We start from the raw sequence: 57671 nt of genomic DNA, 5'->3' as shown, positions 1-57671 counted from the left end.
TCAAGGGTGCAGTTAACAGCAAGTGAACATTTTCGGGTGTATAGTACAATAATGACACACCTGTAACACGCATAAGGCGATGAAACGCATGGTAATTATTGCGTTAATAATAAGTGAAAGTACCAAATGATAGATGCGAACCTCTGTTTCTTCAGAGGAGAAGAATGTTTATTCAGGGGCAATTTATAAGAATACGCCGAGGTGCTTATGCGCAGATGAGATGTTGATATAATCACTACGGGTTACAGCCTGAAAACTCAGTCTTGCTTCGGCTCCCGCACCGGCGTCTGCTTTTCGACGAAGTAACTGATGCCATTATTTTGTAACATTTGCTTATCAAGTAATGTTTCTCGCGAGGCGCAATTGGCTTAAACCAATATGCGATGCGTGGAGAATAATCTTATTTACACTAGAGATATTGGGTAACATCGTTATAACTGTGCAACGCAATTTTTGTTGCAATGCAAAATATTCGAGAAATGAAGATGTTTTGTGGGGAGCGTAAGAATTATCGCGAGATAGAACGCATTTTAGTGTTCCATTTTAGCAGGCAGAGAGAGGTCCGCGGCTAAAAGATTTTCCAGTATCTTTGGGAGATCAAGGCGTGACCGTCTACTATGTAAATTCGGCAACAGGATCAAATCAGAACAGTGGAGTGAGCGAGCAGTCGGCTTTCGCGACGCTTTCGGCTGTCGAATCCTTGAGGCTAAAGCCGGGAGACAGCGTGCTGCTTGCCGCCGGAAGCGTGTTTAACGAGCAATTCGACCTGAAATACTCCGGTACCGTCAGCTCTCCGATTACAATTGGCAGTTACGGCGTTGGCGATGCGCCGGTTATTCACAGTAGCAATGACGGCATCCACGGCTCGAAGGCTTCAAACATCATCGTGGAGAACATCAAGATTGCTGATACCGGGGGTGCGGCGATATATGCGGGAAATGTCTCCAACTGGACCGTCCGCAACGTCGAGGTCGAAAATACCGGACTTGCCGGCAAGCCCGGTTCCGTCAATTTCCAGAGCAGCCAGAACATTACCATCGAGAACAGCAAGATTTCCGGGGTAAATGGAGACGGCATCTGGATGGATAAAGTGATTGGCGTTACCATCGTTAATAATCTGGTCATCAACAGCCAGGGCGCCGCGGCAGACGCCGTTCAGTTGAACGACAGCAGCAATATCCTGATCAAGGGTAACCACCTAGAGCAGACGGAGACCAATAGCGCAAAGGGCGTCCTGGTGCTTGTTCGGGCTGTGGATGCAGCGGTCGAGGACAACACCGTGATCGGCGGCGGTTTCGGGATAGGTGCCAACGCGGGCACGAATATCGCCATCCACGACAACGACATCTCGGGATACGGCGGCTATAGTTGGTCCTACGGTATCGGCCTTGGCGATCAGGGCAATGCGACAAATTACGATATCAGTGGAAACTATATTCATGACGGCGTCTGGGGCGTGTCGATCAGCGCTGCAGGCTACCCAAGTTATGCACGCACCGATATCGATATTTATGGCAATGTCTTCGACGACCTGTCGTCCTCGGCGCTGAAGGTCGACAGGCCTGCATCAGGATCTTTCCATGAAAATATCATCGACAGCGCGGTGTCGACGTTGACGATGCCCGTCGCAATTGCCGTCCAGAGCACCTTCTTGATCAACGACAATAAGACCCTGGAGCAAGCGCAGGCCGAACTCGACGCCACGAGTGGCGACACCCCGTCCAACAGTGAGACGCCTACTACGCCGGTTGTGGAGCCGCCTGTCGAACCGTCAACACCGACGCAGACAAGCACTCCGACGCCCGCGGACGAAGTGCAGGTTCCGACCGCACCCACCGTCGCCGTTCCCAGGATTGTTGCAGCCCATGACAGCCTGAAAATTTCCACGGATACAGGCAGCGCCTATCATGGCAACCTCCTCGAAAACGATAGCGCAATCAATGGAACCGTGCTGCTTCGTCGCTTCGGTGACAGCGCCGTGGATAAACATGGCCTGACGCTGACCGGGAAATACGGCGTCATCCATGTGGAGAGCGATGGTGATTACACCTATACGGTCGATGCGGTGAAAATCGCCGGTCTCAGCGGAAAGGTCAGCGAATCGTTCCAATATAAGATTTCTGACGGCGCTTCTCACATCGATACCGACTCGCTCGGCGTGTATATTAATGTGGACGCGTTCCATAGCAGCCAAGCGTCGCACCTGCTGGTTTGAATCACGCCAAACTAGAGAGCAACGGCCCGCTGCTCAACACTTGAAAGCTTGACGATGAAGGGGTGTCGGCGGTCGAAGGCGCGGACAAAAAATAGTTGCGCCGTTCATAGGAAAAATGAACTATAGATTGAATTTATAGTTAACGCCCCAGTAAACGTCGCTAATATGCGCGCGATACGTTCATCTCTCTGCGCCGTTGTTGGACAATTTGCGATTTTCACTTGCTTAGGTTGGTATATTTAGCGTAGCGTCAAGTCAGAATCCTTGAAGCCGCTCGTTATAAATTGGAATTTTTGGTCACTTTTTGGTTGGATTCATGTAATAGGTCGTGGGCTTGCAAGCGGGTCCGGCGCCGGTGTCGGGGTCCAAGGCAGTCGTGTCATTGATCGGGCGTGATGGACCCGGAGCTGGAGTGTGCACCAGCATATTTGCTTTCGTGCGATGCGGTAAGAGAGGGATTACTTCGTGTTTCAGAGTTCAGCAGCCGATGTCAGCGAGCCATCCAAAGCATTAAAGAAATGCAAGGGGGGGCTTATTTTCATTGGAATAGCAAGCGCGCTTATCAACATCCTATACCTTACAAGTTCATTTTTTATGCTTGAGGTGTATGATCGGGTCATCCCCAGCAAAAGCATACCTTCTCTGGCTGTCCTGGCAATACTTGCGTTGATGCTTTACACGTTTCAAGGTGCGTTCGAGGTTCTGCGAAGCAGGATGCTGGTGCGTGTTGCCGGAGCGCTTGACGAGATGGTGAACGGGCGCGTGTTCCGCGCGCTGATCAAGGCTCCGTTGAAGGTCAAAATCGGCGGCGACGGGCTTCAGCCGTTGCGCGACTTCGACCAGATCAGAACCTTCCTGTCCGGCCAGGGCCCGACAGCGATGTTCGATCTGCCATGGTTGCCGTTCTATATCGTGATCTGCTTCCTCTTTCATCCGGCGATCGGATATATCGCGATTGGTGGATCGCTGGTTCTCGCCATCCTGACATTCATGACCAATCAGGGAACGCGTACGCTCTCAAAAAAGCAATCTGACTCCGCCAATATGCGAAATGCCTTCGCGCAGACCTCGATCCGCAACTCCGAGGTCATCCACGCCATGGGCATGGCAGGCACGATGGCCGAAATCTGGGACCGCAAGAACAGTGAATACCGGACGATCACCAGGCAGGCATCGGATATCGGCAATGGATATGCGACCTTGTCGAAGATTTTCCGTATTGCTTTGCAGTCGGGAACGCTCGCGACCGGCGCGATCCTGGTCATTCAGGGGCAGGCCTCTTCGGGCATTATCATCGCCGGCTCGATTTTGACCTCTCGCGCCCTGGCGCCTGTCGAAGCGGCGATCGGGAATTGGCGTGGTTTCGTTTCTGCTCAGCAGAGCTGGGCGCGGCTTTCGAGCCTGCTAAAAACCATTCCCGAGATTCCGGCCCCTCTTGCGCTCGCGGCTCCTACCAAGCAAGTCACTGTCGAAGGACTGGCGAGCGGGCCACCGGCGGGTCAGCGCCTGGTCATTTCGGATGTCAGCTTCGGCTTACGGGCAGGGAGCGCGCTTGGGGTCATTGGGTACAGTGCCTCGGGTAAGTCGTCGTTGGCGCGGGCGATGATGGGTATCTGGCCGACCGTCAGAGGATCCATTCGCCTCGACGGCGCAGCACTCGACCAGTGGGACGGAGACGCACTTGGCCGGCATATCGGTTATCTCCCACAGGATGTGGAGCTCTTCTCGGGGACTGTTGCCCAGAATATCTGCCGTTTCGCGAAGGAGATGTCGCCTGAGGCGGTGGTTGCTGCGGCGAGGGCGGCGCGTGTTCACGATCTTATTCTTCGTCTGCCGAACGGTTACGAAACCGAAATCGGCGAAGGCGGTGCTGCGCTTTCGGCTGGCCAGAGACAGCGTATCGCGCTTGCAAGAGCACTTTACGGCGACCCATTCCTCGTCGTGCTCGATGAACCAAACTCCAATCTCGATGAAGAAGGCGAGCGGGCGCTGAGTGCCGCGATCATGAGCGTGCGGGCGCGGGGCGGCATTGTCGTCGTCATCGCACATCGATCCGGCGTTCTAGCGGTCTGCGACTTCGTGCTGATGATGCAGGACGGCCGCATGATCGCGTTCGGTCCCAAAGAGGAAGTTCTGGCAAGGGTCAGCCGGCCGGAAGCGGCGCGCACGCCGATCGCCGAGCGCGTGGCTCAGCTTAAAGTCGTGGTCGACGGCATGAATGCGGCCGAATAGGCCAGAGGGAAGATTGTGAGTAAAGATATCAGTGAATCGAAACGCTCTCTCAATCGGCATGTTGCCGCGGTCGGTGTGCTGTCGATAGCCCTCGTTTGCGGCATTGGCGGTTGGGCGGCGACGACAGAGCTTTCGAGCGCCGTCATCGGCGAGGGCGTGATCGTCGTCGACGGCGATGTCAAGAAGGTCCAGCACCTGACAGGTGGTATCGTGTCGGAATTGCTGGTTTCCGAAAACGACCATGTGACGGCTGGGCAGGTGCTGATACGGCTCGATGGGACGACGACGAGAGCGAATCTCTCGATTGTCGAAAGCACGCTTGCTCAGCTTTATGCGCGCCGGGCCCGTCTGAAGGCGGAACGAATCGGCGCCGATTCGTTCGAGGTCGAGGAAAACATCAGGGATCTGACATCCAGCACCTCCGCCGAGAAGCTTCTTGATGGCGAGCAGAAATTGTTCGACAGTCGCAGGACGGCGCTTATCGGAATGAAGAGCCAGTTGGCATCGCGCAAGGATCAACTGGGCGAGCAGGTAAAGGGATTGGTCGTTCAGATCAATGCCACCAACGATGCCTTGGGCTTGATCGAACAGGAGCTCGAGGGCATTGATACGCTCTACAAGAAGGGGCTCGTCACGCTTCAGCGTTTGAATACGCTCAAGCGCGCCCGCGCCGATCTCCAGGGCAACAGCGGCCAGGAAATCGCAGCTAAGGCGGAGGCCGAGGGTAAGGCAATCGAGATCGATCGCCAGTCGATCCAGCTGGATGAGGATCGTCGTTCGGAGATTGCAAAAGACCTGACCGACGTCGAGGCGCAGATCGCCGAATATGAAGAACGCCGCGGAACCGCAGTCGATCAGCTGCACCGTCTCGACATTACCGCACCGTTGACTGGGCGAGTTCACGAACTTTCGGTTCACACCGTCAATGGTGTTATCGATCCCGGTCAGACGTTGATGCTCGTCGTTCCCGAAAATAACGAGCTTACGGTCGAGGCGAAAGTCGCCACCCGCGATATTGATCAGGTTCACGTCGGCCAGTCAGTCGATGTGCGTTTCAGCGCTTTCGATCAACGCACGACGCCTGATGTGGCCGGTGAGATTACCTCGATCGCGCCCGATATCGTCAAGGATGAGCGCACGGGCATCAGCTACTATCCCCTGCGCGTCAAGCCGAAAGCTGAAAGCATTGCCAAATTGAAGACGATAAAACTCTATCCCGGCATGCCGGCGGAGGTCTTTATCAAGATCGGCGACCGGACCGTGATATCCTATCTGACGAAGCCCCTGACCGATCAGATGCAGCACGTATTTCGCCAGGAGTGATTGGTGGCTGTTTCACGTCGGTAAGATCCTCGACGTCCCAAAGCAGCCGTTGTCATCTACCAGGATGGGGATTGGATGGTTTCGCATTGCTCGAACAGGCATGCGCGGCCATTTCACGAAATTGTCTCAAGCCTGCTGCAAGGTCTCCTCATGATATGTTTGCAGTTTTGGCGAGCTGTGCAGACTGAGAGGCGACCGGCCTATGGACTGGTTCTGTTTCTGGCGTGTCTGTTGATGCTTTCGGCGGTCAGGAATGGCTATGCCGATAGTCCTGTGTCGCTGAAAATAGTGGCCTTCGGAACATCCTTGACGGCGCGGGGGGGATGGCAGCCTGCCCTTGAGACGGAGCTTGCAGCCTGCCTGCAGAAGCCGGTGAAGGTCGAGAGCGTTGCAAAAAGCGGTGAAACGTCACTGTGGGCTCTAACCCAGATTGATCGCGTCGTTGCCGAGCAGCCGGATATCATCCTGATTGAGCTCTACGCCAATGATGCGACGTTGCATCGGTTCGTGTCGCTTGCGCAAAGCCGAAAGAATATCGGCGACATCCTCGACCAGCTCCAGCAGCGGCTGCCGCAAGCGCGGATCATCGTCATGGCGATGAATCCGTTTTCAGGATGGCGTGGGCTGATCCGTCCCTTTGTCGACAGTTATGTCTCTGCACATGAGGCGGAGGCGCAAAAACGTGGTCTGGAGTTTGTCGACCACCGGCCCAACTGGGAGCGTCTGACGCCGGATGACCTGGCCACGGCAATTCCTGATGGCGTGCATCCTCTGCCCGACATGGCCTCCAAAATCATTGCGCCTGAACTCGTCAAACGTATCGCCGGCAACCATTGCGGAGAATGAAAAATCGCTTTTACGCGTCAGAGGCTATGACGGCTCTCGGGGTCAGACTGCCGTAATATAGTTTTTCAGGTAGGTGACCAGTGAAGCCCGACCGGCTTCCGACGAATCTTCGTGAGATGGGCTATCCAGCTCTTCGAGCAGATAGTTCCGGAGATCGTCATCGGTGTGTGCTACATAGATGCCCGGCCGGCCCACGAGCTGGCTCACCGTGGCGAGCTGATGATCGTTTCGGTGCTCGCCGAGAGCCGCCTGTCGGGGAACGAGAATGATCGGCTTTCCAAAACGCTTGGCCGTAAGCACAGTGCCAATTCCCGCATGAGAGACGATGACACTTGCATCGCGAAAGACGTTGTCAAAGTCCTTGGGCTCGATATTCTTGATCCATTTCATATTCTGTGGCGTGTAGGTGCCCTTGCCGATCTGCGCCAGAACCGGTTTCGGCAGTTCGTTTGCGAAGGTGTCGACAGCCTTGACGAGGCGATCAAACGGCAGCTGCGTTCCGACGGTGACAAGGATCAAAGGACAGCTCCTGCGTAATGGGGGCCATCCGGCCTCGACAGATGTTGCCATTGCGTGAGCCAGAGCGTCGCAATATGGCCGGCCAATTTACCCGATAGGGACAGCTTCTCGACATTGGCGACGCTATCGATCCAGATCGTCCGCTTGCCCGTCAATTTGCCGGCCAGCAGGCAAAAGAGGCCGGGTGCCGCACCGGTCGAGATGATGACGTCGGGCCTGTGCTTGATGACGATGGAGAAGGCGGTGAAAAAGCACCGGATCGACATGGTAATCGAGTCGCGGCTGCAATCGGGAAGGACTAGTCCGCCGCGAATATCGTATTTCGCAAGCAGTCCCGGGATGGTCGTTGCAAAGACGATATCGCAGCCCTCGAATGCGCCGCGCATGGCCATCAGCTGTTCCCAGTGGCCGCCTCCGGACGAGGCAGCGAGAACTTTCAATTTTTTCTCAGTCATAAACAGGCATCTCCTATATTTGACCGATGGATAAGGGCGAAAACCGTTCGGTTCGAACAGCGATTGTGTCACGATAGTTCAGTGGAATTGTACCATTTTTGGCCCGGTTGATTGAAGCCTTGAAGTTCATGGACAGCCAATCTTTGTGATGCTTCAGCTCGAACATAATGGCGCTCCGAACTCTTCCAAGGGCGCCTGCGTAAACAATATCAAAGAGCGGCATTGGGCTTGTATTCCTGGTATGCATGTCCGAGAATCCCATTAACCATGCCCGCGCCGCGTAAAAGGTGGGTGAGGGCTCGCATGCCCCAATAGGGTGAAATCAAGATCGCCGGCAGCATGGCCAGCCCAAGCACAACTCTCGTGGCGCCATAGGCGGCGCGATAGATCCGGCGCTTGAGGTTGCCATGCAAGACCTCGCTGACTGCGAAGGTATTGCCGAGCCGGTATTGTCTTTGCAATACCCATTTCCAGGTCATCCGGCTGGCCGGAACGATATCATGGACAAGCGCCTTGTCAGCCCAGAAGACCTGCATGCCCCGGCGGATGGCTTGGTTGAAGAAAAGGTAATCCGTGCCCCCGGTGAAGCGCATCTTCTCTTCAAAACGCAGATTCCATGAACGGATCAGGGGATAGTCGAACATGACGTTGTTCGATGCCGCATAAGAAATGCGTTGACCGTCCTCGTTCTTCTTGCGCTCGAACACCCTTGCCTTGATGAAATATTCCGGCGGGTTTTCGGGATAGACCGGTTGGACGGGGCCATAGACGCAATCGGCGCGGTTTTTCTCCCGTGTCTCCAGCATCGCATCCAGCCAGCCGTCAACCGGCCATTCGTCATCGTCGAGAAAGCAGAAGAGGTCAGTGCCGGGAGGCGCTGAATCCAGTGCGCGATTGCGTGCAAAGGGTATGCCCTGGTTTTGTTCGATGACGTAGATCAGGTCGTAGGCACCTGTTTGGCCAAAGCTCTCTACCGTGGTCCTCGCGCTGCCGGCCGCATCATTATCCACGATCACCATGGTGAGATGATAGGGGCGAGCCGGGTGCCTGACCTGGCGCGTCATGACGTCAAGCAGCTTGGCGATCCCGTCGAGGCGCCGATAGGTCAGCACACCGACGGCAATCTTCAGCGGTGCGGCGCCTGCTTCTGTGTCGACGGATGAATGCGGAAAAGTCTCTTGCTGATTCATGACTGTCCTCTCCGCAGCATATTTCCCAAACGCTTGCGCGCCGCCATCAAGGCCACTTCGGTCGCGGCGGCATCGCCGAACGGACCGCCGGCCACCGTGTTGCGAGCTTCGCCCCGGAGCTTCAGAAGCGATGTCGTTTCGGCAATTCCGCCGGCCACGAGGCTCTTGCCGAGTGCCTGCAGCCCGTCATAGCGGCGTGCCAGTTCGAGCCCAGTCGCAATCATGATCCGTGGGCGCAGCGTCTTTGCCCTGCTTGTGCCCGTGTACCGGTTCGACTCATGAATGCGCTGAAACGTCAGCGGTGTTTCGACGATGGCGCCGCGACCCAGATAGGCGGCTGCAAACTTGATATAATTGTCGCTGAGGACGACGTCTTTCGCGACAGACATTGGCAGGATCTGAGACAGTAGATCGCGGCGGAAGCTCAAGCCGGAGGTCGGCACAGGAAGCGAGGGAAAGCCGCCTCTGCGCAGCGTATCCCGCTTGTCGAACAGCGTCACCTGCAGCTCCGCAGGAGGCTGGTCGTCTTCATTGGTCGTCACGCGGTCGAAGCACCAGTCGATCTCGTTGCGATCGTAGATCTCGGCGATGCGGGCGAGTTTGCCGGGCAGAAACGCATCATCAGCATCGAGGAGAAAAAGGATATTGCCGCTTGCGGCCGCAAAACCGGCATTGAAGCTCGAGGCCTGGCCGCCATTTTCCTTCAACACGGTCAGGATCCGCTCGCCATAGGAAGCAAGAATCTCTCGGGAATCATCGGTGGAACCATCGTCGACCACGATCACTTCGAAGTCGGGATAGACCTGCGACAGAACACTGTCGATGCATGGGCGCAAATACTTGCCGTAATTGAAATTGTTGATAAGCACCGATAAATTCAATGCACGACCTCCTGCGCTAGTCGACGAGAATGATTTACTGCCGGTGCGTATCGGCGAAGTCCGGCGCGGTAGCCACGCATGTAATAGCACTTCCAGATGGCCCAGAACCGCTTCTTTGATCGCGGCAACGGATAAAGGATGGCTGCTCGAACCGCCCAGTTGGCGCTCTCGATCCAGGTTCTTAAGGGGATTCCCGCGATCCTTATACCTTTTGGAATATCCTCGGCGAAGAGCGCTGGCATTCCATAGCCAAGACGTTCCCCACGCTTCTGTACCCAAGCCTCTGTCACGCTGGAGGCTGGAATCCAATGATGAACAATGGCCTCGGCGCACCGATAGGTTTTCACGCCGCTTCGGGATAGGCGGCTGACAATTTCCGTATCCTCTCCCATTGCGAAAAGACCTCCTGGAAGCGGCCCGATATCTTCGCGGAATCGAACATTGCTGCCAAGCAATTCGCGACGCACGGTCGTGTTCGGACCCCAAATTTTTGTCGGGTCGCATGGGCCACTGGATTCCTGGTCGGATATGGCGAAGGTTGATCCCATGGGAATCCAGTCCAACAGCGGATCCCCATGGGGATAATGCTCCCAATTTGGAAGAATTCGGCCGCCGATAACGCCGAAATCCGGGTTCGCCTCCGCGCATGCGGCGATCGAACTCAACCAGTGCGCATCTGCCTCGACGTCGTCGTCCGTAAAAACGATCAGCGCTCCTCGAGCTATCGCCAGAGCTGCGTTCATAGCGCCTGATTTGCCTGGGCGGGTATGATTAACAACAACAATTGGAAGCTTCTTTGCATACTGATCGAGAAGCTCCTGTGTTTCGTCTTTACTGTTGTTGTTGACGGCAATCAGTTCCCATTGTTCGACTGGAAGGTTTTGCCCCAACATCGAATCCAGCATCTGTTGAAGCCGTCTGCTGGCGCCGTTGAAGGACGAAAAGATGACACTAATTCTCGGATCCGTCATCAAACCCACTCGCCTCCTGACGTGCGAAAATCCTGCCCGCTGCCGCCGCAGTTGGAGCACTTCCTATCGATGCCACGGTTTAGTACTTTCGTCATTTGGCACCGACCTGAGAGTAGATCGTTTTATTCATCGTCGATCGCTGCTTGAGAAATTGGCGCAGGATCCCCTGTCTCACCGACTGCGCCCAGAGCAATTTGAAGCGAACGCCGCTTGGCGGAAATCTCTTGACGACGACGCTGGCCGGCACCATCAGAAGCCATCTCAAGGCGCTAGCGATGGGCAGACCGCCAATTTTCGTTTTTCTGTCGAAGAGGTCCGGCCGAACGATAACCAAGCCCATGCCATAACGCTCGCCGCGCCGCAAAACCCAGCCTTCGTTCACATAGCCCTTCCTGACAATGTGCCGAACCCCGGGATGCCGCGAGTGAAAAGCCTTGGCTCCATTCTTCTCCAACCTGAGAGCGAAAGCAGTATCCTCACCCATGGGGAACTGAGCGACAGTCGCATCGGGGCCGAGGCCGTCGTGAACGATATAGCCAGGCGGTAAAATGGAACGACGGAAGGCCGAATTCGGCCCCGATATCAATGCCGCTGAAATCGGCCCCTCGGGTAGACCGCCATTTAGCGCATAAAGAATCCCCAGATGCCCATACTTGACTAACCACGGTGCAGGCCTTTCCTCCCATTCGGGCGTGATTAAGCCGCCGAATATGGCAAACTGTGGCTGCTCATCTGCCAAGGTGAGAAACTGCTCGATCCAATCCGGCGCGGGAATGACGTCGTCATCGGTTAAAATGACGAGTTCGCCCTCCAGATGGCGGAAGCCCAAAGTCAATGCGTACTGCTTACCTTGTTTTGGCTCAAAATAAACTTCCAGCGGAAGCCGCTCCTTATAGGAATTCAAGACTGCTACAGTGTGGTCGCTGCTGTTGTTGTCGACCGCAACGATTTTCCATTCTTCCTTCGGTAGGGTTGAAGCGCACAGTGCATCAAGCATCGTTGGCAGGGTTTTCTCGCCGTTATAAGTTGAGAACAGTATTGTAACCTTGACTTTGCTCATGTGATGCTCCGGACCTCATTTCGGTCGGGTCGCTTCCCTGTGCGATTCGGGCCACGCCTTTACCGATGTCTTGGGCCTGCGATAGAACGCTGTCGATGCGTGGGCGCAAATACTGCCATAAATTTTTGACGAGCACTGAGAGTTTCAAATTACTGCCTCCTATGCAATCGATTACTGCGTCATTGTCTGAGAAACGTATCGGCGAATTCCGGCGCGATAGCCACGCATGTAATAATATTTCCAGATCGCCCAGAAACGTTTCTTCGATCGCGGCAGGAGATAAAGCATTGCTGCCCGAAAGGCCCATTGTGCGCTTTCGATCCAGGTCGGAAGCGGAACTCCGCTTAACCTCACCCCCCCAGGCACCTCGTCGGGAAAGAGCGCCGGCATGCCGTAGCCAAGCCGCTCGCCTCTTTTCTGTACCCAATCCTCCGTCACGCTCGATGCCGGAATCCAATGATGGACCACGGCCTCGGCGCATCGATAGGACTTGGCGCCATTGGCGGCCAGGCGAATGATGATTTCCGCATCTTCACCCATGGCAAAAATCTTTCCGGGAAGAGGACCGATATCTTCGCGGTAGCGCACGCTTGTTCCGAGCAGCTCTCGCCGGACGATCGTATTCGGGCCCCAGACTTTCGTCGGGTCACACGGTCCGCTTTGGGTGTCATCGACTATCGCAAAGGTGGATCCCATCGGAATCCATTCGATAAACCTGTCTTTTGGTTCTTTCTCCCATTCAGGGACGATTCTGCCGCCGAAGACGCCATAACTCGGATGGGCTGCGGCGCAGTCGACGATCGCTTTCAGCCAGTTCGGTTCGGCACGAACATCGTCGTCCGTAAAGACGATGAGATCCCCCTTCACCCGATCCAAGGCCATATTCAGCGCGCCGGACTTTCCCGGCTTGCGCTGCTGCAGGATGGTGATGGGAAGCTTGTCGCTATAGGTTTCCAAAAGATCAAACGTGCCGTCATTGCTATTGTTGTCGACGGCTATCAGTTCCCACCGATTATGGGAAAGCTCCTGGCGCACCAAGGAATCCAAAGTATGGCGCAGCCGGCGGCTGGCACCATTGTAGGATGAAAAGAGCACGCTGACCAATAGATCCGACATCAGTTATCAACCCTCTTGGTGAAGTCGAAAGAGAAAGGCTTCATATTTTGACTGCCTGTGCGATGTTCGAATGGGATCGGCGCTTACGCGGGGTTCGACCGTGTCTTACCGAAAAACTCGCGCCTGTGACCCTCGCCGACCATCCTCAGCTTACGAAGATTGCGCAACCACCGCCGCGGTTTGGTGAGTACGCCGCGGTTCAGGAAATACTGTCGCAGCAGGCTCGGTGCCTGACTATGCGATCCCCCGTGGGCGACCCGATAGACCGCCCCGCGAAAGGGAAGCTTCGTGAGCGGCGCTCCCCGTTGCGCAAGAATATCCGCTATGCGGACGTGGCTGCCCAGCATCGACTTGATCCAGTCGAGCGAAGCATCCTCAAAGCGTTGCGGCAGTTCGTAGAGGTCGGCACGAATGATCAATGAGGTGCCGCAGAGATGGCTGAAGTCGTCGTGGCCAAACAGGAAGTTGCCGCCATCGTCCCAGATATAACCATGGTCGATCGTCCATCCGTTGGCGTCCCGATTTTCGGCCGCGTGTTGAACGATTCGCGAACTGACGAAATCGTCGTCATCGACAATCATGAAGAAGCGACTGTCCCTGGCGGTCAACATGCCGCTCAGAACGCGCCGGCCTTTGTCTGCCCGGAAGGCATCAAGGAAGTCTTCCTTGCTGCCCTTTCCAAGCTCATGCAGGTCGTTCGGCGGAAAGGTGACACGCACGGCGGAGAATTTTTCCGGCAGGTCAGGCAGATCGGCGCCTTCGTTTGCCACGATGATGCCGCGCCAGTCCCCATTGGTCTGGTTGGAAATGGAAGCCACGGTCTGGGTCAGATTTGCCTTCAGCCTGCTCCAGTCGCGGGCATTGTCCTGATGTCGGACCGGAATAATAAAGGTGACAAGTGTCATCGAATTACCTCCTGATCCTGCAAGCTCGCAGCTTCTTTGTCATCCACGCGCTCCTTGCCCGGCCTGGTGACGCGCCCACTCGATTCCATCCTCGAGGGAAGTTGCCTTGTATGAAAGGTCGGTCCCGCCGGAGAAAGCATTCATGAAGCGGCGAATCTTCCCGTAGCTGTTGTCCAGCACGGCATGCGGCCGGCCAAGCAGCAGCGAGCAGATATGGACGTGCAGGCGATCGGTGACGATGGCGCGGGCGCGCGAAATCTGGCTGATGCCGCGTTCGAAGCGGTTGTGCGCTGCGGCGTCCAGCTTGCGCAATGCCACTTCGCTCGGCTTCAGGGCCAGGAAAGCCGAAGCTGCCCCCAACTTCTTGGCGATATCAACCTTGCGCTTCGACTCGGTGATCCAATCTTCCACGGGAATATCGGAAGGGATCTTGCGATCCGTGCCGCCAACCCGTTCTGCATCCTCTCGCAGCATGGCGAGGACGGAAATTTGCGTCGCCCTGTCCGGCAGCGGCCCAATGGCGAAGGCCATGTCGGGGCATAGCCGGACGGTGCAGTCGAAGTGTTTCTCGGAAAATTCCTTCGATTCTTCATCGCGCACGAGCAGAACGAAATTCTTATGACGCGCGATTGCGCGTGCGGATTGCTCGATGCGCTCAGGTGAACTGTAGTGGATAGATTGCGGAAACTGTACGATCTGCCGATCCGGGAAACGCTCCATGATGGCTTCGCGGAAATCCTGATGGGAAACCCAGATGTCGCCGAAATTGCCGCCGCCATGAATGAAAATCGGACCGGTCGGTACGCGTTTTTTCAGCTCATCCGCGGAGAAGTCCGCCGTTCTGCAAACATAATCCGGGCGTTTGCCGAAGCGATCTTTCAGATAGGCCATTTCACCCAGCCAGATTGCGGAGTCGCCGCAATTGCGGATGTCGGGGAAATCGAGGATTGCAAGCGGTTCATCGCGTGAGACATAGTCTTTCAGGCAATCATGGATCATACCGTTAAGTTTTGCGATCAGCTCCGTTCTGGATTGGCTGGTCATTCTGCCTCTCTTGTTGATGTTCGTTTTAGCTTTTAGGCCGATTTGGGTAAGGCCATACGTTTGGCTTTTGACAGGAACTTGACAAAGATACGCTGAACTTCGGTTTCCGGGCCATTTGGCTTCTTCATCGCGAGCCAAAGGACAAAGCTGGAACCGACATAGAGAATACCGCCGGTGATGACCAGTATGGCCAGATGGAGAGCCAGGCCCAGCTTATCGGTCGGCATGTTCAGGACATGCGACAGTCCCCAGACGCCGGCGGCCATCAATGCGACGCTGGCAAGCGCGCGGAAGTTGGCCCCGAGCTGCTGGAAGAACGGCAGGCCGATCAGTCGCTTGACGAGAAGCATATTGACCGCGGTGGAAATCAAACCCGTCAACACACGCGCATAGACGACGCCTGGAAGTCCGGCAATCATCAGGCCGACGATGATGATGGGAACGCGGACCACCAGCATCTGGGCGTCGCGGATGAACAGCAACTTGGTATGACCCTTTGCCATGCCCAACGGCTGGACGAGTGAACCGAGCGTCTGCAGAGCAAAGACCGATGCGAGCGCCTGGACGATAAAGATGGCGGGAATCCATTTCTCTCCCAAGGCGAGCCGCATCATCGGATCAGCCACGACCGCCATGCCGATTCCAGCCGGAAGCGCCACTGCAGCCAAAAGCGCCTGCGCGCGCTGATAGGCTGCGATCAGCCGGACGGGGTCGTTGCGTACTCTGGAAAAGCCCGGATAAATCGTCTGGTTCAACGGTGCCGTGGCCTCACGGGTCGGCAGTGTCGAAAGGGTGTTGCCGACGGTATAGTGGCCTAGCTGTGTGGCGCCCAACATCTTGCCGATCAGCAGATATTCGATCCGCCAGTTCAACGTGTTGACGATCTGTCCTGCCGTCAGCCAAAGCGAGAACGAAAACAATTCCCGCGCATGCCGGAAGGTTATGCGCGGCCAGAACGGCAAGACGGTATAGGAAACGATGATATTGGTAATCTGATAGGCGAGGGTGCCGAGAACAAGAGCCCAATAGCTCTGGTAGATCGCAGCGATTGCCACCGTCACGACGAAGCCGACCAGCTTTTGCGATACGTTGAGAACGAATTCCTGCCAGAAGATCAGATCACGCTGGAGCATGACGCGACGTGGATTGGCCAGGCCGCTCAGGAGCAAGCTGAAACTCAAAGCAAGCATGACGCTTGTCAGCCGGGGCTCGTTATAAAATTCGGCAATTGGAAAGGAACTGGCGGCAAACAGCAAAGCCAGGATCGCGCTTCTTGTCACGCTCAGCGTCCAAACCGCGCTGAAATGAACCTCGCTCGGGTCCTCGTGGCGGATGAGCGCCTGATTGAGCGAGAGTTCGGTGACGGAACTCAGGATGACCTGGATCGTCGTTGCAATGGCAACGAGACCGAAATCGGACGGTGCGAGGTACCAGGCGAGAACGAAGGTGCTGAGCGCCGAAAGCCCGTTGACGATGGCGCGGGACAGGCTCAGCCACATGCTGCCCTGGATCAGCCGGTCGGTAACACTGCTCATGGTCGAACGGCTCCGCACGTCCAGGACACTGACCGTTGAAGCGGGCCGAGCGCCCATCCAAAGTACGTGTCCCCCTTGCGGGAAGAGAGGGTGTTGATGAAGTTAGAAAGGATCATGCCTTATCGCCTCGTCACGAATCGGGTCTGCAGGGTCACAGGACGCTTGCCGTTTTCTTGGAAAAATCCTGCTTCAGCCGATCCAGTTCCAGCAGCATTCTGTTGTGGGCATTTACCATGGACTCGTCGGAACTCAGTTGTCCCGGCTTCTCTGCTACCCGCTGCAGCGTCTTGACCGTCGACCCGAAGACATAATTGCCGGTGAGCTGACGGATGCGGCGGTGGCGGAACGTTATGTTCTTCAAAAGATAGGTGTTATTCCGTACCAGTGATGCGCCTGCTTCGACGACGTTTGACGGGCCGATCGGGTCGAAGTCGATCTCCAGATCAAGCGCACTTGCCCAATCGTACCACTTGGCTCGGTTCCCCGGCGCGATCGGCCGGATCGCCCGCCAGGGAACGCGCAGCGCGTCTGAGATAATGCAGCCATGCATCGCCTCGGAGACCACTTTATGCGATGCGCTGATTTCGGTCAGAACCTTTTCCACCGGCCAGCGCGGATCGATATAGTGAATGCCTGCGAGTTCGCAGACCTTATCCCAACTGCCGTACATGGCGCTTTCGTAGTGCGGCATGAAGGAGACCGGGTAACGCTTTTCGATGCTTTTCGCATCCCAGCAGCTGCGCGTGAGGATGCCCGAATCGCCGATGGCGTAGCTCGGATCGATGCCGAGGACCTCGGCCGTCTTCTTTCCGCGCACGAAATAGAAGGTCCAGTTGCCATCGACTTTCGGCGGGTTGGTGTAGCCGCCATAACCTGAGCCGAAAACGATCTTCTGCATGTTCGGGTCGAAATTGTCGTAGAGAATCGAGCCGATGCCGAGAAAGAGCTGGCTTTCGTCCTCATCGAAGAAGCCGGGCAGCAGACGCTCCCAGAGCCAATGGTTCAGTTCGTCGCCAAAATTCTCGTGTTTCCCCCGGTAGGCAAACATCTTCATCGTGCTTCTCCAGTCGGCAAGTGCGTCACGATCTGCGAGACCGTCTCGTCTTCGCGTGCCATGCGTCCGTAACGCGAAATGATCTTGATGTCGCTGCGGATAATCTTTGCCGGATTGCCCGCCACGAGCGAGCGCGGCGGCACGTTCTTGGTCACCACCGAGCCCGAGCCGATGACACATTCGTCGCCGATCTCGACGCCGGGCAGAATGATGCTGCGGGCGCCGATGAAGCAGCGCTTGCCGATCCTCGTGTGGAGGTAGAGCCCGCGTGTGAGATCGTGGGTGAGAATCGCAGCCTCAAAGGCGACGTAAGTTTCCGCGCCGATATGCAATCCCTTCGGGTTGGTCTTGTCGAAACGAACGCTCAAGGAGAAGCTTGCCGTCGGATCGATGTCCATTCCCCAGAATTTCGTATAGTAGAGCCATTTGGCCGTCACAATGCTGTTCCGCAGCGGCCGAAATACATTCAGTCCCCACTTCGGCTTTTTTCCTGTCTGCACCATCAAGTCCGACCCCGGCTGGAAAATTCGTCTAGCACGGAACTGTAATAGTCCTCGAGCATCCCCGTTTGGCGACGTAAGTCGAAACGCTCGGCCACCAGAAGCGGTGCCCGCGCGCTAAAGGCTGTCCACAGAGCCTGGTCGTTGAGCAGCCTTCCGACTGCCTCGGCCATTCCCGCGACATCCCGCTCCTCCACGAGATAACCAGTTTTCCCCTCTTCGATCGCTTCGCCCACGCCTCCCGAGCGAAATGCGACGACCGGAGTACCGACGGCTTCCGCCTCGAGATTGGCAAGGCCGAAAGCTTCGGCGTGACCATTGTCGAGGGTCACGCTTCCATGGAGATAAAGCTCCGCACTGGCGAGCAGGTCTCTTATCTCAGTCTGCGACAGATTTTCATGGATCGTGACGCTTGGCAAGGAACGACGCGCCAGTGCTTCGATTTCCTCCTTCAAGGGACCCTGGCCAACCATGACGAATTCGACAGGAGTGCCGGCAGCAGCCACACGCGAAAGCGCATCGATCATGAAACGATGGCCCTTATAGTCGACGAAGCGGGCAATTGAAACCACGAGCCCTTTTTTTCGGGGACGGGGCTCCATTTTGAAGAGATCGAGATCGATGCCGATGTGATGGCGATAGACACGTTCGGCACGAAAGCCGAGGGCCAGCAGCCGGTCGCGGATGAAATCGGATACGGCGATGTTCCAGCTGTTCCAGCCGGCCATCTCGCTTCGGCCTTTGGCAAAGAAGCGCACCTGATTGAAGCCGCCCGGCTTTTTCGGGTCGCCGCGATAGGTGGCGTCGAAGCCGTGGAACGTCGTGACCAGCGGCTTGCCGGCAGCGCGCGCCAATGGACCGATGACATACCCGTTCTTGCCGAAATGGGCGTGAACGAGATCGGCTTTGCCGATCGCGGGAAAGAGGAAGGGAAGGCCGATCTGCGGGATTTTCAGAAGCAGTTCACCGGCCCGTGCAACGGGCGACCGACGGATGTCATGAACCGGAACAGTGGATTTTTTTGTATGGGCCGAAGAAATTCGCGAGCCAGCAAGGATTTCAGCTTCGAAAGAACGAAACGCTACCGCCTGGTTGAGAACAAATGCCTGGCTGGCAGGCAAAAATTTTTCCACATAAATAACGGCTTTTTTCATGAATCTGTTCGCGTCTCCGTTGTCTTGCGCATCACATCGCCTCTATTGCCCGCCGGATCCCATCAACTGCACTTCTTGGCGCATTGTTTTCGTCGTAGAGATTAACGCGCTTCGTGCAAGCCGCAGCGGGATCGGTCGCTTTCTCATCGGGCTCGCCGTACTTTTCCGACATGCCCCATACCGTCACGCCTTTCAAGTCGCCATGTTCGGCCGCGACAGTGATCACCTCGCTGAAAATATCGGCGTAGGATGCCGGCGTGAAGCCTTTGTCGCGGTTCAGGAAGTGGCAGGACGCATCCAGTTCGGTGATGAAAACGCCGACACCCATGTCCTTCAGCGCCGCGCAGAAGCGTCCCATTCCTTCCGGATCGATCCGGTCGAGGCCGGGGCGGAAATGCGCCTGCAGACCCACCGCATTGATCGGCGTTTTTTTGGCGACGAGATCTTCGACGATTTTCAGGATGCGCGCGCGCTTCTGTTCGAACACGTCGGATTTTTTCTCCAGATGCGTTTCGTTGAGCACCAGCGTCGCGCCCGGATTGGCCTGGTGCGCCATGTCGAAACTCATACGAATATAATCGTCGCCAAGAAGGCGTCGGAAAACACAATCCCGCAGATCCGGTGCATCATACTCCAACGGTTCGTTCACCACATCCCATGCATCGATCGAGTTCTTATAGCGAGTGACAACCTGTTTTATATGACGGTTCATGGTCGCCTGAATGGTCTTTGCGTCGGTGATATCAGACACCCAACCCGGGACGCGATACCAGATCAGCGTATGGCCATAAACCCTCATGTTGTTTTTGCGCGCAAATGCAACCATACGGTCGGCGCTGCCGAAGCTGAAAACACCCGGTCTCTTTTCGGTCGAATTCCACTTCAGCTCGTTTCGCGGTGTTATTGAATTGACATTGTCGATGTAGATCTCGGCAGCGATTGGATCGTTGATGTTTTGCAGGTCGATTGCCGATCCGAATCGGAACGACTTCCTGTCGGCAAGGACGCGCAGCCCTGCAGCGGCAGGCACCTGTGCCAGGGCCTGGCCCGTACGGACATATAACAGAGCGAGCGGAACCGAGGCGAGGAAACGTCTTCTATTCATTCTATCTCTCACTGTTAGCTTTTTTCATGTCCGCGGTGGAATTTGAAAGGCCGGACTCGTCGGCACCGATCCATCACAAGATTCGCGTTCAATTCAGCAGAGTAATACAACCTCAAAAATACTTTCCCGGCAGGGGATATTGTTGGTGTCTGCTAGACTTTTCAGCATATTCCAAGATACAAACCGTTCGGGGAGGGCGCTCGTGATGGAATTTTGGTCCAGCTATCTGATGAGCTATTTTCACATGGCATTTCAAAATGCCGTTTTTTTTATGGCGACCGTTCGAAACGGTCTGTCTCTCCTCGATGACTGGCAGTTCGCAGCCCTTGTTCTCGGCATCATCGGCATCATTTTCCTCCCGTTCGCAGCGCTCGTCAGAATGTCGTGGCGGTTGCGCCGATCGGAGGTCGTCATTCGCTCGCTCAACGAAGACCTTGCGCAAGTCACGCAGGACCTCAATGTCGAGCGTGTCTGGCGTCTGGCGGGTGGGGACAGCACCGAACGGCCGAGTGCGGACAGTTTGAAAGAGCTCTACAAGATAATGGCCGGACATCATGACGATGCGAGTCACATGGCGTGATCAGTCCGTGCGTGGCATGAAGCCGAAGACCTAATGCCGATGTTCCTGACTTTCAGCCGGCGCTTCGGTATGGGGAGGTTTGGAGACTGATTCCGGTTGCGCGCTGTCGATCTCGACTGCGGGGTCTGGCAACGGCAGCCATCTTCTGCCGGAAAAATAATTTCTGGTACTTTTCTGAGGTCCTGAAGTCGCATCCAGCGAGAGCGTGAAGTTGTAATTCCCGGGATTGAGTACCTCGCGGGTGAAGCCGATACTGGCTCCGAAGCCGTCTTCCTTGATGTCCTTCAGATTCTTGATCGCGTTCAGGGTCTGGTGAAAATCGAGCCATTGCGGTTGCTGCAGCATGATTTCGAAAATTCGCAGAATGCCGGGATCGAGCTGGCCATTTTCATCGGTCTCGGGATTGATGATTTTCACGCGCATATTGTTGATCGTGCCGGCGGCGTCGCCGCGAACGATGACGAAGATGGAACTCGGGAGCTGATCCTTCTCCCGCTTGCCGCTCTGCTCGAAAAAGCATTCAAATGTATCGGCGTTGAAACTCGCCGCCGCCCAATCGCTGGTTTCGATGCCGGCATTGCGCAGCGCCGCACACATTGCGGCGCCGGATATCCGCCATGTCCGCAGAAAAGTCGACGCGGTCTGTACCATCGGCGGTTCGATGATATGCAATGGAAGCGTGAAGGTGGCCGGTGGTGTGGGGCGGGGAAGGGCTTTTGGAGGAGGCGGTCTGACCTCCTGGGGAAAGAGATCGAAGCCAAAATAATGGCTAACCGTCTTTAAGTGTTTCATGTTGTTGGAAAGCAGCACCGTTCCCATGACCAGCGAGAGGGAAATCGTCAGCAGCAACCAGAAGACCACGGGAACCCGCGGTTTCCCCATCGGCTGCTTCGCATATGCGGACGACGAATTATCGGGCAAGCTTGTCTTCTCCGGCGCGCGAGAAGGGGTTTCGATCGGGCTGTCTAAATCCAGCAGTATACATTTATCCGTTAAATATCTTTGGCTTCTTGTCGGCAATTGGGCACCTTTGTGCCTCGTCATTGGGCACATTAAGTTCTGGTCGAAAAAACGCTGAGCACGCTGCTGCTGGATGCCGGCTTCGACAATGTTCGTTTTGAGTATGTCGGAAGAATTCCCGTTTTCGCCAAGTCGATGATCGCCGTTGCGCAAAAACCTCTCAGAGAGGGTGTTGGAGCGGCAGTGACTTTGGATAGCATTCGTCCGCTGCGAAGTGCGCGATAGCGCGCGGGTGCACCCGCGCCAAATGGCGCCGCTGCGATAATCCACAGGTTGTTTTTACTGTGTGCGCTGCTGAAAAAAAACCTTACGAAATATTTACTTTTAGTTGCATTCTTGCTTAAACTCTCCATTATACAGCCGGGCGTGCTGATAAAGCGGGAGACTTATTCACATGAAGGCTAAATCGCCGAATTCGATTGACGTTTATGTTGGCAACCGCGTGCGTGTTCGGCGAAAGACGCTCGGGATGACCCAGAACGGCCTGGCCGAACTTCTGGGCATTACCTTCCAGCAGATCCAGAAATACGAAAAGGGAACGAATAGAATAGGCGCCAGCCGTCTTCAGCGCATATCCGAGATTCTTCGCGTGCCCGTCGGCTTTTTCTTCGAGAACGGCGGCTCCGGACCGATCGACGGCGCGACGAATGAATTGAACAGCTTTTTGTCCTCGAAGGAGGGACTGGCGCTCAACAAGGCATTCATTGCCATCGAAGACCCTAATATCAGGCAAAAGCTGGTGGCGTTGGCCAAAAGCCTGGCCGTCGCGGGATTGCCTGACAGCGACAGTGAGCTGCAGGATTCGGTTGTGAACAGCTGAGGACGGATCGTGCTCCACCTGCAGACATTCGGCGATCTGCGGTTGATCGAGACGAATGGCGACGCAATTCGCTATCCGATCAAGGGCCTGTTGATGATGGCCCATCTCTATGCCGGCGCGAGCCATGAACTCAGCCGTTATGAATTGGCTCAGTTTCTATGGAATGACGTCGAATCCGAGCTGGCGCGGCTCAATCTGCGCAAACTGCTTTCCCGCATCCGCGAGACAGACGGCGGACGCGCCGAAATTCCCTTCGATTTCACCGCCACCACGGTTCGTCTCAACACGCAGGCGGTTTCCAGCGATCTCGATATTTTTCGCGCCGGCGGTTCGCCGCTGGAGCGGCTGAACGCGATCGCCGAACTGACCCAGCGTGGGTTCATCGGAAATATCAAACCAGCGACAAAGTTGATAGAGGCGTGGATCAGGGCGCAACGGGACGCTCAGGCGCTGCAATTGCGGCAGGCATTGCTGGATGCGTTGCCGGATGCGCAAAAGCCCGGCGCTGCGCGCTCCATTTCCGGCGCCGCCCTGCAGATCCTCGAACGGGATCCGAATGACGAGCAGGTCAGAGCCTTGCTGCACCAGCTGTCCGGCGGTTCGTCCCTCAGCGAGAGATTGCCGAACGGCGACGGCCATGCCAGGGTGCAGGTGAAGCGCTCCGAGGCCGGCGGTGAGACAACTGCCGACATCGAACGCGTATCGCAGGCGCCGCTGATCCTACCTCGGCTGGTGCTGCTTCCCCCGACATCGAAACATGCTGATGCCGGGCTTGCGCTTGCCAACGCCCTGATCGAAGACGTGACGATCGAACTCTGCGCGCTCAGAAACATTTCCATCGTCGCGCCCCATACGGCCGGCCAGATCCGCCGCGACTCCGAGAAGGCTGCCGTGGTCGCCCGTCACTCGATCGCCTATCTTCTGGATACACGGCTTTCCGAAGAGGGATTGTTCGCCCAGCTGGTTTATTTTCCCACGGACGAGATCATCTGGGCCAATCGCTTTACGATGACGCCCGATATATTGCCGCGTCAGAGACGGCTGATCGCGCAGCAGTTGACCATGTCTGTGGCCCGCGAGCTGGCTGAAAACGAGGAAGAGCGCTTACGCTTCGAAGCCAATCCTGAGGCCTATCACGCCTATCTGGTCGGCTCGAGCCTGATGAGCAAATTGACATTGCCGCATATCCGTCGGGCTCGAAAAGCTTTCAAGCAGTCGCTGTCGCATAAGGCGGATTTCTCCCCGTCATTTACCGGGCTGGCGAGAACTTTCACCAGCGAGTGGCTCGTGACGGCGCAGGGAAACAATGAGCTGCTGCATCTGGCGGAGCAGAACGCGCTTCGGGCCATCGAGCGGGATCCGGCGTCGGCGGCGGGCCATCGCGAGCTTGGCGTCACCAAACTCTATCTCGGCGATGTCGATGCCAGTGTCGCCGCACTTGATCTGGCCGAACAACTCAGCCCGCATTTTGCCGATGTCATCTACAGCCATGCCGACACGCTCGTGCATGCATCCCGCCCCGGCGACGCGCTCGCCAAGATCAGACGAGCGATTTCGCTCAATCCGATCGCGCCTGACGCCTACCTCTGGTGCGCTGCGGGAGCGAGCTTCTTCCTGGAACAGTACGAGGAGGCCATCGCCTATGTCGAGGCGATGAAAGACAAAGCGCCGGCCCATCGCATCGCCGCGGCCAGTTGCGCAATGATCGGCGATCGAAAACGGGCGCTATTCCATCGGCAACGGGCCGAAAGCATCAACCCGGTCTTCGACGTCGAGAAGTGGCTCGCCATCGTTCCCTTCAAGGAGGATTGGCAAAAAGAGCTTTATCGGGAGGGCCTGCTGAAGGCTGGTTTTTAACAATAGCTGAGGGGCATTACATGGCGAAAGCTGTCATTATAGGTATATCTGGTGAGGCGGGTCTCTGGCTTGCCGATCTCGACGCGGGTACGGTCAAGCCTCTCAATCCGACGGGGGAATTGGCGACTGCAAACGGCCTGCGCAAGGCCGGCGGCACATTCGTGAAGGGCGTCGACCTCGCCGTCGCGGTTTCCTCGGCGCAGGTTGCCCTTTCCGGTCACGTCGACGGCTGAGCCGGCATTCTGACGCACCGGTCCATATATTCCGACAGGATCATGTCGCCGCGGGAAACCCTTTCCCGCGTCGAACCTCTTTTGGCCGGGTTCGGCATCACCAGGGTTGCGCGACATACCGGACTGGACGATATCGGAATCCCCGTCTGGTGCGCATACGCCCCGAATTCCCGCTCGATCGTGATTGCCCAGGGAAAGGGCCTGACCGATCTCGATGCCAAAGTATCCACCGTCATGGAAGCCCTCGAACGGGCGGTCGCCGGCGAACCCACCGTCGATCTCGTCCGCGGCACCTCTTTCCGTCTGCAGGCAATGGGGCACAAGACCGACGCGCTGAACTGCCTGACCGCTCTTCATAAACCCGATCTCGGACCGGACGAGGAGACGGAATGGGTCGCCGGCGTCAATATTCTCACCGGCGAGGAGGTCTATATCCCCTTTGAAGCGGTGGTGCTCGACCGCACACGTGACGCGCGATACTGGATGTCGTCGGATGGCCTGGCCTCGGGAAACAATGTCGAGGAGGCGATCTTTCACGGCGTCCTGGAGCGTATCGAGCGTGACGCCCATGTGTTGTGGCAGGTGGGCACGGAAGCGGATCGTTATGCCGGCTGCACCGATCCCCGCGGCTTTCAGGACGGCGCCCTGGACGAGTCGATCGACAAGATCGAAACCTCGGGATTGGCGCTCAGGCTCTTCGATATCACCAGCGACATCGGGATTCCCTGTTTCACCGCCATGCTCGGTCCTGGGGATTTCCTCCTGGGCCCCCGGGATCTTCACTGCGCCGGGGATATTAGGCTTGGGGACATTCGCCTCGTCGAGGTGACCGGCGGTACCGGGGCTCATCCGTCTCCCGTCCGCGCGGCCATTCGGGCGGTGACGGAAGCCGTGCAATCCCGGCTGACCTATATCAGCGGAGCCAGGGACGATATTTCTCCTGTAACTTTCTCAAGACGCCTGCCGCCGCTGATGCGGCAGGCCTTCGATGCTGTTGCCGCACCGCCCGCCGCCGCCATCGGCGGTGACGGGGTGGTAGGACATCGGCAACAGGATCTGGCGCAGTTGCTGCAGCATGTGCTCGACGCACTCAGAAACAGGGGGATCGTTTCGGTGATCGCCGTGCACCTCAGCAAGGACACGCTTCCGTTCAGTGTTGTCAAGATTGTCGTTCCCGAGCTCGAAAATCCGGAGGGGGAGCGCGCCCGGCGGTTTGGAACGAGGGCACTTGCCAGGGCAATAGGGTTTTGAAGTTCATTTTCGCAGGTCCCAGTCTTCCCGATGCGGCGTCGCTTGCCGGCGAGGGGATACGCGTCTTGCCGCCTGCCACGCAAGGCGATGTCCTGGCCGCGGTGGAGCAGGGTGCCAATGTCATCGGCCTGATCGACGGCGGCTTCGAATATGTCGCACCGGTCTGGCACAAGGAAATTCTCCATGCTCTGTCGCTCGGCGTCGCGGTTCTCGGGGCGGCAAGCATGGGCGCGTTGCGCGCTGCCGAATGCCATCCGTTCGGCATGATCGGGATCGGCCGCATTTTCGAAGACTATCGCACCGGCCGGCTGGTCGACGATGCTGCCGTCGCGCTCACGCACGCGCCGAGCGCGCTGGGCAGCAAGCCGCTGACGGTACCGCTCGTCAATGTCAGCGCAACGCTCGATGCGATGGAGGACCGCGGACTGCTGGAAAGTCGGCTGCGCCAACAGCTGGAAGATGCCGCAAGCGCGATATTCTTCAAGAAGCGAACGTGGCGAGCGGTCGTCGAGCAATGCGCAGGGCTCGCCGAGCCGGATCGTGCGGACCTGCTGACGGCACTTCTGTCGAACGCCGTCGATCAAAAACGCATCGATGCCTTGGAATTATTGAAAGTTGTGCAGGACGTCCGCGACATTCGCTCGACTGCCGATCTGCCCTGGAAGCTGAACGACACCTCATTCCCCACGCGCCCTGCATTGTGAAGCGAAACCGGCAATAGTCACCGAGGGTTGTGTCACGCTTTTTTCACGGGCTGGATCACCTCCACACGCGTATCATTTCTTCAATTCATTGGAGAAATGGGGCATGGGCGTGATATCGGTTGTCAAGATAGATGCAGACCAAGGGGCGGAAGACGGTCTGGAAGAGCTCGTCGCGTTGGCGCGGATGATCGCCTATGCGCGACAGGTGGCTCAGGATGTCAAACTGCCGTTCGCGACGAATTGCCTCGACCTTGCGCTCGAGGCAGTGAAGCAGGAGGTCGGGGAGGGCTTGACCAGGGAATTGGCCGAATTGAGCTCCCCGGTTCCGCAAGTGAGTGTGAGAAGTCATTAGTACGACGCGTCCGACAGGGCGCGCCGAGAACGCTCCATCACTTCAAACCCGCGATAACCCCGAAAATCAGCTTCGATTTTCGGGGTTATGCGTGTGGTTGCGCGCAGCCGAGCAGTCGTCAATCGAACCGCGCCTTTTGTTTCAATCGCGGTGAGATAACGCGCTGAAACGGACGCCCGGTGTGGGCTGCTTCGGCGCTTCGGGTCAATTGTAGGTTAGGGAAGCCCGGCTCGTTTCCGGCCGCTGGCGCTTTATTCAGAAGCTGTTCGAAATCCTTCTCACGGATGGTTTCAAGCGGGGGGTAAGCAGCTTCGCTGACGTTGCCTCCGGGCAGGGAGGCGGCGCGATTTCGCACTCAATGTCTTCTGCACGACCAGCCGATTAACGACCGACCCTTCATCTTAATGGGTCAGGTTGCGCTTCTGGGCCAGCAACAGAATGTAATCGTCGGCAATGTCGGCGATGGCCATTGCAACTTCCGCCGGATCGCATCCCTCGACCTTCGTATTTGCAATGAACTGATAGACCGCCTTCTCGATCTGCTTCCGGCAGATCATCACGCGCTCATCGTAACCAAATTCCGGAATCTGCGATGCTATATCACTCATCAGGTCGGCTCCCTCACTACTTACAGTGACCATGACACAAATTATAAGTTGAGCAAGCAAATGCTTTATGAAGGGTTAATTCGTTTACGAGGTGCGACCATTTCGACACAGGTCAGCCATCTCACTGGCCTCCGCGTGTTGAATCAGGACCGGTCAACTGGGCCCCGAGCAATCGCTTGTGTCGTATCGGGAGGCTCGTCAAAGAGGACAGGAATGTCTTAGGTCGTTGAGTTTTGTGTCGGTATTTCAATTGGCGAGCCCAGGCTCATATGCCGACTTTTGAAAAGACAGGCCGAATACTATCGGCCGAATTGGGTCGGCGCAGGTCACAGTAAATTTAGAAATATCCTTTTTTATCAATATTTTATGCTTTAATCCAGCAGTCTTGATTGGCGCCGGCAACTTTTCTCCTTGCCACCGTCTCAGGATTGTTGGGGGCCATCGGCTGTGACAATCATCACCAATGATGCAGGCATTTACCGGGTCGTTGAGAACTCGGCGCGGGAGGTAGCTTTCCGTAGATCTTCTGTACCGGTGTCGAAGGTACTGCCGATGCTTTTGAAGGTGTATACACAATAAGTTGAGATCGATAATTGAGCGCAGCAATTAAAAGTTTATCAGAAGGTAAAAATATTAATTTCAGACAATGGTTGTATTTAAAAATCAATCACAAGACGATTAAATTTTAACATGATAGTGATTTTTGGCGTTATTCTTCTTAACTGTGGCAGCGATACTTATGGAGTTTTATCTGATAATAATCTCGACTTGATGACGATCTTTCTGTCTCCGCAATTTCATTGCGGATCCGAAAGCATCCCCGAGATGAATTGAGGCGACGGTCGAAATAATGACAGAAGAGAACCCGAATTTTGCTCTTCACTTGCCGATGATGGGAGATTTTCTGATCAAACCGAACTCAACGGCATAGTATCGCCATCCGAGGTAGAATCTATTTATGCTGATGCAGCGATAACGGCTGTCGCATTTGCGGCAACCAGCCAAAAAGCAAAGTCGAGGACCCGCCGGGGTGGGTGACGGGTCCTCCGGTAGGAATGCTTGCACGTGCGTAAGCATGATTACAGTAAAAATCTGTATTGTCACAGATCATTATTGGGGTGATTGCTTTTTTCATAACTTGTTCGCTTTTTTACTAATTGCTATTCTGCTTAAATAGCAAATTTTGTAATAAAAGTAGCGGAGTAATCGCCACGTCAATTGAATTGACGGGTTGTTAAACCTTTAGATTTTTGAGCAACCGAGCGAAAAACTGCCGTCAGCGCTGGCGCCACCAACAGATATGTAGCCGGCAGCCATCAAGCCTCCTGCGACGAGGTCGCTGCAGAGCATTCGCCGGACCGATCTATCTCCGACAAGCGCCTGAACAATGCCTTCGTCCTGAATCGTGACCAACCGCCAACCAATGGGACAAGCGGGTCTATCTCTTCGAATTTCCTGAAATTCTTTCTCTTTTGTTCTCCGACCGGCCAGGCTTTGGACAATGTTCTGCGTGCGGCTCGGTCGGCTTTTGAAAGGATCAATTTGAATAGGATGTCGGAAGCAAGCATTGGGCTATGATGATAAATGTGCTTGAGCGAGGTCGCGGCGCGGCGCCAATCTTTCAAAGCGGCAAATTTTGAAAATGCATAAAGATGCGCCGACGCGCGGGCGCAGTTGGCGACAAAAGTCGGAAGCTGTGGATTGCGGGCGATACATTGCTCGGTCACAGCCAGAAGCGATAGCGCCATTTGCGACCTGTCGGAAGACATGGCTGCTGAATGAATACGATATCCCACTAGACCCAACGGCACCGCCTCGATCTTGAAATGCTCGGCTGTACGAAGTTCGAAGTCGAAATCCTCGCATCCTCCGATACCCTGCCGGGCATAAGTTGAATCGTAGCCACCGATCTTCTCAATGACAGCGCGGCGAACCATGAAGCCGCTGCCATTGCCGACGAAGCGAAATACGAGATGACGGGTGAAAATGGTGTCCCTGGCATTCAGTGACGAACCGGATCTCGTGCAATATCCCTCGGTATCGATGAGACGGTGAAGGGCATAGACCGCGCCCCAGGTGTTCGGCAGGGGATGGAGAGCCGAAAGCATTCTTTCGATATAGGTCCGATGCCATAGGTCGTCGGCATCGAGGAAGGCGATATAGTCGGATTTCGATGCTTCAATCCCGGTGTTGCGGGCAGCGGCGACGCCACGGTTTTCAGTCGAGACAATCCGGATCCTTGGATCACTCGCGGCAAAATGGCGACAGATCGAGGCTGTGTCGTCCGTCGAGCCGTCGTCGACGATGACGATCTCCAGGGCCCTGTGGGACTGGTCGATGACGGACTGGAGCGTCTGGGCAATGTAGTTTCTGGCGTTATAGGCGGGGATCACGACGGCCACCCGAATCCCGGACATCGTTGACATATCCATCTCCGTCACCCGAGCTTCGACGTGGGAGCGGGGGGGCGGAGATCGATCCGATTCTTCATCAGTCTGGCCACAGCGGGTCGATGGCTAACGACGATGAGCGTTCTGCCGGCGTCTTCTTTCATCGCCGAAAACACCCGCATCTCGGTCTCTTCGTCGAGCGCGCTCGTCGCTTCGTCCAGCAGCAGGATCTGAGGCCGTCCGGCGAGCGCGCGCGCCAGACCTATGCGTTGCCTTTGTCCGCCCGAAAGCCGGATCGCCTCGTCGCCCAGCCATTCATCGAAGCCATACGGCAGATCGTTGATGAACTCCGTTGCGCAGGCCACATCGGCCGCCCAGCGGATATCCTGCTCCGAGATATCGCGACGAAACCGGATGTTGTCGAGGACCGTGCCCTCCATCAGTTCCACGTCCTGACCCGACACGGAGAGCAATTCCAGCCAGCTGGAACGGTCGATGGTTGCGAGGTCCCTGCCGTCAATGGTGATCATGCCTTGGGTCGGCGGGTTGAGATCGAGAATCATGTTGAGGATTGTGGTTTTGCCGGAGCCGCTCGGCCCCGTCAGGGCCGTCGTTTCGCCTGCCCTGATCGAGAAGCTGAGATCGTGAACCGCCGGTGCGTTCGCCCGCTCATAGACGAACGAGACCTCGTGGAAGACGATCGCCTCCGCCAGGCGGGTGACTTTCTCCCCTTGCGCGGTCTGCTTGATGTCGTCCTTTTCTGCAAGCAGTGCCAGGACGTTCTGCAGCGACGCTTCCATCTCGTAAAGGCTGAGGATCTGGGAGTCGAATCCCTTGATATGCGGCTGAAGCCTGTAAAGAAGGATGGTGGCCGAGAGCGCCGCCTTGAAATCCACCGGCAGGAACTCCGAGGACAGAATGATCGTCAGGATGACACCGAAGGTCAGGATTTCGCTCAGAAGCGAGGTCGTCGCCCCCATCCAGTCCGACCGGCGCCAGGTCTGGCCGACGTCGCTGGAAAGCGTTTCGAAGAGCTGCTGATGGCGGTTCTCGAGGCCGAAGCTTTTAACGGCCTTCAGAGTCTGCAGCGTTGTCCAGCTCAACTGTGTCAAGGCTTCCACCGCAGCCAGGGCAGAGGAGCCGAGGCGACGGTAGGCACCGGCAAAGAAACCCAATGTGAAATTATGAATGAAGCCGAAGGCGAGCCCGAGCAACGCGATCGGCCAGGCCATGATCAGCATGCCGACGCCGAAGATCACGATCGTGCCGAAATTTACACCCAGGCGTACCAGGCTGGCATGCGCCGATGACACCGCATAGGATTCGGTCGCGATGACGTTGATCAGGTCGCTGCGCTCATAGTCCTGAAAGCGCTGGAAGGGCATGGTCAAGACCTTGGCGTAGAGCCGGTCTCGCATGCTGTCGCTAATTCGGTGGTTGACTGCGCTTGCGATGAGCGAGTTAGCACATCCCAAAAAAATCCGGAACAGGATCGAGCCGATGAGAATGCCGATCAGGACAGGCTTCGAAAGACTGAGGTCGATGCCGCCGAAAAAGGCCGGAAGCCAGGCGACGGCGGAGCCGGAAACGGGACCTTGCTGCCCGAGAAGAAAGACGAGGCTGACCAGAAAGGTGATGCCGACCATTTCCGAGAAGCCGGTGAGAATTCCCAGGATGATCATCACTGTCATCTTGAGCCGCAGCGCCGGTACGAGTTGGGAAAGCTCGCGGAACCGAGCCGCCACAATCAGGTTGTAGGCCCTTGCGGGTTTAGCGGAAGGCGGCTTTCGAAACCTATTCATTGTCCACCCATCCGCGAAGAGGTCAGACCTATTTCCTCTTTGGCAGGCACGGCCATGAAACGATCGCTAAATGCTGTTCCGGGTTGCGGAAGGGGGGCGCTCGCGACGCGGGTTTTCGGCCGCGCCGAAGACTTGCCGAGGAGGTGCTTTGCCATCCGGAGGCTGCGTTTTGCCTGGCGCCAGCCCTGCTGCAGGCCATGGGCAATGAGGCGCGAGGAATATTTTCTGACCATTATCGGCGCCAGCTTTTTGACCTGGGCAAAATCCTTGCCGAGAAACGCCTTCACGAAATACCAGCGCGCCGTGTTGAATTCGGCTGTCTGGATGTCTCGGGTAAAATGTGGATAGCGCGTGATGATCGGGGCCATCACCAGGGCGTGCGACTTCAGCATCCTATAGGCGTTGCTGGACATGTTTCCCTTGGTGAAGCGATAACCGGTCAGGAAATCGGGAACCAGCGCAAAGGGCAAGGTTTCGGCCAGGGCCAGATAAAGTTTCAGATCCTCACAGCCCTCGGCGCCGCTGTCGCGCAGGCTGGCGTCATAGCCGCCGCAGCGAAGAATGTCCGCTCGGGGTATCAAGGGCGTGCTGCCATTGCCGATGAAGTTTTCCCTTAGCAGAGGTTCGAAGATTTTCCCTTGATGTAGGACCGGTCGCGAATGACCGAAAATGATGCCGTTTTCGTCGATCGCCGCATACCAATTGTAGGCGACCCCGCGTCCGTCCGGAAAATTGCCCAGTGCCTCAAGCTGGAGCTCGATTTTCCGAGGGTGCCATAAGTCATCGGCATCGATGGGGGCTATATAAAGGCCGCGAGCCTCCCCGACGCCATGGTTGCGCGCGCGCGCAACCCCACCATTCTCCTGGCGGAGAACACGAACGCGACGATCGGTCAGGCTGTGGTCGCTCGCAAGATCGAAGGTGCCATCCCGTGACCCGTCGTCGACCACAAGGATTTCAAGCTTGTCGTAGGACTGGCTGGAGACGCTTGTCAATGTTTCGGCAAGCGTCTTCTCAGCGTTGTAAGCCGGTATGACGACGGTGATGAGAGGGGCTGCTGCGCCGGTCATGATATTGTCATCCGATAAAAGCTCCCGGCAGGCCCATCAGTTCAGGGAAGGCTTCAAGAGGACGATCGCCGCGGACTTCGAGGCGTGGCAGACCGAAGAAATTGTCGGAAAAGGTGGCTTTCTCCGGCTGTGTCGTGAAGGCGACCCCATAGCCGGCGTGTGCCAGAATGCTCGGGACCCTGAAGTCCGTCGCGCCATAGGGGAGTGCGATGGATTCCACGGAGCTGCCCAGTCGGCTTTGCAGTGTATTGCGCGAAAGCGTGGCTTCGGCCAGCAGGGCCTCGTTATCAATCGCACTGGCTGGTGTGTGGGTTGCGAGGTGGGAGCCGAAGCTGATGCCCTTTTGATGCAACTCTTGAATATTCGACCACGACATCAGCGGTGCAGGCTCTCCATAGGCAGAATCCCAATCTGATCGACCGCCGACTTTATCGGTCACCACGAACACGTCGGCGCCGAAATCATTCTCGGCCAGGATCGGGAAGGCGTCCGTAAAGAAATCCAGATAGGCATCGTCGAAGGTCAGCATGACAGGCCGGCCCTGGATCGGCTTGCCGCTGCGCAGAAGCTCCGCCAGGGTCTGCGCCGTCACTGTGTAATAACCCTGGCGCCGAAGGAACTGCATCTGCTTGCGGAAGATTTCAGGCGGCGTGCGGAAGCGCCGGAGTGCCTCGGGTCCTTCGTCTGCGATCCTGTGATACATGAGGATGGGAACCGAGGTCGTGATTTCCGTCGTCCATGCCGCCTCACGCTCAACGCCGGCCGGTCCCCAGATGATGTGCTTTGCCACATCCGCGTCCAATGGGGTCCCATGATCCTCGATCCGCAGGACGGGATTGGCCACAGGGCCCTTCCGGAACCGGTGGATGGCGTAAAGTTCGGTTTCGATCGTGTCTTCCAGGGCCAGCCCCGGCTGTGCGGCCAAAACCTGCTTGATCGTCCCAACACCGAAGGGATTGCCCCAGTCGAAACCGGTCCGGGCGGGTTCGTCCTGACGGATATGCGCGTGGGCAGTGATCAGGTAGCCGTTCGGCTTCAACGCTGCGGCCATCTTGCGGCAAACGGCCGCAAGCATCTCCTCATCCTTCATGTAGTAAAGCACTTCGGAGCAGATGATGAGGTCCTGTTTGGGCGGAAGATCTTGTCTGACGAAGTCGAGAACGCGAAGCTCGACGTTGCGGTGGTCGTGGCACCGCTCGAGGGCCCTGTCGACGGCTCGCTGGGAAATATCCGTGGCCGTCAGCCGACCGACCTTTTGCGCCAGCTTCTCGGTAAAAATCCCCTCGGCGCAGGCGAGCTCGAGGGCCTTCTCGATCCCTTCCGGGATCAGGCTCAACGTCTGCGCATATTTAACCTGCTCGTAGACCGAGACGTAATTCCATGGATCCGGGCGTTCGAAGATATGCTCCCAATACTCTTCCTCCGACCGAATAGGAGGAGCCGCGTTTTTTTCCTCCGGCCGCGGGCCAGAAGGCTTTGGAAGCGGTGGAGTCGGATCGCGCCGGAGATTCCGCAAGATGTCGGACAGCCGGGCGTCGTTGTCTTGTTTGTCGCTTGGCGCGCAGGCAAGAAGGGCGTTGCGTCCGATCCGCACCAAAAGCCGTTCGAGGCGTCCTCGCCGCCGGCCATTTCGTATGATGAGGCCGCCGAAGGCTCTGTACCCGCGTAAGGCCTCCTTTGACCAGGAACTGATATAGGCGAGCGTGGGTGGCGTCTGCAGATGCTCGTCTGCCTGCATCTCATGCATGATCAGCCTGATCTGCGCCCGGATCGAAAGATCGCCCCAGAATGGCCCGACAAAGGAGCCGACATGCTGTCCGCCGGACAAGGCCTGCATGATGAGCGTGTCTGATGGTTCGGCCTTGGGGATTCGCGAAAGCGTTTCGAGCGCGACGCTGACCACCTGAACATTGCCAAGCCTGAATGACCGCAAAGGGTTTGCGGCGGATATATGCCAGGAAGCGGCCTCAATGATCTTGCGCCCAGTGCCGGGGAAGGAATGTTTCTGAATCAGCTGAATGAGCAAAAGGAAAGTCGGCTGCCATTTATCGCTGACATCAATGAGATCGTCGGCCCGATCGATAAAGAGCCCTGTCTGCAGGCCATGCAGGATTACACCGGCAAGGAGGTTCTCGTAGCCCGCGGCGTCCGGCATGCCAGGCAGCAGTGCGGCGAGGGCTGCGACATCCAAAGTCGGATCGCACTTGGCCGCGATGACCCAGGCGAGCATACGCAACTGGCTGACGGCGGGCGTGATCCAACCTGTCTCCGGCCCCTCGGCCGCCAAGCCTTGCTGCATCTGCAGCGCTTGCGCCTTCGTTGTCACGCGAATGGTGTCACGCATCATTTTGGTCGGATCCCCGGATAAAGAGCCCGACTTCATGCGATAGAGAGCCAGGCACTTGTCGACACGACGAAATTCGGCGCCTGCAAAGGCCATGCGAAGCCAAAGATCCCAGTCCTCGCAGGTCTGCAATGTTTCATCCATGCCGCCCAAAAGCTCAAAAAGGCTTCGGGGAAAGACAACCGTATGGATGGCGAGTGCACAAAAGGAGGAGAACTCGCGCTTGGCGGCGTCTCCCGTCAGGATGGGAGCCTGTTCGACCTGCATCAGCCTGCCGTCTGGGGCGACACGGCGGTAGGCGCAATAGGAGATCACTGGTGGAGATGCATCCTCCGCCACCGGCTGCATGTTTTCGATGAAAGTCCGATCCAGCCAGTCGTCGGCATCCAACATGCAGAGCAGGGGAGCGACCGCGAGGCGTGCGGCGTGGTTTCGCGCCGCGGCCGCACCCGCATTCGGCTGACGGGCGGGGAGAATGCGGCTGTCCTTTTTTGCGATGGCCTCGAGAACCTCCCAGGTGCGGTCGGTCGAACCGTCATCGACCACGACCGCCTGCCAGTTCAATCGCGACTGCTGCTGCAGGCTGGCAAGACATTCGGCAAGCGTATCGGCTGCATTGTAGGCGGGGATGAGGAATGAAATGTCAGGCGTCGCGGCGATCACCATGCGGGCCTCTTCCATCGCCGCAGAACGTATAGAGCGCCGTTTACGCTTCCGAGCATCTCTTGCTTCAGAAAGAAGTCGTGCGACGTCACGCCTTTGCGCAGGCGTTTGCGGAGCCGTCCGGCATAATATTTCGGAAAGGAGATGAGGATGCGCCTGAGGTTGCCGCCGTTTCCGGTATTCTGATACTGGACGAGCAGCGCTGCGATATGGCCGCTCATGTATTGGTAGATCTGTTTGGCGAGCCCTTTCATATCCTTGCGGTGAAAGTGCCAGGATACGGCTGTCGGTTCGTAGCGGCAGACATGGCCATGATGGAGCAGCCGGTTCCAGTATTCGGAATCGCCGGAGCATCCGGCAGCGCCCATGTCCAGGCGGACATCGAACAGGCCGATCTCGTCGAAGACCTTGCGGCGGAAGGCCTGACTTGCGCCGGCCCCGATCGTCCAGACCGGAGCGCCGTAGCGCCTGTGCAAACGATAGAAGTCCTGATTGAAATCCTGCCGCAGATAACCCCTGCCGAAACTCCAATGCTTTTCGAAGATAAACTGTGCGGGCGTTGCGAGTTCTCCGGGAAGAACCAAGCCGGTTACGCAGGCGATCTCCGGCAGGTCGAACCCCTTCATCAGGTTTTCCAGCCACCGCTCGTGGAGGACGACGTCATCATCCGTAAACGCGACGAATTCGGTTCTCGCCGCACGAACCGCAGCGTTGCGCGCATAATCCAGCCCGACCCGATCTTCACGGACATAGGTTGCGCCAGATTCCTCCACCACACGACGTGTCGCCTCGCCGGTGGAGGCATTATCCACCACGATGATCTCGACGGGGCCGAGCGACTGTTTGGGGATCGAGGCCAGGCACCGACGTAGCTCCTCCGGCCGGTCCTTGGTGCAAATCAGAATGCTGACATCGCGGTTGCGTACAGGGGTTTGCGCGACATGACGCGCATGCTCGAGGGTCTCGGGCCGCACGATACGCTCGGCGAGTGCGGCAGCCGTCTCGGGCCTTTCGATATAAGTCTGCCCGACGGGAAGGCCATCCGACAGAAAGACCACGAGCCCATCGGAGATCGGGGGCGAAACGGCATCGAGACGAGAGGAGGCGAGATCGAGATAGTGAATCGGTACGGGAAAACTCATATCCTTCAGATCGGACGGAATTGGTTCTCGCATCATCACTCTCTCAATCGCACCGTGAATATACGCCGCGCGCATCCAAGACGCGAGTCTCGAAAGCCGACATGGTTTATTCCGCGGCGTGCCTCATTTGGTCCCTGAACCAGTCGAGAGTCATCGCCACGCCCTGTTCGTAGGTGATCTTGCATGACCATTCGGGCATGACATAGTGCGCATTGGTCAAGTCCGGCCGTCTGTTCGTGGGGTCCTGCGGAGGTGACGGTTCGAAGACGATCGGCACGCCGCCAACAAGCCTGGAGACATATTGCGCGACTTCGAGAACCGAAATCTCGCGATCATTGCCGACGTTCAGAGGCCCCTTATAGTCGGTTTCATTCATCCAGAAATATCGCGCGAAACCATCGACAACGTCATCGACATAGCCCCAGCTGCGGGACTGAAGGCCATCGCCGAATACGGTAATCGGGCGGCCCGAGAGCGCCTGGGTGATGAAGTTGGAGACCGCGCGACCATCGTCGGACCGTGTGCGCGGGCCATAGATGTTGAAGGGACGAACAATCTTGACGTCGAGCCCCTGGGTGCGTTGCATCTCGAACAGCAGCGACTCCGTGCACCGTTTGCTCTCGTCGTAGGACGCACGCGGTCCGGTACAGTCCACCTGGCCCTTATAGGATTCCGGCTGCGGCGAGACCAAAGGGTCTCCATAGACTTCGGAGGAAGAAGTAAAACAGAAACGCCCGCCCTTCTTCAGCACATCGAGAAGCCGGAACGCACCGAGAAGGTTCGCGGAAATCGTCCTCTTCGGCTCCTTCATGTACCACGGCGGCGATGCGGGGGATGCGAGATGGTAGACTTCATCGAATTTCTCCGAGGTCTGCAGCGTCTCGACGTCGGATTTCACGAAGTGGAAACGGGGGTCCCTGATGTGCGCGATATTTTCGAAAAGCCCGGTCCAGAGGTTGTCAACAACGACCAGCTTTTGAATGTCCGTCCTCAGCAAAAGTCGATCACACAAGTGGGATCCGATGAAGCCAGCTCCGCCAGAAATCAATACGCTTTTCATTGCATTGTGCCTCGTGACTTGAGAAAGGTGCTCGTTTATTAGCACTGCCTGTAATTCATGACAATTACTTAGAGGAATTCTAAGAAATACTCACTTATTAATGTTAATCGTTAAATTTACCTACTTTAAGGTGTCGTTGCCGCTGCCGCGCTCGATAACGAGCGGCCGCGCCGGACCGGAGGTTGCTGGTCCAAAAGCATGTCGCTCGGCGGCAAACGGGGGCTGGATGTGTGCCGTATTTTCGAAAGGTTCGGTGCAAAGATTGTCAGCAACAACCGGTTTTTGAACATCGCTTCCTAAGTAAAAGTTGGTCACATGCGATCCAATGAAGCCGGCCCTGCCGGAAATTGATACGCTTCTCACATCAGTTCGCCTCGTTACTTAACGATATATTATTGTTATTACAGCGATTGAGAGTTTAGTATGGGCACGAAGTCCGGGGGTAGGTCGGACTTTGGTCTGAATTTCGCGAGCGCGGAAACGATCGTCTCCGTTCGAAAATCCAAACTATGGCGCCTGCGTGTCTTTTCAAGCGCCTAAATAACGCTTTAACACGTTGGATCTACCTCATTTTTCCCGAGGATAGATTCCGATTTTCGGGCCGATGCGCGAGCACCGCCGGTCAGGTGTGGCAATTGTTTAGGAGGTGCAAAAAAATCCAGTCGCCGCACAGGCTTCTGGCGCTGGGCGGCGGCGCCTGGTTTGTCGAGACCGCCAGCCTGGTTCTCACCATGGCCGTTCTGACGTTTCCGACAGGCTGCTGCGCATCAAGCCTTGACGATCGAGGTCAGCCCTCCGGGGACGACGCAAGCCGGTTGGCATCGAACTGGGCGGTGACCGGAATGATATCCTTACCTGAGGTCGCGACATTCGCCTCACGATGAACCGTGCGCGGGGAAACGCGAGGCGCGCTCAATTCAATCATCTCGCCAGGAGAATGCAGCGCCCATTTCATCAGCGCCGCCTCGGACGTCGATCCAAAGAATCCTGCTTCTTCCCAGGACGCGGTCATGGGCAGGGAGGCGATCATGTTCGTGCCCTGCTTGGAGGCCTGGTGTGCAACAAGGCGGGGTTCGAAGCGGGCGTAGATCGGCAACGCCGGCGCCGGTTTATCCGGAAGGACATCAATTGGGCCGATCGACGCAGTCTCTACTTTGTCATCCACGCCTGCGTCGTGCTCGAGGGCGGGCGGCCGCATCGCTGGTATCGGAATCGGGAAAGACGAAAGATCCGGAGCGGACCGTTTGTCATCGCGCGGGGCGGCGTCGGTCTGCAGCGCGAGCGCATTCAATGCTCGGCTTCGGGGCGTGGGCAGAAGCGCCGTCACGAGTTTATTGTCTGTGGTATCGCCGCTCGACCTGGTCGACGCGCTCAAATCTTCGTCTTCGCCCGCGATGCTGGCGATCTGGATCGAGGGAGTGCTGCCGCGCTTTCTGTGGTTCGCAACCGCCTGATTGTATCCCGGCAGCGGCCGGCCATCGGCCGGGAGATGGATCGTCTGCCCATTCGGGAATATTCGAGCGAGTTCCTGCCGCGACATGCGGGGCCATGCTCTGACATTGCCGACGTCGAGATGCACGAAGGGCGATCCCGAGGTCGGATAATATCCGACACCGCCGACCTGCATCTGCATTGCAAGGGCACGCAGCGTCGAAAGCTTCACGCCGGGAACGTAGAAGTCCATCGCCTTGCCCAGCATGTGCTGGCTCTTCTTGGCGACGCCCGTGCTGCGCGAACGGTTGCGGAGCATGTTGTTGGTGGTGGGCGAACGATAGGCGGAGACGATGTGGATATAGTCCTTGCCGCCGCTGCGCTTGTATACTTCCCAGACCAGGTCGAGCAGCCGGGGATCCATCCGGGTCGGCTCGTTCCTTCGCCAGTCGCGCAGAAACCGATTGATCTGGGCGAGGCCCTTCGGATCGAACTTTCCGTCCCGCTTGTAGGTAATCGTGGCCCTCTCGCCCGTATGGGTAAAGAACAGCTTCAGGGCGCGATCTTCCGCCGAGGCAAATGATGCGGAGCCGACAAGTGCCGGCAGCGCAAACAGAGCCGGCAGAATGGTCTTGGCGACAAACCGTTCCGCACACGACAGGAGCATGGCAATTCCGCCCAAGGCTCCGCCCGATAATCCTTGCACTGGATACTTCAACACGAACAATTCCGTCCTACACCAAACACTCGACGGTGTGCGGGAATCTCCGCATCCATCACGCTCATTAAAGCCAGCTTATGGTCAATAAATTCCTAACGAGGGGATGCGGGAGGTTGGTGAGTTGAGGATGCGGTCATCTGAGGCGCAATCGCAGCCTGCGCCCGCGGGGCAGGGAGCGTCGAGCGCATTGTGTAGGGCTGTGCAATCCCCGCCGCTTTGAAACGGTTCCAAAACCGCTTCCGACCTTCAGTCTCTTCCGGCTTCCAAAGTCGCCTAGGAGATCGAGTACCTTGCATGCTACGGGGGATCGGTTCTTACGGGTGTTCGTCACGAACGGTTGAAGCGCCAGGTCTCCTCCGGCGACGAACTTCAGTTCTGACGATCGAGATGATGCGAATGCCCTCAGAAGTGCGAAGGATCCTCATACCCCTCCAACTCCGGACATCCCCTGATGTTGCCGAAACCGATCGTTCGCCGGTCGCCCGATTCATCTAGACCTCTGAGCACGATGACATTGTCATCCTGCTGTATAATCTCGCTACGATAGATGCCGGCGCGAAGCGCCCGGTTTTTCGCTTGGCTTATATTACATTGCCCGGGCGGTGGAGTGACGTGCCAGTATCTCGTCCCTTGCCCATCCGAATGCCATCCTCCCGAAGCTGCGAATCCTGACAAGCTGGATAGCAGTATCCCAGACGCCAATATTACGCTGCCTAGAACCAGTTTCATGTAACCTCCGTAAGCCGCGGCAGGGCTGGTCTTCATTCTGCTTGTCCTGTTTTCAAGGGACAACCGGGTTTCCCATGGCGTCACCACACTAGCTGGCTCGCGCTAACACTGCGCTAACGTCCGCTTCGGCGGCAATTTGCGGATAGTGAAAACAAGGGTTCTTTTCGACGCGGTTCGCTTTGTGCTACCGATGTCACTGCTCGGAGGAAGAGCAAGTAAAGGGCAATAAATCAATATTTTCAATGTGTTTTTTGGCGCACCCGACAGGATTCGAACCTGTGACCTTTGGAATCGGAATCCAACACTCTATCCAGCTGAGCTACGGGTGCATGCCTAAGGCGGTTTGAATCGCCTGTCCGATGGGTGGTTCTTAGCCTAGCTTGCGGCTGGCTTCAATCGCGAAATTGTCAGAATTACCGGTGCTTGCGGTTTGGCGGGTGTTTTTATCCATCAGCCCCGAGGACCGTTGCATAAAAGCTCCGCCGGCCTTGCGGGCGGCGGAGTGTGATTGGCGTGGCTATCGCCTGGCGGCGGTCAGATCTGCATGGCGCCGGGGCCGGGGATCGCCTTTGGCGGCACTTTGCCGAGGATGATCATGCCGAGGACTTCGTCCTTGGTCACGTCCTCGGTGCGGGCGTGGCCGACGACCTGGCCGTTCTTCATCACCGAAACGCGGTCGGCGAGGTCGAAGACGTCGTGGATGTCGTGGCTGATGAGGAAGATGCCGATGCCTTCCTTCTTCAGCTGCTTGATCAGCTCGCCGACCTGGGCCGTCTCCTGGGGGCCGAGCGCTGCCGTCGGCTCGTCCATGATCAGGATGCGGGCGTTGAAGAGGATCGCACGCGCGATCGCCACCGATTGCCGCTGGCCGCCCGAGAGCGCCTTCACAGGCTCCTTGAAGCGCTTGAAGTTAGGGTTGAGCCGCCCCATCACCTCGCGGGCCGAGGCCTCCATCGCGACGTCGTCGAGCGTGCCCCAACGGGTCTTCAGCTCGCGGCCGAGATAGAGGTTGGCGGCGGCGTCGACATTGTCGGCGACGGCGAGCGTCTGGTAGATCGTCTCGATGCCGTATTTCTTGGCATCGCGCGGATTGCGGATGTCGGCAGGTTCGCCGTTGATCAGGATCTCGCCGCCATCGCGCTTGTAGGCGCCGGAGAGGATCTTGATGAGCGTCGACTTGCCGGCGCCGTTATGCCCGAGCAATGCCACGACTTCGCCGGGGTAGAGATCGACCGAGGCATTGTCCACGGCGTGAATGCCGCCGAAGGAGATCGAGATGTTTTTCAATTCCACGAGGGGAGTGCGTTGATCAGCCATGTCTAGGGCTCCTCTCACTTGGCACGGGCGCGGTAGACGGTGTCGAGCCAGACCGCCACGACAAGGACGGTGCCGACGACGACGCTCTGCAGCGGCGTATCGACATGCGCGAGCACCATGCCCGACTGCAGCGACTGCATGACGAGCGCGCCGAGCATGGCGCCGGCGATGGTGCCGGTGCCGCCTGCCAGCGACGTTCCGCCAATGACGGCGGCGGCGATGGTGTAGAGCTCGTCGAGCGTACCCTGCGAGTTCGTCGCGGCATTGAGGCGGGCGGTGGAAATCGCGGCCGCGATAGCGGCCAAAATCCCCATCAGTGCGAAGATGCGCACGGTGACCCAGCGGGTCTTGATACCGGCGAGCTCGGCCGCTTCGGGGTTGCCGCCGATTGCGAAGACGTAGCGGCCGAAGCGCAGCCTTGTCGCGATGAAGGTCATGATGATGCCGACGACGATGGCGATCAGCACCGGCACGGCTATGCCGTAGGGAATATCCAGGCCGGTTTCGGGCCAGGGAATATTGTTGGTCTCGGCATATTTTTTGGCGATGTTGATCGGCCAGTAATAGCTGTTGGCGATCCAGACCGCGCCGAGGATGAGCACGCAGCTCAGGACGGCGAGGAAATATTCAGCCCACATCGGCCGGCGTGGGAAACCGAAGCGCCGGCGCTGCCGGCGTGAACCGACGATGCTGGCAATGACGAAGAGGCAGGCGCAGGTGCCGACGATCCAGCTCCAGGTGGCGCCGATCGAGCCCTCCGCGCCGCCGCCCATGATGCGGAACGTCTGGTCCATCGGGGCAACCGTCTGGCCGCTGGTGACCAGCCAGGTGGCGCCGCGCCAGACGAGCAGGCCGCCGAGCGTGACGATGAAGGAGGGAACGTTGAGGAAGGCGATGATGATGCCTTGGAAGGCGCCGATCAGGCAACCTGCCGCCAATCCGACCAGCAGCGTGATCGCCCAGGTGAAGGGGCTGTCGAAGCCGATATATTCCGGCAGGATCTTGGCCTGCGTCACGCCCATGATCATGCCGCAGAGGCCGAGCACGGAACCGACCGACAGGTCGATGTTGCGGGTGACGATGATCAGCACCATGCCCGTCGTCATGACGGCGATGTCGGTGGTCTGGACCGAGAGGTTCCAGAGATTGCGCGGGGTCAGGAAGAGGCCGCCGGTGATGATGTGGAAACCGATCCAGATGATGATCAGCGCGCCGATCATGCCGAGCAGACGCGTGTCGATCTCTGTGGCGCGGAAGAAGCGGGTCACCGGACTGGCTTCCGCCGCTCGCGGTCCGCTTGATGTTGTGGATTTTACCATTTCGGCCATGGGTTTGCCGTTCCCCCATTTTGTTTGGACGGACGCGCCGGCGTGCTAGAGGCTGCCATCGGCGTCATGCGTCTGTTCTTCAACTTACCACCGCAATGCTTCCGGAAGCCGGTCGCGTGGCGGCGCGACACCCTTCCGGCAGGGAATGAAAACCCGCGATGGTGCGGCGAGGCGGAGAAAACTTCGTCGTTGGAATTCTCATCCGCATCCGGCGCCGCAACGGTGTTCCGCTGCGGCGCCGGCAATTCCAGTTTACAAGCCTTGGCTTACTTGCAGGCAGCGACGCTGTCGGCCTTGACGCCCTGGCACGCTTCCGCCTTGGAGATCCAGCCGGCGTCGATGACGACGTTCAGGTTTTCCTTGGTGATCGCAAGCGGCTTCAAGAAGACCGACTGCATTTCGACGCCCTTGGGGCCGCCTTTGAAAGCCTGGGCGCCGTCGATCTTGCTCATGTCCTTGCCGCCGGCGAGGTCGAGAGCGATTTCAGCGGCGCGCTGGCCGAGTTCGCGGCTGTCCTTCCAGACGGAAACCGTCTGCGTGCCGAGAGCGATGCGGTTGAGCGCTGCCTTGTCACCGTCCTGGCCGGAAACCGGAACGGAGCCGGCGAGGCCCTGTGCGTCGAGAGCAGCGATCGCGCCACCGGCGGTGCCGTCATTCGAGGCGACGACGGCGTCGACCTTGTTGTTGTTGGCGGTCAGGAACTGCTCCATGTTGCGCTGAGCGTTCTCCGGCAGCCAGCCGTCGGTATAGGCTTCGCCGACATTCTTGATCTTGCCGGCGTCGATGGCGGCCTTCAGGACTTCCTGCTGGCCCGAGAACAGGAAGTCGGCATTCGGATCGGAAGACGAGCCCTTGATGAAGACGTAATTGCCTTCCGGCTTGGCCTTGAAAACGCCCTCAGCCTGGAGACGGCCGACTTCCTTGTTGTCGAAGGTGATGTAGAAGGCAGCCGGGTTTTCGATCAGGCGGTCATAACCGACGACGGGGATGCCTTCAGCGGCGGCCTTCTCTATGGCCGGGCCGATCGCATCGGAGTCCTGGGCGAGGATGATCAGCGCGTTGGCGCCCTGCGAGATCAGCGATTCGACGTCGGTCAGCTGCTTTGCGGCAGACGACTGCGCGTCAGCGGAAATATACTTGGCGCCCTTGGCTTCGAGAGCCTTCTTGATGGCGGCTTCGTCCGTCTTCCAGCGTTCTTCCTGGAAATTCGACCAGGAAACACCGACGACGAGATCGGCAGCCATGGCAGCGGTATGCACGGAAACGAGGATGGCAGCACCCGCCATCAATTTCAAAATAGACTTCATAATGTCCTCCCGAGTGGATTGCGACCGGCCCAGCCCATGCTTCCTCCGGCCACCGCGAATAGCTGTCGAGAAAGGTTCGGATTTTTTTCTCGACAGTCGAGAAATTTAGTGTCAGAGATTTTTTCAACTGTCAACACTGCACTGCCAGCTTAATTTCCTTGCGAAACACCGGCTGGAGATGCAGTGGAAACCATGGGAAGAGCAAGCAGGAGGAGAGGGCGGCATTCATGCTGACCAAGTCGAGCACGGAGCTGGTCCGGCAGAGAAACAGCGTGCTCGTGCTGTCCGTGCTGCGTCGCCACGGTGCGCTCGCGCATACCGAAATATCAGATTCCACCGGGCTGTCATCGGCCACCATTTCGGCGATCACCACTGAGCTGGAAAAAGCCCAGGTCATCGAAAAATCGGAACAGCAGCCGGCAAGCGGCCGCGGCCGGCCGCGTGTGCTGCTGCGCCAGCGGCGCGATTGCGGCTATCTCATCGTCGTCATCATCTCCTCGGATGCGGTGCAATATTCGCTGGTCGATTATGCCGGCAAGCTGATCGACCGCTTCAGCGAGGAACGTTCACATGATCCTGCAGGCGCCGTCCGTTTTGTCGCGGCGGTGCGGGCCGGGCTTTTGCGTATTCTCGATCGCTCGAAAATCAGCCAAGAAAAGGTGCTGCTGATCTCGATCAGCAGCAAGGGGCTGGTCAATTCCACCGAACCGGTTCTCGTCTGGTCGCCGATCTTCGGCAGCGAGCAGATCGATTTCGAATCAGCACTCCGGCCGGAATGGCAGGCCAAGGTGATCCTCGACAACGAGACGCTGCTGGTCGCAGCCGCGCTCGGCGCGCGTGAGGAGATGGTGAAGGGCGCCGATTTCCGCTCGCTCGCCGCCCTTTCGCTCGGCCATAGCGTCGGGCTCGGCATCGTCAGGCGCGGGAACCAGACAGGCCAGGAGATATCTGCGCCCAATTTCGGGCACATGCTGCACATGGCCAATGGCGGGCTCTGCCGCTGCGGTACGCGTGGCTGCATTGAGGCCTATGCCGGTTTCTACGCGATCCTGCGCAGCGCCTTCGAGGTGCCGCTCGATACAATCCCGGCAAAGTTCGTGCCGGTGGCGGAACTGGACAAGATCGCCGCAAAGGCGCGCCAGGGCCACCGGGTCCCTGCCTTCGCCTTTCGCCAGGCGGGGCTGGCGCTCGGCAACGGGCTGTCGCGCATGCTGAGCCTGACGGAGCGCATGCCGATCGCCATCACCGGGCCGGGCACGCGTTATTACGACCTTCTCCGGCAAGGGATCGAAGAGGGGCTGGGGCAGTCGCATATCGTGCGCATGGAGGGCATGCCAGAGATCAGGGTGGTGGCCGACGAGCAGATCCTCGTCTTCGAAGGACATCTGAACCGGGCGCTGTCTGTCATCGACGAGGATATCGTTCTCTCGGGCGTTCAGGGAATCCAGGCATCGGCGACTGTTCAGGAATCGGGTTGAGGGTTTCTTTCAATCGACGTCTGGTGATTGCAGCAGCAACGGGCCAGCCGGTATGCGACTTTGAGGGGCGTCGCGGCACGCCGTTCACCAAAAGATCTCTGAAACGCGAAATGGCCGGGCGGGCGCCCGGCCATCTCATGCATGGCTTCCGGTCGGGAGAGGCCGTCAGCCGATCCTGATGAGCTTGCCTTCCTTGACGGACTGGACCGCGGCATCGGCGAGAGCCAGCGCTGCGAGACCATCGGCGCCTGATGGAGAGATCTTCGAGCCCTTCTCGATCGCCGAAATGAAGCTGGCGATCTCGTTGGCATAGGCTTCGGTGTAACGGGTCATGAAGAAATCGTGCAGCGGCGGGCGGGTATAGCCGTCGCCATTGGCGACTTCGATGGAGACCGGGCGCTGGTTTTCGGCCGAGACGAGGCCCTTGGAGCCGTGTGCCTCGATGCGCTGGTCGTAGCCATAGGTGGCGCGGCGGGAGTTGGAGATGACGGCCTGCTTGCCGGATTTCGTCTGCAGGATCACCGAAACGCTGTCGTAATCGCCAGCTTCGCCGATCGCCTTGTCGACGAGCACGGCGGCGGTGGCGAAAACCGAGACCGGCTCCTCGCCGAGCAGGAAGCGGGCCATGTCGAAATCGTGGATCGTCATGTCGCGGAAGATTCCGCCCGAGCGCTTGATGTAATCGACCGGCGGGGCGCCGGGGTCACGCGAGGTGATCGTCACCATCTCGACATCGCCGATCTTGCCTTCGTCGATAACCTTGCGCACCGCCATGAAATGCGGGTCGAAGCGGCGGTTGAAGCCGACCATCAGCTTGGCGCCGGTCTCTTCCACCACCTTGATGCAGGCCTTGACGCGGGCGACGTCGAGGTCGATCGGCTTTTCGCAGAAGATCGCCTTGCCGGCGCGGGCGAAGCGCTCGATCAGGTCGGCGTGGGTATCCGTCGGCGTGCAGATGACGACGGCGTCGATATCCTTGGCTGCCTCGATCGCCTCGATGGTGCGGACCTCGCAGCCATAGGCGGAGGCGATCGCGTCGGCTGCCTGCGGAAAGGCGTCTGCGACCGCAACGAGCTTTGCATTGGCGTCGCCGCTGACAGCCTTCGCATGAACTTTGCCAATGCGGCCAGCGCCGAGAAGACCAAATCTCACTGTCATTTTAACCTCCCTTGAATTCGGAACAAATAAACCGAATTATCGAATTTCTGGAATTTTCATTCCACCTTCTGTGGACCACGTCAAGCCCGCGGATCTTTCACATTTGCAAGATTCGAACCAGAGCATTTCCGGCTCGGATTGAAGCGTTGTGCCGGAGCCGGCCCTTCGAACATTCGATACCGTTCGAGCCAACAGAATACTTTAATCCGGCCAGGAAAGGCTTTAGAGACAAGCGCGGCACAGGCCGAGGGCAGTGCGACATATCCGACCGCGGGGTAAAGATGCAGCTGATCGATCCGAACCATCCGGCATACCGGCGCCTCTGGGTGCGAGTTGCCATCGTTGCCGTCTGCTTCGGCTGGGCCGTGGTCGAGTTCGTCACCGGCGATCCGTTCTGGGGCGTGCTCGCGGGCGGGGCGGGTGCCTATTCCTTCTATATATTGTTCTGGACCTTCAAGCCGCAGCCGACGGCCACCGAGCCGGCCGCGCAGCCTGACGCCGAGGAAGAAGAAGGGCCTGCGGCGATCGCTGAAAAGCCTTCCAAGGACGGGCAGGCGGAATAATCAGCGGGCGATTCGCCGCAGCGCTTCGTCGCATTGTCGCGAAGGGCAGGGCAACACCGTCGGGGGGGATTGGCGGCATGCTGGCCGGCGGTGCGGGGATCTGGGCCCTCGATCCGAATCCGCCGGAGACGGCGGCAGTCGTCACACCCGATGACGCAGACGGGGGACGAGCCGGCAGTTGACGAAGAGAACAAGGCCGAATAGTCGAAGCGCGCCGCGATCTTCCGATGCGCGCCACGCTTGAAGTCTTTGTTTGATACGATCGCAAGAGCGACGCACGGCTTCGTGTGCAGCCAGCCCGATCCCCGCGCATTCCCGTCCTGTCAGAGTGACGTTTCCTTGGCTTGCGCGTCGATCTTTTCGCAGGCATTCCCGAATGGATCGTGCATCGGCACCAGCGGCGAAACGCCGAGCAGGAGAAGCGCTTTCAAATGTGACCAGCCACCTCCCAGCAATGGCGCAAAGGATGTCATCACGATGCGTTCCTTGCCATAGAGACGCTCGTATTCTGGAAAATTGCAGAAGTTCTCGTGATTGCTGTTCTTCAGATGGAAGGACTCGGTCTCAGCACCTTCGGCAAGGATAACTTCGTGCGTATCGAGCATGACGGCATAGTACTCGATCGATACATCGGCGGCGGGAGTGACCGACGCAATCGTCTTGCCGTTCACGAGGTCCTTCACCTGGATCAGAATGCCGTTCAGGTACAGCGCATGGCCAGGCGACAGATAGAGATCCGAATGGGGTGTGTGCCCGTCCAGTGCGTGGCGGGAAACCCGGATCGGCACGACGTCCTTGTGCCAGCGCGCGCCGCTCTTCTTGAAGCTTTGGCGGCCGACCCACTTTATTGGACGGGTGCTGCCGTCAGGAAGGGCAACGCGATCGCCGATGCTGAGATTCTCGACAGGCTTCTCACCGCAATCCGTGAGGATCGCCGTTCCCCGCAGGAAGCAATTTGGGCCGCTCCCGCTCCCGCTGCCGCCACCGCCACTTCCGCCTGAGCCACCGCTCCCGCCAGAGCCTCCGTGTCCACCGGAGCCGCCCCGTCCCCAAAGCCGCCCCAGCGCGTTGGCCGGAGAGATGGAAATGGCTGTGGCCAAGGCGGCGACGCCGGCAAGACGAGCACCAGCGGCTGCGGCTACACCTAGAAAATGTCTGCGCGCAGTGTTGCGTGGCAGCTTCGGATCTTCCGTAGATGACATGTCGGCGGTCTCCTGAAAACATTTGCACCGCCCTATGTTACAAGAGGTTGTATCGCATTCAATTTCGCCAAACAGCTACGGCCTACTCAAAAGGGAGTAGGCATGGTCTACTGGGGTCCCGAAATACGCTATTGCCGGTAGCAAAAAGCAGCATATTTCTCTGCTACCCGAGCGCGAAAGAATCAATCTGAGCACCATGAGCACCGGTTGATGCGCGGGAAAAACAGCCCATATAGAGCTCGCGAATCGAGCCGGATACGGCGGCTCTTCCGGAGCTTTGGAACGTTGCCTGCGTTCGCGAGAAAGCCTCAGCTGGGCGGCAGGCGGCGCATCGCCTCGTCGATCAGCAGATTGGCGATCATCATGCGCCTGTTGGCATTGTCGCGGAAAGGTTCTGCGACACCATCAGGGTGATTGGCCTTGGCAAAGGCGCGCCGCTTCTCGTTCAGCGTCTGTTGGGTATCGGTGGCAGCGATCGCCAGTTCCGCAGCGATCTCTTCCGGAGCGATGCGGGCGAGATGGTCCGGCATGACGGGCTCGGGTGGAGGCGCAGCCGCCGGTTCCTCAGCGATCGCGGCGGCGGGATCGAGATCCAGATTGTCGAAATAGGCCTGGCCGACGCGCTGCGAGGCGGCCGAGACACCTTCCATGACATCGAAGGTCATGACATCGAAAGCAAGCCCGGTGCCGAGGCCGGAGACGCGATGGGCAGTCGGCGCCTCGACATCTTCGGCCGTCTCGTCCTCCGCCTTCAGCCGCTCGAGGACTGATTGAAATACCGACTGTCCGAACAGCATCCGCCTTCCTTTCGACGCGTACATTAAAGGCGGGCAAGATGGCGCATGGCTTGCGGGTGTCGTCAGCCGGCCTGCCTGCGGCTCTCCTCGAGGATGATGTCGTAGAGCAGCCTTGCACTCGGCGGCAGCGCCCGTTCCCTCGCCGTGATCATACTGTAGGGCTTGACGTTGATGTCGAAATCGATCGGCAGCATGCGCACATCAGAGGCATTCGAGCCCTGGCTGGCAAGGAACTGGGCGACGTCGACGGCGACGGGAGCAATCGCATCGGTTTCGCAGATGATGGCGCAGGTCAGAAGCAGCGAGGAGGTGTTGACGATGTTTTCGGGCAGCGCCACGCCACGCGACAGGAAAACGTCCTCGATCGTGCGGCGCAGCAGCGTGCCCGGCGGCTGGAACACCCAGTCGTAATCCCTGACGTCGGAAAGGCTGCTCGTCTTCTGCTTCATGAGCGGATGGCTGCTGCGCACGATCAGGCAGGCCCGCTCGATGCCGATCTCCGTCACCTCGAACAGGCGCGGATTGAGATCATCGGGAATGCGGCCGATGATGAAGTCATGGCGGGCGGCGAGTAGCTCGCGGGCAAGCACGTTGCTCGTCTCCACCTGGATGTTGATCTCGATGCCGGGATAGGCCTTGCGTACCTTGTTGATCGCCGGCACGACGAGGCTCATGGCCGGCGCCGTCACTGCGCCGATGAAGACCGAGCCGCCCTTGCCGCTTTTCAATTCACCGATCTCGCGGCTCGCCTCGCGCAGTTCCAGGAGGATCTTCCGAGCCCTGCGGGCAAGAGCTGCGCCGAAGGTCGTCAGCACCACGCCACGGGCCACGCGCTCATAGAGCGACGTCTTGGTGATCGATTCCATTTCGGACAACATCCGCGATGCGGCGGGCTGCGAAATGTTCAGAACCTCGGCTGCGGCGGAAATCTGTCCGCTATCTTCGATTGCGACGATCATGCGCAGGTGATTCAGCTTAAGTCCTGCACGTAAAAGGTTGTCATCGCCGAAATTATCACTGTGGATATCGACGTGATCCATCGAAAATGGCTCGGAAACAATCGTCATGGTTGCAGCCTCCTCACTGCGCTCCATCAAAAGTAATACTTTTTAACGATATACCAAAATTGTTATGCATATTACCACTTATTCTATTTGACAGTTATAGGAATCCATACCAGTTTGCCGCCGTGTGCTGGTTGGCACTCAACACGTGTGAGATCGTGGAGGAGACCTACTTCGTTTCTCACCATCTGAAGTAACTATCCAATACGGAACCTGCCACAGTTTCGGGGCGGGCGATTTTTCGTCCGCTGCTCTATTAACAAGGGAGAGAGAAATGAAATCCATTATCTCATTGATGGCTGCGGCTGCCTTCGGCGTCGCTTCGTTCGTTATGCCGGCAATGGCGCAGGACAAGGGGCTTGTCGGTATCGCAATGCCGACGAAGTCTTCGGCTCGCTGGATCGACGACGGTAACAACATCGTCAAGCAGCTCGAGGCCGCTGGCTACAAGACCGACCTGCAGTATGCTGACGACGATATTCCGAACCAGCTTTCGCAGATCGAAAACATGGTCACCAAGGGTGCCAAGGTTCTCGTCATCGCTTCGATCGACGGCACGACGCTTTCCGACGTTCTCCAGAAGGCTCATGACGCCAACATCAAGGTCATCGCCTATGACCGCCTGATCCGCGACTCGGCCAACGTCGACTACTACGCCACCTTCGACAACTTCCAGGTCGGTGTTCTGCAGGCTGGCTCCATCGTTGACGCCCTCGGCCTCAAGGATGGCAAAGGTCCGTTCAACATCGAACTGTTCGGCGGTTCGCCTGACGACAACAACGCCTTCTTCTTCTATGACGGCGCAATGTCCGTCCTGCAGCCCTACATCGACAGCGGCAAGCTCGTCGTGAAGTCCGGCCAGACCGGCATGGACAAGGTCGGTACGCTGCGTTGGGACGCTGCAACGGCCCAGGCCCGCATGGATAACCTCCTTTCGGCGAACTACACCGATGCCAAGGTCAATGCCGTCCTGTCTCCCTATGACGGTCTGTCGATCGGTATCATTTCGTCGCTGAAGGGCGTCGGCTACGGCACTCCGGACCAGCCGCTTCCGATTGTTTCCGGTCAGGACGCCGAAGTCCCGTCGGTCAAGTCGATCATTGCTGGCGAACAGTACTCGACGGTCTTCAAGGACACCCGCGAACTCGCCAAGGTCACTGTTGCCATGGTCGATGCCGTCATGTCCGGCAAGGAGCCCGAGGTCAACGACACGAAGACCTACGACAACGGCGTCAAGATCGTTCCGTCCTATCTGCTGAAGCCGGTTGCTGTCGACAAGACCAACTACAAGCAGATCCTCGTCGACGGCGGTTACTACACCGAAGACAAGCTGAAGTAATGAGAGGGACCGGAACTCGCGCTTGCGGGTTCCGGTCTTCGATTTTATGATCGCCCGGCCGCTCGACGGCCGGAGGCGCTGGAACTTTGACTATGGACAATACCATCCTCGAAATGCGGAGCATCACCAAGACGTTCCCGGGCGTCAAGGCGCTGGAGAATGTGAACCTCAAGGTTCGCCAGGGTGAGATCCACGCGTTGGTAGGCGAAAACGGGGCCGGCAAATCGACCCTGATGAAAGTGCTATCGGGCGTCTATCCGACAGGAAGCTATGAAGGCGACATCGTCTATGAAGGCGAGACGCGCAACTTCAAGGTCCTGAAGGACTCCGAAGAAATCGGCATCGTCATCATCCACCAGGAGCTGGCGCTCGTGCCGCTGCTGTCGATCGGCGAAAACATCTTCCTCGGCAACGAGAATGCCAAGAACGGCGTCATCAGCTGGGAAGAGACGTTCAACCGCACGAAGAAGCTGCTCACCAAGGTGGGCCTGCGCGAATCTCCGAACACGCTGGTCACCGACATCGGCGTCGGCAAGCAGCAGCTCGTCGAGATCGCCAAGGCGCTGTCGAAGAGCGTCAAGCTGCTCATCCTCGACGAGCCTACCGCTTCGCTCAATGAAAAGGACTCGGACGCGCTGCTCAATCTGCTGATCGAGTTCCGCAACCAGGGCATCACTTCGATCATCATTTCCCACAAGCTGAACGAGATCCGCAAGGTCGCCGACCAGATCACCGTCCTGCGCGACGGCATGACCGTCAAGACGCTCGACTGTCACACGGACGAGATCAGCGAAGACATCATCATCAAGAACATGGTGGGTCGAGATCTGGCCGACCGTTATCCGCCGCGCTCCGTGCCGATCGGTGAGACGATCTTCGCAGTGAAGAACTGGAACGCCTATCATCAGCAGCACCGCGACCGCCAAGTGCTGCACGACATCAACGTCAACGTCCGCAAGGGCGAGGTCGTCGGCATAGCCGGTCTCATGGGTGCCGGCCGCACGGAATTCGCCATGAGCGTTTTCGGCAAATCCTATGGCCACAAAGTCAGCGGCGAGGTCTTCGTCAATGGCAAGGCTGTCGATGTCAGCACTGTGCGCAAGGCGATCGACGCCGGTCTTGCCTATGTCACCGAGGACCGCAAGCAACTCGGTCTCGTGCTCAGCGACAGCATTCTGCACAATACGACGCTTGCCAACCTCAATGGGATTTCCAGCAACAGCGTCATCGACGACATCAAGGAGATGAAGGTCGCGACCGATTACCGGTCGAAGCTGCGCATCCGCTCCTCTGGCGTCTTCCAGGAAACGGTCAATCTTTCGGGCGGCAACCAACAGAAGGTCGTGCTGTCGAAGTGGCTGTTTTCCGATCCCGATATTTTGATCCTCGACGAGCCGACCCGCGGCATCGACGTTGGCGCAAAGTACGAAATCTATACTATCATCAACCAGCTTGCCGCCGATGGAAAGGGCGTTCTGATGATCTCGTCGGAAATGCCCGAACTGCTTGGCACATGTGACCGCATCTACGTGATGAACGAAGGACGCATCGTCGCGGAACTGCCGAAGGGAGAAGCAAGCCAGGAAACTATCATGCGCGCTATCATGCGCTCAGGGGAGAAGAGACAATGACTCCGGTCAACCCGACAACCGAGCATAGCAACGTCGTTTCCGTTGCCGATTATATCCGCGGCAATATTCGTGAATACGGCATGCTCATCGCACTCGTCGCGATCATGGTATTCTTCCAGTTCTATACCGGCGGCATTCTCTTCAAGCCGGTCAACCTGACGAACCTTGTTCTGCAGAATTCCTTCATCGTCATCATGGCGCTCGGCATGCTGCTCGTCATCGTCGCCGGCCATATCGACCTGTCCGTGGGCTCGATCGTCGCCTTCGTCGGCGCGCTCGCGGCGATCTTCACCGTGTCATGGGGCATGAACTTCTGGCTTGCCGGCCTGATCTGCCTGATCGTGGGCGGCATCATCGGCGCGGCGCAGGGCTATTTCATCGCCTATCACCGTATCCCGTCATTCATCGTGACGCTTGCCGGCATGCTTGTTTTCCGCGGTCTGACGCTGACGGTTCTGAACGGCAAGAATATCGGTCCGTTCCCGAAGGAGTTCCAGGTTATCAGCACCGGCTTCCTGCCGGGCGACATGATCGACATTGCCGGCACACCCGTGCAGTCGACCTCGCTGATCCTGACCGTGATCCTGCCTGTCATCCTCTTCTACCTCGCCTGGCGCCGCCGCAAGGTGAACGAAGACCACGGCATCGATGTCGAGCCGATGGGCTTCTTCATCGTCCAGAACCTGGTCGTTTCGCTCGCCATCCTGTGGATCGGCTATCTGCTCTCCACCTATAAGGGCCTGCCGAACGTTCTCGTCGTCATGCTGGTGCTGATTGCGATCTACGCCTTCATCACCCGCCGGACCACGATCGGCCGTCGCATCTATGCCATGGGCGGCAATTCGAAGGCGACCAAGCTTTCAGGCATCAATACCGAGCGGCTGAGCTTCTACACCTTCGTCAATATGGGCGTGCTTGCGGGCCTCGCCGGCATGATCATCGCGCTGCGTCTGAACTCGGCAACGCCGAAGGCCGGCGTCGGTTTTGAACTCGACGTCATTGCGGCCTGCTTCATCGGCGGCGCCTCGGCGTCCGGCGGTGTCGGCAAGATCACCGGTGCGGTCATCGGCGCGTTCATCATGGGCGTCATGAATAACGGTATGTCGATCGTCGGGCTCGGCATCGACTTCCAGCAGATGGTGAAGGGCCTCGTGCTTCTCGCCGCAGTGTTCTTCGACGTTTACAACAAGAACAAGGGCTGAGCGCCTCAAGGCGCCAGCCAGGCATTCGCAGTCCTATGAATGATGGATTCCGGCTCCTGATGGAGCCGGACAGGCGGAGCTTTTTCCTGTCTTCGCCGAAACGAGAAGGATCGAAGACGTGCTTATTTCACAGATCAAGGGTGCAAACGGAGAGATCATCGTCGCCGTGCGTGAGCAGGGCGGCGCTGCAAGGTCGGTCAAGAACGCCGTCAGCGTCTATGCGCTGGCGATGGAGGCCGCAGACGGCGGCAAGTCTCTTGCCTCGGTCATCGAAGCCCATGGCTACGGCGATGCCGTCGATCTTGAAAAGGCCTATGCGGAAGGCCGCTTCCTTCCGCCGATCACTCATCCAGATGCCGCGCACCTGCATCTGACCGGCACCGGCCTGACGCATTTGGGCTCGGCGGCAACGCGCGATTCCATGCACAAGAAGACCACCGAAGCCGCCGAGGAAACCCTCACGGACTCGATGAAGATGTTCAAGATGGGCCTTGAGAACGGCAAGCCGAAGGCCGGCGAAAAGGGCGTCCAGCCCGAATGGTTCTACAAGGGCAACGGCCATGGCGCCGCGGCCCCCGGCGCCCCGCTCATCTCGCCCTCCTTCGCGCTCGACGGCGGCGAAGAGCCGGAGATGGCCGGCATCTACGTGATCGCCAAGGACGGCTCGCCCTTCCGTATCGGTTTTGCGCTGTCGAACGAATTTTCCGATCACGTCACCGAGCGGATCAACTATCTCTATCTCGCCCATTCGAAGCTGCGCCCGGCCAGCTTCGGTCCGGAAATCCGCGTCGGCGCTGCGCCGGAGGATATTCGCGGCACCTCGCGCATCAAGCGCGGCGACAAGGTGATCTTCGAAAAGCCGTTCCTATCAGGTGAGGCGAACATGTCGCACACCTTCGCCAATCTGGAATATCACCATTTCAAATATGGCCTCTTCCGTGCTCCAGGCGATGTGCATGTCCATATGTTCGGCACGGCGACCCTTTCCTTTGCCGACGGCGTCAAGACCGAAGAGGGCGATGTCTTCGAGATCGAAGTCGCCGAATTCGGCCTGGCGCTCCGCAACCCGCTGAAGGTGGCCGCCGAGGAAGAGATCGCCGTCAGGCAGCTTTGATTCAAGACCTGGCCGCATTCGGCGGCCGGCTCTTTGCTCGTAAACGGTAAAGGAGGCTTGTTAAGCCCATGACCATTTATCAAAATCTGATCGCCGGCGAATGGGTCGGCTCGAATGCGACGAAGAATATCAACCCGTCGGATACGAATGAGGTCGTCGGCCTCTATGCCGACGGCAGCGCTGATGACACGAGAAACGCCATTGCCGCCGCCAAGGCCGCCTTCCCAGCCTGGTCGCGCTCCGGCATCTGGGAGCGCCACGTCATCCTGAAGAAGACAGGCGACGAGATCATGGCGCGCAAGGATGAGCTTGGTGCGCTGCTTGCCCGCGAAGAAGGCAAGACGCTGCCGGAAGCCACCGGTGAGGTGATCCGCGCGTCGCAGATTTTCGAATTCTTCGCCGGCGAGGCACTGCGGCTGGCCGGCGAAGTAATTCCGTCGGTTCGCCCGAATATCGGCGTCGAGATCACCCGCGAGGCGCTCGGCGTCATCGGCATCATCACGCCGTGGAATTTTCCGATCGCCATTCCCGCCTGGAAGATCGCGCCGGCGCTCTGCTACGGCAACACCATCGTCTTCAAGCCGGCCGAACTGGTGCCCGCCTGTTCCTGGGCGATCGTCGATATTCTCAACCGCGCCGGCCTACCGAAGGGCGTGCTGAACCTCGTCATGGGTAAAGGCTCGGTCGTCGGCCAAGCCATGCTCGAAAGCCCCGACGTTCACGGCATCACCTTCACCGGTTCCACCGGCACCGGCAGACGTGTCGCCGCCGCCTCCATCGAGCATAACCGCAAGTTCCAGCTGGAAATGGGTGGCAAGAACCCGATGGTCGTGCTTGACGATGCCGATCTCAACGTTGCCGTCGAGGCCGCCGCCAATTCCGGCTTCTTCTCGACCGGCCAGCGCTGCACCGCCTCCTCGCGACTGATCGTCACCGAAGGCATTCACGACAAGTTCGTCGCGGCACTCACCGACAAGCTGAAGACACTCGTCGTCGACAACGCGCTGAAGGCCGGCACTCATATCGGCCCCGTCGTCGATGAGCGGCAGTTGAAGACCGATACCGACTATATCGAGATCGGCAAGTCGGAAGGCGCCAAGCTCGCCTTCGGCGGCGAGGTGATCTCGCGCGACACGCCCGGCTTCTACCTGCAGCCGACGCTGTTTACCGAAGCGACCAACCAGATGCGCATTTCGCGCGAGGAAATCTTCGGGCCTGTGGTGTCGGTGATCCGGGCGAAGGATTACGACGAGGCGCTTGCCATCGCCAACGACACGCCGTTCGGGCTC

General features: G+C 57.9%; 51 protein-coding genes, 1 tRNA gene and 1 pseudogene (1 of these 53 only partly in view). 19 read left to right on the top strand and 34 right to left on the bottom strand.

The genetic code is table 11. The features are described 5' to 3' along the window. The first annotated feature begins 604 nt into the window (after positions 1 to 604). The 4 genes from RL_RS18870 to RL_RS18855 all read left to right on the top strand — a co-directional run bounded on the left by RL_RS18870 (position 605) and on the right by RL_RS18855 (position 6616). Positions 605 to 2215, top strand: coding sequence for a right-handed parallel beta-helix repeat-containing protein (locus RL_RS18870; RefSeq protein WP_041936429.1), 1611 nt, complete (start codon positions 605 to 607; stop codon positions 2213 to 2215). Positions 2216 to 2680: 465 nt separating this feature from the next. Further along, the gene (locus tag RL_RS18865; protein ID WP_003542141.1) at positions 2681 to 4447 is read left to right on the top strand and encodes a type I secretion system permease/ATPase; all 1767 of its coding nucleotides are present in this window, start codon (positions 2681 to 2683) and stop codon (positions 4445 to 4447) included. 15 nt (positions 4448 to 4462) lie between these two features. Beyond that, positions 4463 to 5770 (top strand): HlyD family type I secretion periplasmic adaptor subunit, encoded by a 1308-nt coding sequence (locus tag RL_RS18860; RefSeq protein ID WP_011653122.1) that lies wholly within the window; start codon positions 4463 to 4465, stop codon positions 5768 to 5770. A gap of 150 nt (positions 5771 to 5920) precedes the next feature. Continuing rightward, positions 5921 to 6616 (top strand): SGNH/GDSL hydrolase family protein, encoded by a 696-nt coding sequence (locus RL_RS18855; RefSeq protein ID WP_028740821.1) that lies wholly within the window; start codon positions 5921 to 5923, stop codon positions 6614 to 6616. Positions 6617 to 6658: 42 nt separating this feature from the next. Here the strand turns inward: RL_RS18855 and RL_RS18850 are convergent, their stop codons facing one another. The 14 genes from RL_RS18850 to RL_RS18775 all read right to left on the bottom strand — a co-directional run bounded on the left by RL_RS18850 (position 6659) and on the right by RL_RS18775 (position 20105). Further along, positions 6659 to 7135, bottom strand: a complete 477-nt coding sequence (locus RL_RS18850; protein ID WP_011653120.1) for a glycosyltransferase — start codon at positions 7133 to 7135, stop codon at positions 6659 to 6661. After that, positions 7132 to 7590: a glucuronosyltransferase gene (locus RL_RS18845; RefSeq protein ID WP_011653119.1), complete on the bottom strand. Its 459-nt coding sequence runs from the start codon at positions 7588 to 7590 to the stop codon at positions 7132 to 7134. Before RL_RS18845 ends, RL_RS18850 begins: the two co-directional genes overlap by 4 nt. Before the next feature lie 209 nt (positions 7591 to 7799). Continuing rightward, positions 7800 to 8780: a glycosyltransferase family A protein gene (locus tag RL_RS18835; protein ID WP_011653118.1), complete on the bottom strand. Its 981-nt coding sequence runs from the start codon at positions 8778 to 8780 to the stop codon at positions 7800 to 7802. Continuing rightward, positions 8777 to 9661, bottom strand: a complete 885-nt coding sequence (locus tag RL_RS18830) for a glycosyltransferase family 2 protein (RefSeq protein WP_011653117.1) — start codon at positions 9659 to 9661, stop codon at positions 8777 to 8779. Before RL_RS18830 ends, RL_RS18835 begins: the two co-directional genes overlap by 4 nt. Continuing rightward, on the bottom strand, positions 9658 to 10632 hold the full coding sequence (locus tag RL_RS18825; RefSeq protein ID WP_041936428.1) for a glycosyltransferase: 975 nt from the start codon (positions 10630 to 10632) through the stop codon (positions 9658 to 9660). Before RL_RS18825 ends, RL_RS18830 begins: the two co-directional genes overlap by 4 nt. A gap of 91 nt (positions 10633 to 10723) precedes the next feature. Next, positions 10724 to 11692, bottom strand: a complete 969-nt coding sequence (locus RL_RS18820) for a glycosyltransferase (RefSeq protein ID WP_011653115.1) — start codon at positions 11690 to 11692, stop codon at positions 10724 to 10726. Positions 11693 to 11863: 171 nt separating this feature from the next. Further along, on the bottom strand, positions 11864 to 12808 hold the full coding sequence (locus RL_RS18810; RefSeq protein ID WP_011653114.1) for a glycosyltransferase: 945 nt from the start codon (positions 12806 to 12808) through the stop codon (positions 11864 to 11866). Positions 12809 to 12891: 83 nt separating this feature from the next. After that, complete coding sequence (locus RL_RS18805) at positions 12892 to 13713, bottom strand: hypothetical protein (RefSeq protein ID WP_011653113.1); 822 nt, start codon at positions 13711 to 13713, stop codon at positions 12892 to 12894. Between the two features lie 39 nt (positions 13714 to 13752). Continuing rightward, a complete protein-coding gene (locus RL_RS18800; RefSeq protein ID WP_003542122.1) occupies positions 13753 to 14757 on the bottom strand; it encodes a polysaccharide pyruvyl transferase family protein in 1005 nt (334 codons plus the stop codon). 32 nt (positions 14758 to 14789) lie between these two features. Further along, positions 14790 to 16292 carry a lipopolysaccharide biosynthesis protein gene (locus tag RL_RS18795; RefSeq protein WP_003542121.1) on the bottom strand — a complete coding sequence of 501 codons (1503 nt, stop codon included), beginning with the start codon at positions 16290 to 16292 and terminating at the stop codon, positions 14790 to 14792. 151 nt (positions 16293 to 16443) lie between these two features. Next, positions 16444 to 17346 carry an exopolysaccharide glucosyl ketal-pyruvate-transferase gene (gene pssM, locus RL_RS18790; protein ID WP_011653111.1) on the bottom strand — a complete coding sequence of 301 codons (903 nt, stop codon included), beginning with the start codon at positions 17344 to 17346 and terminating at the stop codon, positions 16444 to 16446. After that, on the bottom strand, positions 17343 to 17849 hold the full coding sequence (locus tag RL_RS18785; RefSeq protein ID WP_003542119.1) for an acyltransferase: 507 nt from the start codon (positions 17847 to 17849) through the stop codon (positions 17343 to 17345). Before RL_RS18785 ends, pssM begins: the two co-directional genes overlap by 4 nt. Beyond that, a complete protein-coding gene (locus tag RL_RS18780) occupies positions 17849 to 19000 on the bottom strand; it encodes a glycosyltransferase (protein ID WP_003542111.1) in 1152 nt (383 codons plus the stop codon). The genes RL_RS18785 and RL_RS18780 overlap by 1 nt, the downstream gene beginning before the upstream one ends. A gap of 31 nt (positions 19001 to 19031) precedes the next feature. Continuing rightward, entirely contained in the window at positions 19032 to 20105 is a 1074-nt protein-coding gene (locus RL_RS18775) for an endo-1,4-beta-xylanase (RefSeq protein ID WP_041936426.1), read from the bottom strand. A 139-nt stretch (positions 20106 to 20244) separates the two neighbouring features. Between RL_RS18775 and RL_RS18770 the strand changes: the two genes are divergently transcribed. Further along, on the top strand, positions 20245 to 20685 hold the full coding sequence (locus RL_RS18770) for a hypothetical protein (protein ID WP_041936425.1): 441 nt from the start codon (positions 20245 to 20247) through the stop codon (positions 20683 to 20685). A 30-nt stretch (positions 20686 to 20715) separates the two neighbouring features. Here the strand turns inward: RL_RS18770 and RL_RS18765 are convergent, their stop codons facing one another. After that, positions 20716 to 21606, bottom strand: a complete 891-nt coding sequence (locus RL_RS18765) for a DUF6030 family protein (RefSeq protein WP_028740816.1) — start codon at positions 21604 to 21606, stop codon at positions 20716 to 20718. 124 nt (positions 21607 to 21730) lie between these two features. Here RL_RS18765 and RL_RS37695 point away from each other — a divergent pair. The 7 genes and pseudogenes from RL_RS37695 to RL_RS18735 all read left to right on the top strand — a co-directional run. Beyond that, a pseudogene (locus tag RL_RS37695) lies at positions 21731 to 21930 on the top strand (hypothetical protein); the annotation flags it as partial. A gap of 169 nt (positions 21931 to 22099) precedes the next feature. After that, entirely contained in the window at positions 22100 to 22525 is a 426-nt protein-coding gene (locus RL_RS18760) for a helix-turn-helix domain-containing protein (RefSeq protein WP_011653108.1), read from the top strand. Between the two features lie 9 nt (positions 22526 to 22534). After that, on the top strand, positions 22535 to 24382 hold the full coding sequence (locus RL_RS18755; protein WP_011653107.1) for a peptide antibiotic resistance protein: 1848 nt from the start codon (positions 22535 to 22537) through the stop codon (positions 24380 to 24382). Between the two features lie 20 nt (positions 24383 to 24402). Continuing rightward, positions 24403 to 24615: a hypothetical protein gene (locus RL_RS18750; RefSeq protein WP_041936423.1), complete on the top strand. Its 213-nt coding sequence runs from the start codon at positions 24403 to 24405 to the stop codon at positions 24613 to 24615. A 42-nt stretch (positions 24616 to 24657) separates the two neighbouring features. Next, entirely contained in the window at positions 24658 to 25866 is a 1209-nt protein-coding gene (locus tag RL_RS18745; RefSeq protein ID WP_011653106.1) for a YcaO-like family protein, read from the top strand. Further along, on the top strand, positions 25863 to 26570 hold the full coding sequence (locus tag RL_RS18740; RefSeq protein WP_011653105.1) for a TfuA-like protein: 708 nt from the start codon (positions 25863 to 25865) through the stop codon (positions 26568 to 26570). The genes RL_RS18745 and RL_RS18740 overlap by 4 nt, the downstream gene beginning before the upstream one ends. 103 nt (positions 26571 to 26673) lie before the next feature. Next, the gene (locus tag RL_RS18735) at positions 26674 to 26922 is read left to right on the top strand and encodes a hypothetical protein (protein WP_011653104.1); all 249 of its coding nucleotides are present in this window, start codon (positions 26674 to 26676) and stop codon (positions 26920 to 26922) included. Positions 26923 to 27040: 118 nt separating this feature from the next. On the opposite strand, the gene RL_RS39730 is transcribed toward RL_RS18735, so the two are convergent. The 15 genes from RL_RS39730 to xylF all read right to left on the bottom strand — a co-directional run bounded on the left by RL_RS39730 (position 27041) and on the right by xylF (position 44834). Next, positions 27041 to 27277 carry a hypothetical protein gene (locus RL_RS39730; protein WP_129557801.1) on the bottom strand — a complete coding sequence of 79 codons (237 nt, stop codon included), beginning with the start codon at positions 27275 to 27277 and terminating at the stop codon, positions 27041 to 27043. Between the two features lie 46 nt (positions 27278 to 27323). Further along, positions 27324 to 27530, bottom strand: coding sequence for a hypothetical protein (locus RL_RS18730; RefSeq protein ID WP_003542083.1), 207 nt, complete (start codon positions 27528 to 27530; stop codon positions 27324 to 27326). Between the two features lie 1316 nt (positions 27531 to 28846). Next, positions 28847 to 29971 carry a glycosyltransferase family 2 protein gene (locus RL_RS18725; protein WP_011653102.1) on the bottom strand — a complete coding sequence of 375 codons (1125 nt, stop codon included), beginning with the start codon at positions 29969 to 29971 and terminating at the stop codon, positions 28847 to 28849. Next, positions 29968 to 31722 (bottom strand): ABC transporter ATP-binding protein, encoded by a 1755-nt coding sequence (locus tag RL_RS18720; RefSeq protein ID WP_011653101.1) that lies wholly within the window; start codon positions 31720 to 31722, stop codon positions 29968 to 29970. The genes RL_RS18725 and RL_RS18720 overlap by 4 nt, the downstream gene beginning before the upstream one ends. After that, positions 31719 to 32792, bottom strand: coding sequence for a glycosyltransferase family 2 protein (locus tag RL_RS18715; protein WP_011653100.1), 1074 nt, complete (start codon positions 32790 to 32792; stop codon positions 31719 to 31721). The genes RL_RS18720 and RL_RS18715 overlap by 4 nt, the downstream gene beginning before the upstream one ends. Positions 32793 to 32799: 7 nt before the next feature. Further along, positions 32800 to 35802 carry a trifunctional glycosyltransferase/class I SAM-dependent methyltransferase/polysaccharide deacetylase gene (locus tag RL_RS18710; protein ID WP_011653099.1) on the bottom strand — a complete coding sequence of 1001 codons (3003 nt, stop codon included), beginning with the start codon at positions 35800 to 35802 and terminating at the stop codon, positions 32800 to 32802. Further along, on the bottom strand, positions 35796 to 37016 hold the full coding sequence (locus tag RL_RS18705) for a glycosyltransferase family 2 protein (RefSeq protein WP_011653098.1): 1221 nt from the start codon (positions 37014 to 37016) through the stop codon (positions 35796 to 35798). The genes RL_RS18710 and RL_RS18705 overlap by 7 nt, the downstream gene beginning before the upstream one ends. A 31-nt stretch (positions 37017 to 37047) precedes the next feature. Further along, positions 37048 to 38001 carry an NAD-dependent epimerase/dehydratase family protein gene (locus RL_RS18700; RefSeq protein WP_011653097.1) on the bottom strand — a complete coding sequence of 318 codons (954 nt, stop codon included), beginning with the start codon at positions 37999 to 38001 and terminating at the stop codon, positions 37048 to 37050. A 120-nt stretch (positions 38002 to 38121) separates the two neighbouring features. Continuing rightward, on the bottom strand, positions 38122 to 38316 hold the full coding sequence (locus tag RL_RS39875) for a hypothetical protein (RefSeq protein ID WP_157865221.1): 195 nt from the start codon (positions 38314 to 38316) through the stop codon (positions 38122 to 38124). 472 nt (positions 38317 to 38788) lie between these two features. Then, positions 38789 to 40159, bottom strand: coding sequence for a DUF882 domain-containing protein (locus tag RL_RS18695; RefSeq protein ID WP_011653096.1), 1371 nt, complete (start codon positions 40157 to 40159; stop codon positions 38789 to 38791). A gap of 396 nt (positions 40160 to 40555) precedes the next feature. Further along, positions 40556 to 40918 carry a hypothetical protein gene (locus tag RL_RS40610; RefSeq protein ID WP_225510512.1) on the bottom strand — a complete coding sequence of 121 codons (363 nt, stop codon included), beginning with the start codon at positions 40916 to 40918 and terminating at the stop codon, positions 40556 to 40558. Positions 40919 to 41134: 216 nt separating this feature from the next. Beyond that, positions 41135 to 41211: transfer RNA gene (locus RL_RS18685), tRNA-Arg, on the bottom strand. A 205-nt stretch (positions 41212 to 41416) separates the two neighbouring features. Then, a complete protein-coding gene (locus RL_RS18680) occupies positions 41417 to 42199 on the bottom strand; it encodes an ATP-binding cassette domain-containing protein (RefSeq protein WP_003542059.1) in 783 nt (260 codons plus the stop codon). Positions 42200 to 42213: 14 nt separating this feature from the next. Beyond that, on the bottom strand, positions 42214 to 43527 hold the full coding sequence (locus tag RL_RS18675) for a sugar ABC transporter permease (RefSeq protein ID WP_011653095.1): 1314 nt from the start codon (positions 43525 to 43527) through the stop codon (positions 42214 to 42216). Between the two features lie 266 nt (positions 43528 to 43793). Then, a complete protein-coding gene (gene xylF, locus RL_RS18670; RefSeq protein WP_011653094.1) occupies positions 43794 to 44834 on the bottom strand; it encodes a D-xylose ABC transporter substrate-binding protein in 1041 nt (346 codons plus the stop codon). Between the two features lie 227 nt (positions 44835 to 45061). Between xylF and RL_RS18665 the strand changes: the two genes are divergently transcribed. Further along, positions 45062 to 46312, top strand: coding sequence for an ROK family transcriptional regulator (locus RL_RS18665; protein ID WP_011653093.1), 1251 nt, complete (start codon positions 45062 to 45064; stop codon positions 46310 to 46312). Between the two features lie 165 nt (positions 46313 to 46477). Here RL_RS18665 and iolG read toward each other — a convergent pair whose 3' ends face one another. Continuing rightward, positions 46478 to 47470 (bottom strand): inositol 2-dehydrogenase, encoded by a 993-nt coding sequence (gene iolG, locus RL_RS18660; protein WP_011653092.1) that lies wholly within the window; start codon positions 47468 to 47470, stop codon positions 46478 to 46480. 281 nt (positions 47471 to 47751) lie between these two features. Here iolG and RL_RS18655 point away from each other — a divergent pair, with 281 nt between their 5' ends. Then, entirely contained in the window at positions 47752 to 48033 is a 282-nt protein-coding gene (locus RL_RS18655; protein ID WP_011653091.1) for a hypothetical protein, read from the top strand. A 323-nt stretch (positions 48034 to 48356) separates the two neighbouring features. Here RL_RS18655 and RL_RS18650 read toward each other — a convergent pair whose 3' ends face one another. The 3 genes from RL_RS18650 to RL_RS18640 all read right to left on the bottom strand — a co-directional run bounded on the left by RL_RS18650 (position 48357) and on the right by RL_RS18640 (position 51099). After that, entirely contained in the window at positions 48357 to 49235 is an 879-nt protein-coding gene (locus tag RL_RS18650; RefSeq protein WP_011653090.1) for a Hint domain-containing protein, read from the bottom strand. 308 nt (positions 49236 to 49543) lie between these two features. Continuing rightward, positions 49544 to 50032, bottom strand: a complete 489-nt coding sequence (locus tag RL_RS18645; RefSeq protein ID WP_011653089.1) for a hypothetical protein — start codon at positions 50030 to 50032, stop codon at positions 49544 to 49546. Positions 50033 to 50094: 62 nt separating this feature from the next. After that, positions 50095 to 51099 carry a LysR family transcriptional regulator gene (locus tag RL_RS18640; protein ID WP_028740804.1) on the bottom strand — a complete coding sequence of 335 codons (1005 nt, stop codon included), beginning with the start codon at positions 51097 to 51099 and terminating at the stop codon, positions 50095 to 50097. Between the two features lie 271 nt (positions 51100 to 51370). Between RL_RS18640 and chvE the strand changes: the two genes are divergently transcribed. From chvE to RL_RS18615, 5 genes are all read left to right on the top strand, one after another. After that, positions 51371 to 52435 carry a multiple monosaccharide ABC transporter substrate-binding protein gene (gene chvE / locus RL_RS18635; RefSeq protein ID WP_011653087.1) on the top strand — a complete coding sequence of 355 codons (1065 nt, stop codon included), beginning with the start codon at positions 51371 to 51373 and terminating at the stop codon, positions 52433 to 52435. A gap of 92 nt (positions 52436 to 52527) precedes the next feature. Next, a complete protein-coding gene (gene mmsA, locus RL_RS18630; RefSeq protein ID WP_011653086.1) occupies positions 52528 to 54066 on the top strand; it encodes a multiple monosaccharide ABC transporter ATP-binding protein in 1539 nt (512 codons plus the stop codon). After that, entirely contained in the window at positions 54063 to 55268 is a 1206-nt protein-coding gene (gene mmsB / locus RL_RS18625) for a multiple monosaccharide ABC transporter permease (protein ID WP_011653085.1), read from the top strand. Before mmsA ends, mmsB begins: the two co-directional genes overlap by 4 nt. A gap of 118 nt (positions 55269 to 55386) precedes the next feature. Then, a complete protein-coding gene (gene araD1 / locus RL_RS18620) occupies positions 55387 to 56382 on the top strand; it encodes an AraD1 family protein (RefSeq protein WP_011653084.1) in 996 nt (331 codons plus the stop codon). Between the two features lie 68 nt (positions 56383 to 56450). Further along, positions 56451 to 57671: the 5' portion of an aldehyde dehydrogenase family protein gene (locus RL_RS18615; RefSeq protein ID WP_011653083.1), read on the top strand. It continues 213 nt past the right edge of the window; the window shows 1221 of its 1434 coding nt (coding positions 1-1221); it begins with the start codon at positions 56451 to 56453; its stop codon lies beyond the right edge, outside the window.

It is taken from the genome of Rhizobium johnstonii 3841 (assembly GCF_000009265.1).
Taxonomy (GTDB): Bacteria; Pseudomonadota; Alphaproteobacteria; order Rhizobiales; family Rhizobiaceae; genus Rhizobium; species Rhizobium acaciae.
The sequence above is the reverse complement of the archived record's forward strand: the minus strand, read 5'-3'. Positions and strand labels throughout refer to the sequence as shown.

What these genes read in the sequence shown, in the direction of transcription:
- pssM (WP_011653111.1), bottom strand. Translation starts at nt 17,346, where the DNA reads ATGAAGATGTTTGCCTACCGGGGGAAACACGAGAATTTTGGCGACGAA.
- RL_RS18820 (WP_011653115.1), bottom strand. Translation starts at nt 11,692, where the DNA reads ATGAGCAAAGTCAAGGTTACAATACTGTTCTCAACTTATAACGGCGAG.
- RL_RS18640 (WP_028740804.1), bottom strand. Translation starts at nt 51,099, where the DNA reads ATGACGATTGTTTCCGAGCCATTTTCGATGGATCACGTCGATATCCAC.
- RL_RS18760 (WP_011653108.1), top strand. Translation starts at nt 22,100, where the DNA reads ATGAAGGCTAAATCGCCGAATTCGATTGACGTTTATGTTGGCAACCGC.
- RL_RS18645 (WP_011653089.1), bottom strand. Translation starts at nt 50,032, where the DNA reads ATGCTGTTCGGACAGTCGGTATTTCAATCAGTCCTCGAGCGGCTGAAG.
- mmsA (WP_011653086.1), top strand. Translation starts at nt 52,528, where the DNA reads ATGGACAATACCATCCTCGAAATGCGGAGCATCACCAAGACGTTCCCG.
- RL_RS18845 (WP_011653119.1), bottom strand. Translation starts at nt 7,590, where the DNA reads ATGACTGAGAAAAAATTGAAAGTTCTCGCTGCCTCGTCCGGAGGCGGC.
- RL_RS18675 (WP_011653095.1), bottom strand. Translation starts at nt 43,527, where the DNA reads ATGGCCGAAATGGTAAAATCCACAACATCAAGCGGACCGCGAGCGGCG.
- RL_RS18655 (WP_011653091.1), top strand. Translation starts at nt 47,752, where the DNA reads ATGCAGCTGATCGATCCGAACCATCCGGCATACCGGCGCCTCTGGGTG.
- RL_RS18835 (WP_011653118.1), bottom strand. Translation starts at nt 8,780, where the DNA reads ATGAATCAGCAAGAGACTTTTCCGCATTCATCCGTCGACACAGAAGCA.
- RL_RS18800 (WP_003542122.1), bottom strand. Translation starts at nt 14,757, where the DNA reads ATGACCAGCCAATCCAGAACGGAGCTGATCGCAAAACTTAACGGTATG.
- RL_RS18750 (WP_041936423.1), top strand. Translation starts at nt 24,403, where the DNA reads ATGGCGAAAGCTGTCATTATAGGTATATCTGGTGAGGCGGGTCTCTGG.
- RL_RS18810 (WP_011653114.1), bottom strand. Translation starts at nt 12,808, where the DNA reads ATGTCGGATCTATTGGTCAGCGTGCTCTTTTCATCCTACAATGGTGCC.
- RL_RS18700 (WP_011653097.1), bottom strand. Translation starts at nt 38,001, where the DNA reads ATGAAAAGCGTATTGATTTCTGGCGGAGCTGGCTTCATCGGATCCCAC.
- RL_RS18855 (WP_028740821.1), top strand. Translation starts at nt 5,921, where the DNA reads ATGATATGTTTGCAGTTTTGGCGAGCTGTGCAGACTGAGAGGCGACCG.
- RL_RS18650 (WP_011653090.1), bottom strand. Translation starts at nt 49,235, where the DNA reads ATGTCATCTACGGAAGATCCGAAGCTGCCACGCAACACTGCGCGCAGA.
- RL_RS18795 (WP_003542121.1), bottom strand. Translation starts at nt 16,292, where the DNA reads ATGAGCAGTGTTACCGACCGGCTGATCCAGGGCAGCATGTGGCTGAGC.
- chvE (WP_011653087.1), top strand. Translation starts at nt 51,371, where the DNA reads ATGAAATCCATTATCTCATTGATGGCTGCGGCTGCCTTCGGCGTCGCT.
- RL_RS40610 (WP_225510512.1), bottom strand. Translation starts at nt 40,918, where the DNA reads ATGAAGACCAGCCCTGCCGCGGCTTACGGAGGTTACATGAAACTGGTT.
- RL_RS18775 (WP_041936426.1), bottom strand. Translation starts at nt 20,105, where the DNA reads ATGAATAGAAGACGTTTCCTCGCCTCGGTTCCGCTCGCTCTGTTATAT.
- mmsB (WP_011653085.1), top strand. Translation starts at nt 54,063, where the DNA reads ATGACTCCGGTCAACCCGACAACCGAGCATAGCAACGTCGTTTCCGTT.
- RL_RS18785 (WP_003542119.1), bottom strand. Translation starts at nt 17,849, where the DNA reads ATGGTGCAGACAGGAAAAAAGCCGAAGTGGGGACTGAATGTATTTCGG.
- iolG (WP_011653092.1), bottom strand. Translation starts at nt 47,470, where the DNA reads ATGACAGTGAGATTTGGTCTTCTCGGCGCTGGCCGCATTGGCAAAGTT.
- RL_RS18720 (WP_011653101.1), bottom strand. Translation starts at nt 31,722, where the DNA reads ATGAATAGGTTTCGAAAGCCGCCTTCCGCTAAACCCGCAAGGGCCTAC.
- RL_RS18715 (WP_011653100.1), bottom strand. Translation starts at nt 32,792, where the DNA reads ATGACCGGCGCAGCAGCCCCTCTCATCACCGTCGTCATACCGGCTTAC.
- RL_RS18745 (WP_011653106.1), top strand. Translation starts at nt 24,658, where the DNA reads ATGTCGCCGCGGGAAACCCTTTCCCGCGTCGAACCTCTTTTGGCCGGG.
- RL_RS18780 (WP_003542111.1), bottom strand. Translation starts at nt 19,000, where the DNA reads ATGAAAAAAGCCGTTATTTATGTGGAAAAATTTTTGCCTGCCAGCCAG.
- RL_RS18730 (WP_003542083.1), bottom strand. Translation starts at nt 27,530, where the DNA reads ATGAGTGATATAGCATCGCAGATTCCGGAATTTGGTTACGATGAGCGC.
- xylF (WP_011653094.1), bottom strand. Translation starts at nt 44,834, where the DNA reads ATGAAGTCTATTTTGAAATTGATGGCGGGTGCTGCCATCCTCGTTTCC.
- RL_RS18710 (WP_011653099.1), bottom strand. Translation starts at nt 35,802, where the DNA reads ATGGTGATCGCCGCGACGCCTGACATTTCATTCCTCATCCCCGCCTAC.
- RL_RS18825 (WP_041936428.1), bottom strand. Translation starts at nt 10,632, where the DNA reads ATGACGGATCCGAGAATTAGTGTCATCTTTTCGTCCTTCAACGGCGCC.
- RL_RS18705 (WP_011653098.1), bottom strand. Translation starts at nt 37,016, where the DNA reads ATGCGCGCGGCGTATATTCACGGTGCGATTGAGAGAGTGATGATGCGA.
- RL_RS18680 (WP_003542059.1), bottom strand. Translation starts at nt 42,199, where the DNA reads ATGGCTGATCAACGCACTCCCCTCGTGGAATTGAAAAACATCTCGATC.
- RL_RS18665 (WP_011653093.1), top strand. Translation starts at nt 45,062, where the DNA reads ATGCTGACCAAGTCGAGCACGGAGCTGGTCCGGCAGAGAAACAGCGTG.
- RL_RS18805 (WP_011653113.1), bottom strand. Translation starts at nt 13,713, where the DNA reads ATGACACTTGTCACCTTTATTATTCCGGTCCGACATCAGGACAATGCC.
- RL_RS18735 (WP_011653104.1), top strand. Translation starts at nt 26,674, where the DNA reads ATGGGCGTGATATCGGTTGTCAAGATAGATGCAGACCAAGGGGCGGAA.